The organism is Streptomyces sp. SID10853 (assembly GCF_010548145.1).
Lineage (GTDB): Bacteria > Actinomycetota > Actinomycetes > Streptomycetales > Streptomycetaceae > Streptomyces.
The window spans coordinates 113,278-170,948 of sequence record NZ_JAAGLN010000001.1; the positions used below are offsets into that span (position 1 = coordinate 113,278).

The window sequence follows — 57,671 nt, forward strand, 5'->3', positions numbered from 1 at the left end:
GGCCCGGCCTCTTCCCCCTCACGTCGGTGAACGGGGCCGGGCCCCACACGTTGACTAACAGCTTGCCCTCATCGGTGAGCCAACGACCGTGCGCATACCGGCCGTTGAGTGGCTGCTCTGGCTGGCCGATGAGTCCGTTCGGACCCGGTCATGTCAGAGGCCGATGCCATGATTCCGAGATGTCCACCGCCTCTCTCGTCTTTCAGCAGCTCACCTCACCGAACGAAGCCACACCAGTACTTCGACGAGCTCTCACCGAGTGCTGGATCGAGGTCACCAACGCCGGCGGCGCGGCAGGTTTCCCCTTCCCACCCGTCGACGCGGCCACCGTGACTCCGGCCCTGGATCGCATCGTCGACCTGCTCGCCCCCGACACCAACCGAATCCTCACGGTGACCACGGACGGGGAACTCGCGGGCTGGCTCAACGTCCGCCGCGATCGTTTCGAGGTGATCGCACACTGGGGAACCCTCCACCACGTTCAGACCCGCACCGCCCTTCGCGGACGCGGCTTCGGACGCGCTCTCACGAAGGAGGCGCGCAGAGTCGCCAGGGACGAGATGGGCCTGGAGCAACTGCACCTCGCCGCCCGTGGCGGTGTCGGCCTGGAGCACTTCTACGGGCGCCTCGGCTGGAAGGAAGTCGGCCGATGGCCTGGCGCCCTCCGGCTCGCAGCAGACGATGACCGCGACGAGATCCTTATGATCCTCGACCCGCTCTGAGTGATCCCGCAACGCAGTTGAACTGAACGGCAGACTTCTCCGTCACAGGTCAGGAGCTCCTCATGGACCCGCTCCCCTTCGAGGGCCTCTACGTGTCCCCTCGGGCCGTTCACCGCGACGAACAGCTCTCCCTGCTCGGAACACCGCAACCCGCTAGAGTGCCCGCCGAACTCTGGCGGTCTTGGCTCAGCGACACCTCCGTAGTCGAACGGTTCGAGGCGAAGCGCTACCGGCAAGCCGATGACGCATGCTGGCCCTGGACGGGAGCGGTCAGCTCGACCGGCCATGGGTCTTTCCGCGCGGCGAGCCTGCCCGGCAAGTCTCGCCGCGGCACCGTTCCCGCCCACTTGTTCGCCTTCCAGCTGTCGCACGGCGTCATACCCCGCCTGGGCTGGACCGGCACAGACGACCCCGTTCTCTGCCACCGTTGCGATTCCCACGGCTGCACCAACCCCGCCCACGTGAGATTGGGCACCAGCGCCGAGAACCGCACGGAGTGGGCACAGCGGCACCGCGATCCGGGCGGTCCTCTCGCGGATCTTCGCGGAGCCGCCGGACGCACCCGAGCGATTGCCGACGCGATCCGTGAAGGCCTCCGCCGAGGCGAGTCACCACAGCAGATCGAACAGCGCATCCAAGACGCCGAACGCCAGGGCCTCCCACTGACACTCTGGTGACACCCCAGCGAGTGAAAATCCAGAAGCCGCCCGACTCTCAACGACGTTGATCACCACGGCCACCGCGAAGGCCCTCGCCTCTTGGCACCACAGGGCGAACCGCTCTCATGAGAGTCCCGAACTCTGGGGAACACTTCAACCATTCGTGCCAGCAGCCGACGCATCTCAGGTTGGGCACGGCAGCGGAGAACCGGGCCGAATGGCTGGCCAGGCGCCGAGATCCTGGGAGCCCCTTGGCCGATCTCCGCGGCCCAGCTGGTCGCTCCCGGGCAATCGGCACAGCGATCCGCTCGGGGGTAGCAAACGGCTATTCCATGGGAAAGACCGCGGGCCGTATCCGAGCGGCAGTCGCCGCAGGACAGCCGCTCAGTCTCTGGTGATCACGTCTCCGCCGCGGTGACCGTGTCTATCCGCCCGGGGGTAACCCGCCCCCGGGCGACAGGGGGAGCGCTATGAGCCCGCGCTCTTCACCAGGTCGAGATACGGGCTTTGCCCACATATCTCTCGGGCCTTCTCACAGGAACTCTCGAAAGCCATTTGCACGGCTGCCTTACTGGTCCCTCGGACGTACGCCTCCGTCGTGGCTGCCGGACCCGGCCGGAATTCGGTGCGCATCTGTGCGGCCTTGTCGGTGTAGAGGTCGGTCTCGAACTCCCAGGCCCATCGGCTGGCCAACGGCTGGGGCTCATAGGACAGATCGCCATTTGGGCTGAAGGAGGCCATCTGGTGGTGAACGAACTGTCGGCCCGGCATCCGGGTCCAGACCTGACCGCCGCCTGTCCACCGTTCGCGTTCCTCCGGACCCGCAGCCAGGATCCGGTTAGCCAGTTGATCGGTCCAACCCTGGGCTCGCAGTTCCGCGATCCTTCCCGCACGGTCACCGTCCCATTGGTCTGCAACGTCCTGGGCGTGCTGCCGGTCGGCGAACGGTATCTCTCGGCCCGCCAGCGTGACGACGAAGACAGGGCCGGCTGTCCCACGTGGTTCCCCTTCGCTCATGTCTGTCCACGGGTCGGAGACAACCGCGCTCCGCTGGTACGGGACGGCGTCAGCGAGACCGGAGTGGAGCAGGAAGCCCGGCAGTGGCGCGGTCGGGTCCATGGCCCATTCAATGGCGGCCATGACCTCATCATCCAAGGCGTCCAGGAGGTGACCGTACCGGTCAACGGTGGTGGTGATGGACTCGTGCCCCAACCTGACCTGGATGGCCGGCAGCGGCACCTTCGCGGCGATCAACCACGACGCGTGCGAGTGCCGAAGGTCGTGGATCCTGGGCCGCTTGATCAGTCCGTACTTCTCCGCCGCGAGCTCGATAGCAGGGAGCCATCGCAAGCGACGAAAGGTTCCTGCATCCCATCGCCCGCCTTCTGGCCCGGTGTAAAGGAGATCGCCCCGCTTCAGCCCCTTGGCCCGGCGCTGGAGCTTCTCCCACAGACTCCACCTGATGACGAGCGTCCGGCGGGACTTCCTGGACTTCGGGGCGCCCATGTACGGCTGCCCGTCCTCGTTCCGCTTCCACGCACGCTGGACCCTGATGGCGGGACGTCCATTGCGACGCCTCAGGTCCCGAGGCTGGAGTGCAGTGGCCTCGCCCCAGCGGAACCCGGTTTCCGTGATCAGTTCCGCGAGCTCTTGGGCCTCAGGATCCACGCCAAGACATTCGTGGATCCATGCCCACTCGTCCCGTTCTAGGAAGACCGCCTCCTCCTCTTCCTCCTCGCCATCGAGACGGGGTAGGCGGGTCTTTGCGCATGGGTTGGAAGCCCGTAGCGACGGCTCAGCATCAACAGCAGATTGCAGGATCGCGGCCAGAAGCCCGTGCTGGTTCGAGATCGTCTTGGGCTTGTACTTGGTCCTGGAACTCCGGTCTGGGGGGTCCAGCGGTGCGACACGACCATTCTGAAGATCGTTGACCCAGTGCTGAACCATGTCCCGGATGATGCTGCCCTCGCCGTCCTCGACCGAGTACGGCTTGAACCACGGCGACATGTTGTTGACCACCAGCTTCTTGTACTTCGATCGGGTATCACCCTGAATACCCGTAAGCCGGTCGATGTAGGCCAAGGCGAAGGGTTCGAACATCGTTTCCGGCCTGCGCAGGTCGGCTATGAACCCTTGCCCTCGCACCCACCCAGGCGGCCACTGCTGCCCGTGTCCATTCACCAGATCGCGGAAGCGCTCAGCGGCTGTCTCGTCTTCGAAGACCTCTGACTCCTGCTTGGCGTTCCGACGCCCGCCGGCTCTCCACAGCACGGTGAAGCTCGCCGTTCCGTCCCTTTTTTCCCGCTTCTTGATTGATGCCACGAGGGGACCGTACGACAGGTCCGTGTTGACACGGTGTTGACGTTACAAACACGGAGAGGGCTCCTGCCCTACGTTTCCGCAGGTCAGGAGCCCTCGCGCGCTGTGGAGCCTAGGGGAGTCGAACCCCTGACATCTGCCATGCAAAGACAGCGCTCTACCAACTGAGCTAAGGCCCCGTAATGGGTTGGTGCGAGAACAAGAGTAGCGGGTCACAGGGGTGATCTCACAAAAGGATTGGGACTCCCGGTCAGTGACCGCTCTCCGTAGGATGCACGAGGAGGTTCGCGGCAGCGAAGCCGCCGCCTGGGGAAGCGATGGGGAGACGCAATGGACGCAGCACAACAAGAGGCAACCGCGAGAGCGAGAGACCTTCAGCGCAGTTGGTACGGAGAGCCGCTGGGGGCGCTCTTCCGTCGCCTCATCGATGATCTCGGCCTCAACCAGGCCCGTCTCGCCGCCGTACTCGGGCTGTCCGCGCCCATGCTCTCCCAGTTGATGAGTGGCCAGCGCGCCAAGATCGGAAACCCGGCCGTGGTCCAGCGGGTCCAGGCACTTCAGGAGCTTTCCCGCCTGGTCGCCGACGGAAGCGTCAGCGCGGGCGAGGCAACGGATCGGATGGAAGAGATCAAGAAGTCCCAGGGCGGCTCAGTCCTCTCCACCACCGGTCAGACCACGTCCACCACGGGCGCGCCGACCGTGCGCCGGGTGGTACGCGAGATCCAGTCACTGCTGCGCTCCGTATCAGCTGCGGGCGACATCATCGACGCCGCGAACTCCCTCGCCCCGACCCACCCCGAACTGGCAGAGTTCCTCAAGGTGTACGGCGCCGGGCGCACCGCGGAGGCGGTCTCGCACTACGAGGCACACCAGAGCTGAAGCCGGGGCCCGGCCGGCTGAACCCAGTCGGCCGTGGCTCAGCCAACAGGGGGGCGGGCACAGAGTATGGGTACAGCGCATGGGTGAGGTCTTCGCCGGTCGGTACGAGCTGGTGGACCCGATCGGACGCGGGGGTGTCGGGGCGGTCTGGCGTGCGTGGGACCACCGCAGACGCCGCTATGTGGCGGCCAAGGTCCTCCAGCAGAGCGACGCGCACACCCTGCTGCGCTTCGTACGTGAGCAGGCGCTGCGGATCGACCACCCCCATGTGCTCGCCCCTGCCAGCTGGGCCGCTGACGACGACCAGGTGCTGTTCACCATGGAACTGGTCAGCGGGGGCTCTCTCGTCCAAGTCGTCGGGGAGTACGGCCCGCTGCCGCCGCGGTTCGTCTGCACGCTGCTCGACCAGCTGCTGGCCGGGCTGGCTGCCGTCCACGCGGAAGGTGTCGTGCACCGTGACATCAAGCCGGCGAACATCCTGATGGAAGCCACCGGGACCGGGCGGCCGCATCTGCGGCTCTCCGACTTCGGCATCTCGATGCGCAAGGGCGAGCCGCGCCTCACCGAGAGCAACTATGTGGTGGGGACGCCCGGCTACTTCGCACCGGAGCAGATGCTGGGCGCGGAACCGGACTTCACCGCCGACCTGTTCGCGGTCGGGCTGGTCGCGCTGTATCTGCTCCAGGGCGCCCGGCCCGACTCCAGAGCGCTGGTGGAACACTTCGCCGCCCATGGAACGCCCGGCGCACCCCGGGGCATCCCCGAACCGCTGTGGCAGGTGCTCGCCGGCCTGCTCCAGCCGGATCCCCAGGCCCGGTTCCGTACGGCGAACGGCGCCCGTAAAGCGCTGGCCACGGCAGTGGAGCTGTTGCCCGAACCGGGGCCCGGCGAGCAGCCCGTCGAGGTCCGCGACCAGATCGGGCCGCTGCCCGGCGGATTCGGCCCCGAAGGGCCCGTGTCTCAGCAAGGGCCCGTGTCTCAGCCCCCGGTGCAGCAAGCGATGACCCAGCCGGGCATGCCTGCCCACCCGGCCCACCCGCAGACCGAGCAGCAGCCCGTACCCCACCCGCAGCAGCCGCAGCACCCGGCGATGTCGGAGACAGGCAGCTTCCACCTCGCCCCGCCTCCCCAGCCGACTGCCCCAGCACCGGCCCCGACGGCCGCAGCCGCCCCCACGGTTTCGCATCCGGCATCCCCCGTCCATGCTCAGACTCCTGCGCAGATTCCTGCTCAGCTCCCTGGTCAGGCCCTGTATGAACAGCCCCACACTGATAGGTACACCGCTCAGCCCTCGCAGGTTCCCACCCAGTCGGTACCAGTCCCGCGCACACGTCCGGGACCGCCCCCGAAGGTGACGGTCCCCGTCCTGGTCATCGCACTGATCTGCTTCGCGGTGGGCATCTGGGCGCTGACGCAGAGCTGATACGGAACTGCCCGGAGCTGACGGGAGCCTCCCGCGGCCGCCTCGCCCCGGGCCCGCGCGGCCTCGCCACAGCGCCGCCCAGCCGGGCTACCAGGCAGAAGGCGGCCGGTACTGCGGCGCGGACTGCCGTCCCGGCTCGTGGGCTCCCTGGGCCGGCACCGCTTCCGCGCGCCGCCTCGCGATCAGCGTCCACACGCCGAGCCCCAGCACCAGCACCGTGCCCGTACCTGTCCCCGCGATCCCGACCAGCCTCATGGCTCCGTGGCCCGTGCCCTCACCGGCTGACATCCCGTAGTGGGGCACAGCGCCCGCGTACGCCGGCGGGGGCCCCTCTGCGCCCTTGACGCTCATCCTCAGCGTCAGCCCGTACGCCTTCTCCCTGAAGCTCTTCGCAACGTCCGGGCTGAGGGTGACCGCGAAGTAGTAGTCACCCGCCATCCGCGCCCCGCTGACCTCTTCACTCGCGCTGTACCGGTTCCGGTACGCGACCGGTGGCAGCGGGTCCGGTGCGGCCGACTTCGGCTTCCCGTCATACGCCGTATAGCCCGTGGCGACCCCCGACCGGACCGGGTTGTACAACTCCACGTGAAGAGCATCGGCGACAAAGCCGCTGCCCGATGAGCTTCCGAGATCGGCGCTCGGAAAGAGCTGCTGCCCCCAGCCCACCGGCACCCGGTAGAAACGGGTCTGCCCGGGCTTGATCCGGTCGCCCCAGACCCCGGGCTTCAGGGCGGCGGCGTCATTGAATCCCGTCCCGCCCTTGATCGGCTGTGCCGTCCCCGAAGGCGGAACGGGCGATGCGGACGGCCAGCTGCTCGGCGCCTCCGTCGGACCCGCCGAGCCCGACGTCAGACCGGGTTCGGAATCGACACGTATCTCCAGCCCCCACTCATCCCGGGCAGAAGTCGCCTTGGTCGTCCTCTCGATCACCACGTAGTACGGCCCTGCCGACTGGCAGGAGGTGCCGTCCTTCTCGACAGTGCGCGTGGCGTGAGCGGCGATCGGCCGGGGGTACCCGGCGGAGCCGAACACCGCATCGTCGTCAGCGCCGCAGGAATCGCCTGTGAGGTCCTGGAGGGACACCTTGATGCCGTCGGTGTAGTCGACCTTCTCCTGCGCCCCCAGGCCCGGCACAGCCACTGCGGAGACGTAGGTATCGGACGTGGCGTCCAGCTCGACCTGGTAGTAGAGCTGGCCACCCGGCTTGATCGAGGAGCGGTAGGTCGACCCGGCCTTGAGCTGCTTCGCGTCGGTACTGGCCACAGCGCCCGCCACCGTCGTCGCATGCTGGTCGAAGACGTACGGATCGGACTCACCCGCCGCCGCTGCCTGGCCGGGCAACGCCCCTACCGAGCACACGGCCGCCACCGCGGCCAGCACGATCCGGCCCCTGCTGTGCAGCCCCTTCACCTGATTCCCCCGTTCTCCGCCCGGCAGCCAGGAGCCAGGCGGGCTCAAGCTCATATCTCGCGATCACCAGCGTCACAAGGGCCGCAGGGCCCACAAGCCACCACGGCGCTGAGCGTGGTCCCGCCCCATCCTGCCCCGGCCCTCATCGCATTGTCTGCGTGCACAGCTGAATCGTCGCGGCCGTTCCCGCGGGGTCTCTTCTGTCACCCAGTGGTTGTTCCACGTGAAACACCGGCGGCGGGGCCGGCTCCCACTCCCGGGACAGCCCATCTGAAACGCAGCAGGGCCCCGATCGCAAAAAAGCGATCGGGGCCCTGCATTCAAGACGCTGTGTCTCACACACCCGAACCTGCGGGCACGGAGTCAGTCGCCTCCGTCCACAGATCCTGCTCGGCGCGATCCGCCTGGATCTGGCGGTACACGAGGAGCCCGCCGATGGCAGCCAGTGCGACCAGGAGAAGCTTCTTCACCGCGCGACCTCGTCTTTCCTTGACGTAAGGGACTTCTGGCGCCCGACTATACACACCGGCCGATACCGATCGGTGACCTAGTTCCCATCCAACTATCAGGCCCGGTAATGCAGTCGGCCCGGACGGTAAAACCGTCCGGGCCGACCTTCGCGGTGGGGCTAACAGGATTTGAACCTGTGGCCTCATCCTTATCAGGGATGCGCTCTAACCAACTGAGCTATAGCCCCGCGCTGCCCCTGAAGATTAGCGCACTCCAGGGCCAGTCCCAAAATCGATAGCCGAGCCGCTACTCGTCCTCGGCGAGGGTCAGCTCGACGCCGCCCACAAACCCGGCCGACAGGTTGTAGATGAAGGCGCCCAGCGTCGCCAGCGCTGTGGCCAGCACCACATCGATCACCGCGATGACCGACGTGAACAGCAGCACACGCGGCAGCGAGAGGAACGACTGAAGATCGAAGCCGCTGCCGTCACTTGAACCGGTGGCCTCACTGATCGTCCCGCCCACGGTCGAGAAGACGCCCATGGCATCCATGACCATCCACAGCACAGCGGCGGCCACGATGGTGCAGACGCCCAATGCGATGGACAGCAGGAAACTGACCTTCATGACCGACCAGGGATCGGCCTTGGCCACCCGCAGCCGAGCCTTCCGCGTGCGAGGCGTCGTACGTGCCCCGGTACGCGGACGCCGCACCCCCGCCTGCGTACCGGCACCGGCCGTACGCGGACGGCCCTGCGGGCCGCCGACCGGCGTCGGGTACGCCTGCGGAGGCTGGTACGGCTGCGACTCATACTGCGGCTGCGGCTGCGCCCCACGCGTGTCCGTCACCGTTCCCCCTTGAGAGTCCGCGGCTGGGCCACGGGCACTGCGTGCTCCAGCTCCGGAAGCGGCCGCTCCGTCGCCCGTGGCTCCACTCACGTTCTACTCCTCGTGCTCCCCAGTCGAAGGCTCGGTGCCTTCGACTACCGCTTCGACCGTGTCAGCTTCGACCGAACCACCGTCGACCGCATCCGCATCCGCATCGCCGTCGACCGCGTCAATCTCTTCGGCCTCTCGGCCGGCCTCGGCGTTGCGAGCGATGCCGACCACGGCATCGCGCTTGCCCAGGTTGATCAGTTGGACGCCCATGGTGTCACGGCCCGTCTCCCTGACTTCATTGACTCGCGTACGAATCACACCACCGCCGAGCGTGATGGCCAGGATTTCATCCGTACTCTCCACCACCAGCGCACCGACCAGCGAGCCCCGGTCCTCCACGATCTTGGCGGCCTTGATACCCAGACCGCCGCGGCCCTGGACGCGGTACTCGTCGACGAGGGTCCGCTTGGCGTACCCGCCGTCAGTGGCAGTGAACACGAAAGTACCCGGCCTGACGACATTCATCGAGAGCAGTTCGTCGCCCTCGCGGAAACTCATGCCCTTGACACCGGATGTCGCACGTCCCATCGGGCGCAGAGTGTCGTCCGTCGCCGTGAACCGGATCGACTGGGCCTTCCTGCTGACCAGCAGCAGATCGTCTTCGGCCGACACCAACTCGGCGCCGATCAGCTCGTCGTCGCTGCCGTCCGGGGTCTCCCGAAGGTTGATCGCGATGACGCCACCCGAGCGGGGCGAGTCGTAGTCCTTGAGCGGTGTCTTCTTCACCAGGCCGCCCTTGGTGGCCAGGATCAGATACGGCGCCGCGTCGTAGTCACGGATCGCCAGGATCTGCGCGATCTGCTCGTCCGGCTGGAACGCCAGCAGGTTGGCGACGTGCTGGCCGCGCGCATCACGGCCCGCGTCCGGGAGTTCGTACGCCTTCGCCCGGTACACCCGTCCCTTGTTCGTGAAGAACAGCAGCCAGTGGTGGGTCGTCGAGACGAAGAAGTGGGCGACGATGTCGTCCTGCTTCAGCTTGGTGCCCCGCACGCCCTTGCCGCCGCGCTTCTGCGAGCGGTAGTCCTCGGTCTTGGTGCGCTTGACGTAACCACCGTTCGTGATGGTGACGACAATGTCCTCCTCGGCGATCAGGTCCTCGATGGACATGTCACCGTCGAAGGGAACCAGCTTGGAGCGCCGGTCGTCGCCGAACTTGTCGACGATGACCGCCAGTTCCTCACTGACGATCTGCCGCTGACGCTCGGGCGAGACCAGGATCGCGTTGTACTCGTTGATCTTCGCCTGAAGCTCGTTGAACTCGGCGGTGATCTTCTGGTGCTCCAGAGCGGCCAGTCGGCGCAGCTGCATCTCCAGGATCGCGTTCGCCTGGATCTCGTCGATCTCCAGCAGGCCCATCAGGCCCTCGCGCGCGACATCGACCGTCTGGCTGCGCCGGATCAGCGCGATGACCTCGTCGATCGCGTCCAGTGCCTTGAGCAGACCACGCAGGATGTGGGCGCGCTCCTCGGCCTTGCGCAACCGGAACCTGGTGCGCCGGACGATGACCTCGATCTGGTGCGTCACCCAGTGGCGGATGAACGCGTCGATCGACAGCGTGCGCGGTACGCCGTCGACCAGCGCCAGCATGTTGGCGCTGAAGTTCGACTGGAGATCGGTGTGCTTGTAGAGGTTGTTCAGCACGACCTTGGCGACCGCGTCCCGCTTCAGCACGACGACCAGACGCTGCCCCGTACGCGAGGAGGTCTCGTCCCGCACATCGGCGATCCCGCCGATCTTGCCGTCCTTCACCAGGTCGGCGATCTTCTGCGCGAGATTGTCCGGGTTGGTCTGGTACGGAAGCTCCGTGACCACGAGGCACTGGCGGTTCTGGATCTCCTCGACCGCGACCACCGCGCGCATCGTGATGGAGCCGCGCCCTGTGCGGTACGCCTCCTCGATGCCCTTGCGCCCCACGACCAGCGCGCCGGTCGGGAAGTCGGGGCCCTTGATGCGTTCCAGCAGAGCGTCCAGAAGGTCCTCGTGCGAGGCGTCCGGGTTCTCCAGATACCACTGGGCGCCGGCCGCCACCTCGCGCAGATTGTGCGGAGGGATGTTGGTGGCCATACCGACCGCGATCCCCGCGGAGCCGTTGACCAGCAAGTTCGGGAACCTGGCCGGGAGAACCACCGGCTCCTGGTTACGGCCGTCGTAGTTGTCCTGGAGGTCGACGGTCTCCTCGTCGATGTCCCTGACCATCTCCATGGACAGGGGCATCATCTTGCACTCGGTGTACCGCATGGCGGCGGCCGGGTCGTTACCGGGAGAGCCGAAGTTCCCGTTCGAGTCCACCAGCGGCATACGCATCGACCAGTGCTGGGCCAGCCTGACCAGGGCGTCGTAGATCGAGGAGTCACCGTGCGGGTGGTAGGTACCCATGACGTCACCGACGACACGGGCACACTTGTAGAAGCCCTTCTCGGGCCGGTAGCCGCCGTCGTACATCGCGTACAGCACCCGGCGATGGACGGGCTTCAGACCGTCCCGTACGTCCGGCAGCGCACGCGACACGATGACGGACATCGCGTAGTCGAGGTACGAGCGCTGCATCTCCGTTTCGAGCCCCACCGGCTCGACACGCATACCGATCCCGGGGACAGCGGGCGGCTGTTCGGGCATCACAGGGGAATTCTCGTCGGCCATTGCTGGTCAAAGTCCTTTCAGTGCGGTCAGCCAAGACCGACTCAGATGTCGAGGAACCGAACGTCCTTGGCGTTGCGCTGGATGAACGAGCGCCGTGCCTCGACGTCCTCGCCCATCAGCACCGAGAACAGATCGTCGGCCTGTGCCGCGTCGTCCAGAGTCACCTGGCCGAGCACCCGGTGGTCCACGTCCATCGTGGTGATGCGCAGTTCCTCGGCGTTCATCTCACCGAGACCCTTGAATCGCTGGATCGAGTCGTCCCTGACGCGCTTGCCGCTCCGCTTGCCGAGCTCGACCAGAGCATCCCGCTCCGTGTCCGAGTACGCGTACTCGAAGTCGTCCCGGCCCCACTTGATCTTGAACAGCGGGGGGCGCGACAGATACACGTGCCCGGCCTCGACGAGCGGCCGCATGAACCGGAAGAGGAACGTCAGCAGCAGCGTGTTGATGTGCTGACCGTCGACGTCGGCGTCCGCCATGAGAATGATCTTGTGATAGCGCAGCTTCTCGATGTCGAAGTCCTCGTGGACCCCGGTACCGAACGCCGAGATCAGCGCCTGGACCTCGGTGTTCTGGAGGATCTTGTCGATCCGCGCCTTCTCGACGTTCAGGATCTTGCCTCGGATCGGCAGGATCGCCTGGTACATCGGGTTACGCCCGGACTTCGCCGAGCCACCGGCGGAGTCACCCTCGACGATGAAGATCTCGCACTTCGTCGGGTCGTTGGACTGGCAGTCGCTCAGCTTTCCCGGCAGCGAGGCGCTCTCCAGGAGGCCCTTCCGCCGGGTCAGGTCGCGCGCCTTACGTGCCGCGACCCGGGCCGTCTGCGCCTGGATGGCCTTGCGGATGATGTCCACGGCCTCGTTCGGGTTCCGGTCGAACCAGTCCGTGAGGTGCTCGTAGACGACCTTCTGCACGAAGGTCTTCGCCTCCGTGTTGCCCAGCTTGGTCTTCGTCTGGCCCTCGAACTGCGGCTCGCCCAGCTTCACCGAGATGATCGCCGTCAGGCCCTCGCGGATGTCCTCGCCGGAGAGGTTGTCGTCCTTCTCGCGCAGCAGCTTCTTCTCGCGCGCGTACCGGTTGACCAGGCCCGTCAGCGCGGCCCGGAAGCCCTCTTCGTGAGTCCCGCCCTCATGCGTGTGGATCGTGTTCGCGAAGGAGTACACGCCCTCGCTGTACTGCGAGTTCCACTGCATCGCGATCTCGGCCGAGAGGAGACGCTCCTTGTCCTCGGCCTCGACATCGATCACGGTCGGGTGGATGAGCTCACCCTTGCGCGAGTTGAGGTACTTCACGAAGTCGACGATGCCGCCCTCGTAGTGGTACGTGACCGTGCGGACCTGCTCGTCCTCCGCGACCTCGCCCACGGTGTCCGCGCCCGCGGTGGCCTTCGCCGACTCGCGCTCGTCGGTCAACGTCAGAGTGAGGCCCTTGTTGAGGAACGCCATCTCCTGGAAACGCCGCGACAGCGTCTCGAAGGAGTACTCGGTCGTCTCGAAGATGTCCCCGTCGGCCCAGAAGGTGACGGTGGTGCCGCTCTCCTCCGTCGCCCCGTTACGGGCCAGCGGCGCCGTCGGGACACCGAGCTTGTAGTCCTGCGTCCAGCGGTAGCCGTCACGCTTGACGTCCACCGCGACCTTGGCGGAGAGCGCGTTGACGACAGACACACCCACACCGTGCAGACCACCGGAGACGGCGTAGCCGCCGCCGCCGAACTTGCCGCCGGCGTGCAGCACGGTCAGAACGACCTCGACGGCAGGCTTGTTCTCCGAGGGCACGATATCGACCGGGATACCGCGGCCGTTGTCGACCACGCGCACCCCACCATCGGCAAGGATCGTGACATCGATGGTGTCCGCGTGCCCGGCCAGGGCCTCGTCGACGGAGTTGTCGACGACCTCGTACACCAGATGATGGAGTCCGCGCTCACCGGTCGAGCCGATGTACATGCCGGGCCGCTTGCGGACCGCGTCCAGCCCCTCAAGGACAGTGATCGCGCTGGCGTCGTACGAGGCGGTTACCTCGCCGTTCTCACCGACAGTGGACGGGGGGATCTCATTGGGGTTGCCGGAATCGGCCACGAAGCGCCCTTTCTGGCACAGCACAGGCCTCTCCAGGGCAGGCAGGAGCGGCTGCGTCGTTCGACATGTTCCGCGAGTGGCGGGATTGTCTCTCAGTCTACCGGTAGCGCAGACATCAATGGGGGTTTGCCGGTACCTGAGTCCACATGTGCCGCCCTGAACCGGCGCCGAACGACTCCCCATATCCAGGAAGGGGCTCCAAGAGGCTCACACGGGCTTTCAGCGCCTCGGGCTGTCAACCTCCCACTACGGTGAGGGACGCTCTTCGGGCAGTCCTCCATACCGCACGACCCCGCTGTGTGCTGTTTCACGTGAAACAGCACACATTCCGGTCGAATTCGCATGGGCTCTTGGCACAGAAGCGCCACCAAGGACCGCTCTCCGGCATCAGCCGTACGTGTCGCCGGGCCCCTTGCTCCCGGGCGCCCGGAGCGGACCGAAACGCCGGGGCGGCCCGCCCGGGCCGAGAACCTTCAGCAGCTTCACCGTGCCGTGCCCCAGATCAGCGTTCAGCCGCGCCACCAGTTGCGGCGCCAGCAGCCTCAGCTGCGTCGCCCAGGCCGTCGAATCGCACTGAACGGTCAGTACGCGGGCGTCCTCGTCGTAGCGCTGGGGAACACAGTGGTTCGCGAGATCCTCGCCCACGATCTGCGGCCAGCGGCCCATCACCCCGCCCACCGCGGCCGGTGTCTCCCAGCCACGCTCCGTGATCAGCCGGTTGATCGCGGCGCCGAGCGGCAGAGGGTCGCGCCCGTCCGCCCGCGCACCCGAGCGCAGTCCACCACGCTTGGCCTGCTTCTTCTGCTGCGCCGCCGCACCCCGGGCCTTCGCCTGCTCCTTGGCCGCCCGCAGCGCGACTCGCGCCAGGTCAATGCCGGATGACTCGGGGACCTTGGCCTGCTCGGGCCCCGGAAGCCCGGAAGCCGGTGACTCCTCGGAACCGCGGGACGGTCCGCCGCTGTCCTCGCCCGGGAGGGGTGCCCCGGTCATACCCGGTCCACCGCGCCCTCCGAGACCGCGAACCGCACGCCCGCGAGGACGCCCGGCACATCGTCGTCCACCGCCGCCGTCACCAGTACCTGTTCCCCCGGCGCCACCAGCTCGGCAAGCCGCTCCCTGCGCCGCACATCCAGCTCCGCGAAGACGTCGTCCAGCACCAGCACCGGCTCATTGCCCTCGGTCCGCAGCAGGTCGTACGACGCCAGGCGCAGCGCCAGCGCATACGACCAGGACTCGCCGTGGCTCGCATACCCCTTGGCGGGCAGCCGACCGAGCTTCAGCACCAGGTCGTCACGGTGCGGGCCGACCAGGGTCACTCCCCGCTCGATTTCCTGCTTGCGCACCTCCACCAGCGCGGAGATCAGCTGCTCGTACAGCTCGTCCTTCGACTGGGCCGCCTCGATCCCCTCGCCCAGTGAGCTCCGGTACTCCAGCACCACCGGGCCGCCACCCGGCGCCACCTGCTCGTACGCCTTGTCGGCCAGCGGCTGCAACGCCGCGATCAGATCGAGCCGCTGGGCCAGCAACTCGGCGCCCACCCGCCCCAGATGCTGGTCCCACACATCGAGTGTGGACATGTCCATGGACCTGCCGCCGTGCCTGCGGGCCATCGCCGCGGACTTCAGCAGCGTGTTGCGCTGCTTCAGCACCCGCTCGTAGTCGGAGCGCACACCGGCCATCCGCGGCGAACGCGCCGTGATCAGCTCATCCAGAAACCGCCGGCGCTCACCCGGGTCGCCCTTGATCAGGGCCAGATCCTCGGGCGCGAAGAGCACGGTCCTGATGATGCCCAGCACATCGCGCGGCTTGACCTGCGAAGACCTGTTGATCCGTGCCCTGTTGGCACGGCCCGGATTGAGTTCGAGCTCCACGAGCTGAGACCGCTCGCCCTGGGTGACCGCGGCCCGGATCACCGCCCGCTCGGCGCCCATCCGTACCAGCGGCGCATCGGAGGACACCCGGTGGCTGCCGAGCGTGGCCAGATAGCCGACCGCCTCGACGAGGTTGGTCTTGCCCTGGCCGTTGGCCCCCACGAACGCAGTGACGCCCGGATCGAGAGGCACCTCGACCCGGGCGTACGAGCGGAAGTCGGCCAGCGACAGATGCGTGACATGCATGACCGTGCGCCGACCTTCCCTGCTGCTGGCTTACTTCTTGTTCTCGACCGCGTGGCCACCGAACTGGTTGCGCAGCGCGGCGATCATCTTCATCTGGGGAGAGTCGTCCTGGCGCGAAGCGAAGCGGGCGAAGAGCGACGCGGTGATCGCGGGCAGCGGAACAGCGTTGTCGATGGCCGCCTCGACCGTCCAGCGTCCTTCGCCCGAATCGGCGGCGAAACCACGGAGCTGGTCGAGGTGCTCGTCGTCGTCCAGGGCATTGACCGCGAGGTCGAGCAGCCAGGAACGGATGACCGTGCCCTCCTGCCAGGAGCGGAAGACCTCGCGCACATCGGTGACGGAGTCGACCTTCTCCAGGAGCTCCCAGCCCTCGGCGTACGCCTGCATCATGGCGTACTCGATGCCGTTGTGGACCATCTTGGCGAAGTGGCCGGCGCCGACCTTGCCCGCGTGGACCGAGCCGAACTCCCCCTCGGGCTTGAGGGCATCGAAGACCGGCTGCACCTTCGCGACGTTCTCGGCGTCGCCGCCGTACATCAGCGCATAGCCGTTCTCCAGGCCCCAGACGCCACCGGAGACACCGCAGTCGACGAAGCCGATGCCCTTGATGCCCAGCTCGACCGCGTGCTTCTCGTCATCGGTCCAGCGCGAGTTCCCGCCGTCCACGACGACATCGCCCGGGGACAGCAGGTCGGCCAGCTCGTCGACGGTGGACTGGGTCGCGGCACCTGCCGGGACCATGACCCACACGACGCGGGGGCCCTTGAGCTTGCCCACAAGCTCTTCCAGGCTGTGGACATCGGCTACGTCCGCGTTGCGGTCGTAACCGATGACGGTGTGGCCAGCGCGGCGGATGCGCTCGCGCATGTTCCCGCCCATCTTGCCGAGGCCGACGAGACCGAGCTCCATCAGAAGATCCTTAGTGACGTGGTGGCGTTTCGTACCCGCGTCCGAGCGTACGCCGGGACCCGGGTACACACCTGCGGGGTAAGCCGCTCAGACGTACGGCCGCGAACGGCTCAGCCCGACAGGCGCACCGGCATGATCAGGTACTTGTAGGCGTCGTCGGCCTCGGCGTCGAGAGCGGGCCGGCCGCTGAGCAGCGCGGGCTTGGTCGACGTCGTGAAGGAGAGCTGGGCGACGGGGGAGTCGATCGCGCTCAGACCGTCCAGCAGGAAGGTCGGGTTGAAGGCGATCGAGATGTCGTCGCCGTCGAGCTTGGCGTCCACCCGCTCCACAGCCTGTGCGTCGTCGCTCGATCCGGCCTCCAGGATCAGCACGCCCTGCTCGAAGCTCAGCCGCACCGGGGTGTTCCGCTCGGCCACGAGGGAGACACGCTTGACGGCCTCGACGAACGCGGGCGTCTCGATCACGGCGATCGAGTTGAACTCGGTCGGGAAGAGCGTCCGGTACTTCGGCAGGTCGCCTTCGAGCAGCCGCGTGGTCGTACGCCGGCCCGCCCCCTCGAAACCGATCAGACCCTCACCGGCGCCGGACCCGGACAGTGCGAGCGTCACGGTGTCACCGCTGGTCAGCGACTTGGCGGTGTCCAGGAGCGTCTTGGCGGGCACCAGCGCGACCGCGGACGCCTCCGGGTCCTCCGGCTTCCACAGGAACTCGCGGACCGCGAAGCGGTAGCGGTCGGTGGACGCCAAGGTGACCCGGTCGCCCTCGATCTCGATCCGTACGCCGGTGAGGACAGGAAGCGTGTCGTCACGGCCCGCCGCGATGGCCACCTGGGCCGCGGCGGAGGCGAAGACCTCACCGGGGACGGTGCCGGTCGCGGTCGGCATCTGCGGCAGCGCCGGGTACTCCTCCACAGGGAGGGTGTGGAGTGTGAACCGGGAAGAGCCGCAGACCACAGTCGCCCGGACCCCGTCCGTGGAGATCTCCACCGGACGGTTGGGGAGGGAACGGCAGATGTCGGCGAGCAGCCGGCCCGAGACGAGGACGGTGCCCTGCTCCTCGATCTCCGCGTCCACCGAGACCCGCGCCGAGACCTCGTAGTCGAAGCCGGAGAGGCTCAGTGCGCCTTCCTCGGCCTTGAGCAGCAGGCCCGCAAGAACGGGCACCGGCGGACGGGCCGGAAGGCTGCGGGCCGCCCAGGCCACCGCCTCCGCGAGTACATCGCGCTCCACCCGGATCTTCACCGGAACCGCCTCCTGCTGTTGCTCGCTCGCCCTGCTGGCCTTCGTCGTCGGCTTCTCGCCGGGGACCAGTCTGACGTACGCCGCCGACAGTCGGTGCGCGTCGGGGTCAAGTCGCGCCGAGCGGCACCAGGGGCTCCGGCGGCAAGTTGTGCACAGCGCCCACTTCGAAGCCAATTCCCCGGTAACTCTAGGGGGCAGTAGTAGTAGGGGCTGTGGAAACCGTGGATAACCCCGTTTGCCCAGCTCAGAGGCGGTTTTTTGTCCACCGTGCCTGTGGGCGGAGCCGGTGCAAAAGTGCCCGGCTCTGTGGACGGCGAAAAGTTCTGCACACCCGGTGCACAGGAGAGGGCCACTTCTCCCCAGCTCCGTCCCCAGCTTTACCCACCTTGCCCACAGCCCAACCAACCACCTTGGTGTGACGGCTTTCACTCGACCCGGTGACCGCGGGTGTTTCGTTGCCGAACAGTGGACAAGGGTGTGGAGAAGCTGGGGACAACAGCGCCCTGCCTGTGGGCCGCCGGTGGACAACGAATCCCCAGGGCTGTGGAAGAAAAATCCGTCCACAGCCTGTGGACGGCGGTTGGCCACAAATCCACAACCGTCTGACCTGGCCTGATGGAGTCTCAGGCGCCGCCCCTGTGGACACAATCTGGACAACTGATCAGTCCCCAGGGTGTGGACGGCCTCACACCCTCAATTCTGTGGAGAACATACGCGTGCGGCCCGGTATTCGAACAGCGTCGGTCCGGGGAACACACGGCGAACGCTGCGGAACAGCGGAGGGCGCCCCGGGACTCGAGTCCCGGGGCGCCCTCCGAAGGTGCTGGAAGCCGCCCGGTCAGCCGTTCTTGATGCGGTTGGTGAGCTCCGTGACCTGGTTGTAGATGGAGCGCCGCTCGGCCATCAGCGCCCGGATCTTCCGGTCCGCGTGCATCACTGTCGTATGGTCCCGGCCGCCGAACTGCGCCCCGATCTTGGGCAGTGAGAGGTCCGTGAGTTCACGGCAGAGGTACATGGCGATCTGCCGCGCCGTCACCAGCACGCGGCTGCGCGAGGATCCGCAGAGGTCCTCGATGGTCAGCCCGAAGTAGTCGGCCGTCGCCGCCATGATGGCGCTCGCGGTGATTTCCGGGGCCGCGTCCTCACCGCCGGGGATCAGGTCCTTCAGCACGATCTCGGTGAGCCCGAGATCGACCGGCTGGCGGTTGAGCGAGGCGAACGCCGTCACGCGGATCAGCGCCCCCTCCAGCTCGCGGATGTTGCGCGAGATGCGGGAGGCGATGAACTCGAGTACTTCCGGCGGGGCGTTGAGCTGCTCCTGGACCGCCTTCTTGCGGAGGATCGCGATCCGCGTCTCCAGCTCCGGAGGCTGCACATCGGTGGTGAGGCCCCACTCGAACCGGTTGCGCAGCCGGTCCTCCAGGGTCACCAGCTGCTTGGGCGGCCGGTCGGAGGAGAGCACGATCTGCTTGTTGGCGTTGTGCAGCGTGTTGAAGGTGTGGAAGAACTCCTCCTGCGTCGACTCCTTGCTCGCCAGGAACTGGATGTCGTCGACGAGGAGGATGTCGACATCGCGGTATCGCTTGCGGAAGGTGTCACCCTTGCCGTCACGGATCGAGTTGATGAACTCGTTGGTGAACTCCTCCGAGCTCACGTACCGCACCCGGGTCCCCGGGTAGAGGCTCCGCGCGTAGTGCCCGATGGCATGCAGCAGGTGGGTCTTGCCGAGACCGGACTCCCCGTAGATGAACAGCGGGTTGTACGCCTTGGCCGGCGCCTCGGCGACAGCGACGGCGGCCGCGTGCGCGAAACGGTTCGACGCGCCGATGACGAAGGTGTCGAAGAGGTACTTGGGGTTCAGCCGCGCCTGCGGCTCACCCGGGCCGGGCGCCGGAGCGGGCTGTGCGGCCAGTGGCCCCGGCGCTCCGCTGGGCGCCGGCAGGTGGCGCTGCGACGACTGGGGGTCGCGGAGATCATGACGTTCGGGGCGCTGCTGCTCGTACTGCTGGCGGTCCTGCTGCCGGTAGTCGTGCTGCGGCTGTGAGCGCGGGCCGGTATAGGGGTCGCGCTCCTGGAAGCCACCGAGTCTGGGCTGCTGCCAGGAGAGGTCCTCCTGGGTGCGCGGCCAGGCGCCCGGGTCGGGGCGCTGCTGCTGATAGTCCGGGTAGGCGGGCCGGGCCGTCGGCATCCCGTCGTCGGACGGGCGGTGGCTGTATCCGTCGTAGGTGTCGCCGTGCCGCGGTTCGTCGTGCTGCGGGTGCTGATAGCGGGGCTGCTGTTGCTGCTGCATCGGCGGGGCCGGCTGCGCGGGATCACCGATGCTGTCGTCCACCGTGATGGCGATCCGGATCGGGCGGCCGCATTCGTGACTCAGCGTCTCGCTGATGAGGGGGGCCAGCCGGCCTTCGAGGACCCGCTTGCCCCATTCATTGGGGACGGCGAGAAGAGCGGTGTCCGCCACGAGAGCCAGCGGCTGGCAGCGCTCGATCCACTGCTTGTCCTTGGGCTCGATATTTTGCTGGCCCTCGCCGAGGAGACGTTCGAGGACTCGTGGCCACACTGCGGCAAGATCGGCAGGTACGTCAGCCACGGGGCACGCTCTCTCGCAGGTCCCACGAATGTGTGGTTCTCGGGACGGGGGGTGAAGACAGGCAGGAAAAAGACTTGGGAGTTCCGCCAAGGTAGTCAGGGCGACCCACGCGGTTCAAGTTGTTGTCCACAGCCTGTGCACAGTGGGGGCCGCTGTAAGGGCCGGTTTGACCGGATGGCGTAGTCGCGCGTACCGTGACCAGGTCGAGTTGTCGATGGCTGCTGCCGCCTGCCTCCGATGGGCAATGATCACGATCTGTGGTCGTGAAGCGGTGCACACGGGCGTATTCGCGAGCTACTCGTGGGCGCACGGTGACAGCCAGGCGATGTCCCGCCATCACCCGATTCATTTCTGGAGCCCCCGAGTGAGCAAGCGCACCTTCCAGCCGAACAACCGTCGTCGCGCCAAGACCCACGGTTTCCGTCTCCGTATGCGTACGCGCGCCGGTCGCGCCATTCTGGCGACCCGCCGTGGCAAGGGTCGCTCCCGCCTGTCCGCCTGATCTCGTACAGGTCATGACGTGCTGCCTACCGAGAATCGGCTGAGGCGGCGCGAGGACTTCGCAGCCGCAGTACGACGAGGGCGCCGAGCCGGTCGCCCGTTGCTCGTCGTCCATCTACGCAGCGGTACAACGGACCCGCATGTGCCTGGGGAGAGCACTCCCCCGACACGTGCGGGTTTCGTCGTAAGCAAAGCAGTGGGCGGAGCGGTCGTCCGCACCGCAGTGAAGCGGAAGCTTCGCCATCTGGTGCGCGATCGGCTCCCTCAGCTGCCCCCCGGTAGCCTGGTTGTCGTACGGGCGCTGCCCGGCGCGGGCACCGCCGACCATGCACAGCTGGCCCGAGACCTGGACGCCGCATTGGCGCGGCTACTGGGAGGGGGCGCGCGATGAAGTACCCGCTGCTGGCTCTCATCAAGTTGTACCAGTGGACGATCAGCCCGCTCCTCGGGCCTGTCTGCAGGTACTACCCGTCGTGTTCCCACTACGGATATACGGCTATCGACCGGCACGGTGCGGTGAAGGGAACGGCACTGACGGCCTGGCGCATCCTGCGATGCAACCCCTGGTCGCCGGGTGGCGTGGACCACGTTCCGCCGCGCAAACGTCCGCGTTGGCACGAACTGCTGCGCAATGCGTGGCGGAAAAGCAAGGGCGGGCACTCCGGTCAGGAGACCGGCCCGGCCGCAGAGACCTCGCCCAATGCTCAAGGAGCCTGATTAGTGGACACGATTGCCAGTCTGTTCAGCTTTATCACCACCCCAGTTTCCTGGGTCATCGTCCAGTTCCACTCGCTGTACGGAGCCATCTTCGGTCCCGACACGGGCTGGGCCTGGGGCCTGTCCATCGTGTCCCTGGTGGTCCTGATCCGGATCTGCCTGATCCCGCTCTTTGTGAAGCAGATCAAGTCGACCCGTGGCATGCAGGCGCTCCAGCCGAAGATGAAGGCGATCCAGGAGCGCTACAAGAGCGACAAGCAGCGTCAGTCCGAAGAGATGATGAAGCTGTACAAGGAGACGGGCACCAACCCGCTCTCCTCGTGTCTGCCGATCATCGCGCAGTCGCCGTTCTTCTTCGCGCTGTACCACGTGCTCTCTGCCATCGCCAACGGGCAGACGAAGGGGTACATCGACAAGCCGCTGCTGGAGAGTGCGCAGAAGGCGCACATCTTCGGCGCTCCGCTGGCGGCGAAGTTCATGGACAGCTCGGACAAGGTCGCAGCGCTCGGCGCCACGCTGACCGACGTCCGTATCGTCACCGCGGTCATGATCATCATGATGTCGGCGTCGCAGTTCTACACGCAGCGCCAGCTGATGACGAAGAACGTCGACATGTCCGTCAAGACGCCGTTCATGCAGCAGCAGAAGATGCTGATGTACGTCTTCCCGCTGATGTTCGCCGTGATGGGTGTCAACTTCCCCGTCGGTGTCCTCGTGTACTGGCTCACCACCAACGTGTGGACCATGGGTCAGCAGATGTTCGTGATCCACCGCAACCCGACGCCGGGCAGCCAGGCGCAGGCCGGACTGCTGGAGCGGATGCAGAAGCACCTCATCGCACATGGTTCGACGCGTACCCGTCACCAGCGCAACATCATCAAGGGCATCGCGTCCAAGGAGACGAAGGACCGCAACGACGCCGAGCGTAAGTTCATCACCACGCTGAGCAAGTCCGGCCTCGTGGCTCAGGCCGACGGCACCGTGGAGAAGAGCGACGCGGCTGTGGCCGCCGAGGCCGAGGGCATGAGCCTGGCCGAGGCCGCGCCGAAGCGTCAGCAGCCCAAGCGCCAGACCAAGGCGAAGCGCCAGACGGGTGCTGCTCAGGCAGGCCAGGCGCAGACCGGTGGGGCGAAGGCGGCGGAGAAGCCCGGCGGCGCCAAGGCGACCGATGGTTCTTCCGAGAAGACCTCGCTGGACAAGAGCGAGCCGCAGGCGGACTCCGAGCCGGATGCCAAGCCCGCTTCCCGTAATGCACGCCAAGCCAAGCCGGGGCAGCGTAAGGGCCAGCAGCGCCCCAAGCACCCGTCCAAGAAGTAAGAAGGAGTCCATCCCGTGACGGAAGGCACCACCACCTCCCCCGCCGCTGAGGGCGACACGCTGAGCCGGCTGGAGCAGGAAGGCGAGATCGCGGCGGACTACCTCGAGGGTCTGCTCGACATCGCGGACCTCGACGGTGACATCGATATGGACGTCGAGGCCGACCGTGCAGCGGTCTCGATCATCAGTGATGCGAGCAGCCGCGACCTTCAGAAGCTCGTGGGACGCGACGGTGAGGTGCTGGAGGCTCTCCAGGAGCTCACCAGGCTCGCGGTGCACCGGGAGACCGGGGACCGCAGCCGGCTGATGCTGGACATCGCGGGCTTCCGGGCCAAGAAGCGTGAGGAGCTCGCCGCTCTGGGCGCCAAGGCTGCCGACGAGGTGAAGAGCTCCGGCGAGCCGGTCAAGCTGGACCCGATGACGCCGTTCGAGCGCAAGGTGGTGCACGACGCGATCGCTGCCGCCGGGCTGCGCAGCGAGTCCGAGGGCGAGGAGCCACAGCGCTTCGTCGTTGTGCTTCCGGCCTGACCGGTGCACTGTTCTGTCGGCCCCGTCTGTTCGCAGGCGGGGCCGAACTTTGTCAGCCTGTTGTCAGCCATCCAAGCGGTATCGCGGTAAGGAAGGACGGTCCCCGTGACGGAGTCAGCGGAGCTCCCCCAGGCGCCGGAAGTGGCGCATGCGGTTTTCGGCGAGTTCTTCCCGGAAGTCGTTCGGTATGCGGAGCTGCTGGCGGACGCGGGGGTCAAGCGCGGGCTGATCGGCCCGCGTGAGGTGCCCAGGCTCTGGGAGCGGCACCTGCTGAACTGTGCGGTGCTGTCAGAGGTGGTTCCTCAGGGAGTGACCGTCTGCGATGTGGGCTCCGGTGCTGGACTGCCGGGCATCCCGCTGGCCCTGGTGCGCAGGGATCTGAAGATCACGTTGCTGGAGCCCCTGCTGCGGCGGACCAATTTCCTGCAGGAGGTCGTGGAGCTGCTGGGGCTCGACCATGTGACGGTTGTCCGGGGACGGGCGGAAGAGGTCCTGGGCAAGCTGCCACCGGTCCATGTCGTGACGGCTCGTGCGGTTGCCCCGCTGGACCGGCTTGCAGGGTGGGGTGTGCCGCTGCTGCGTCCGTACGGCGAGATGCTGGCACTCAAGGGCGATACCGCCGAAGAGGAAATTCAGGGTGCACGGGCAGCACTGAGCAAGCTGGGCGTCGTCGAGACCTCGGTGGTTCAGGTCGGAGAGGGGATCGTTGATCCGCTGTCCACAGTGGTTCGGGTCGAGGTGGGGGAGAGCCCTGGGGGTGTACGTTTCGCAGCGAAGCGGGCGAAGGCGGCTCGAGTCAGCCGTACCCGGCGACGTCGATAGGCGATCACGAAGCCCTCAACGCCACCAAACCAGCTCAATAGGCGCAATTCGGAGTGTCGTGACGTTGTGACGCGGCGGCAGGGGCATCTTGTTTCACGTGAAACGTCGCTCTCTGCTGCATGGGATCATCAGTCGCAGTCGCGCGGCCTCCACGCCGCGTGACCGTAGGCCCTTTGGGGCCACAGAGTTGTCCACAAAGGTGGATTCATCCACAGAAGAACATGCCTCGCTGGTTCACAACCCCGAAAGCATGGCAGGCTCTGTGCATTGCGAGCCTGAAGTCGAGGAGAGTGAATCCTTGCGGTCCGACGCCAACATCGCGGGACCGATGACCGATCCGGTCCCCGGTCCCCGTACCGAGTCGGCGGCAGAAGATGTTTCACGTGAAACACCGCCGCCGATGGACGACACCCCTATTGGTCGTGCTGCCCAACTGGCTGTAGAAGCTCTCGGCCGGGCCGGAGAAGGTCTGCCGCGGCCGGAGCAGACGCGCGTCATGGTGGTTGCCAACCAGAAGGGCGGCGTCGGTAAGACCACAACAACGGTCAACCTTGCCGCCTCGCTCGCGCTGCATGGCGCGCGCGTTCTGGTGATTGACTTGGATCCTCAGGGAAACGCCTCCACGGCGCTGGGGATTGACCACCACTCCGAAGTGCCATCGATCTACGACGTTCTGGTGGAGAGCCGGCCGCTCTCCGAGGTGGTCCAGCCCGTTCCCGATGTCGAGGGCCTCTTCTGTGCCCCGGCCACCATCGATCTCGCCGGCGCTGAGATCGAGTTGGTGTCTCTCGTGGCTCGGGAGAGTCGCCTGCAGCGAGCGCTCCAGGCGTATGAACAGCCCCTGGACTACATCCTCATCGACTGTCCCCCGTCTCTGGGCCTGCTGACCGTCAACGCGATGGTGGCGGGTGCTGAGGTGCTGATCCCGATTCAGTGTGAGTACTACGCACTTGAGGGGCTGGGGCAGCTGCTGCGGAACGTCGATCTGGTCCGCGGACACCTCAACCCTGAGCTTCATGTGTCGACGATTCTGCTCACCATGTACGACGGCAGAACGCGTCTCGCCTCGCAGGTGGCAGACGAGGTGCGCAGTCACTTCGTTCGCGAGGTCCTCAAGACCAGCATTCCACGGTCGGTTCGTATCTCGGAGGCCCCGAGCTATGGGCAGACGGTCCTCACCTATGACCCGGGGTCCAGCGGTTCGCTGTCATATCTTGAAGCGGCCCGTGAGATCGCGCTGCGCGGCGTCGATGTGCACTACGACGGCCAGCACGCGCATACGGGCATTCAGAACAGTCAGCAGAGCATGTCGGAGGGGATCCAGTGAGTGAGCGACGCAGGGGGTTGGGACGTGGGCTCGGTGCGCTGATCCCCGCCGCACCGCAGGAGAAGGTGGGGCTCGCCGGCGCTGAAGGCGCGTCCTCGGGCGGAGCCGCACCTGTCATGACAGCGGAGCGAGGGGTGGCGGCGGCGAAGCTGGCATCGCTGCCCACCGGAGCGGTTTCACGGGAACCCACTGTTCCTGCGCAGGAGTCGTCGCCGGCAGCGGTGGCGGAGCAGGCGGATTCCACCGGGGCCTACTTCGCCGAGCTGCCGCTGGACGCGATCACGCCCAACCCGCGGCAGCCACGTGAAGTGTTCGACGACGACGCTCTTGCTGAGCTTGTCTCCTCCATCAAGGAGGTGGGCCTTCTGCAGCCGGTCGTTGTACGTCAGGCCGGTGCCGAACGCTTCGAGCTCATCATGGGCGAGCGGCGCTGGCGGGCCTGCCGTGAGGCAGGTCTGGAGCGCATCCCGGCGATCGTCCGGGCCACAGATGACGAGAAGCTCCTCCTGGACGCGCTGCTGGAGAACCTTCACCGGTCTCAGCTGAACCCGTTGGAAGAGGCCGCGGCCTACGACCAGTTGCTCAAGGACTTCAACTGCACTCACGATCAGCTTGCCGACCGGATCGGGCGCTCACGGCCTCAGGTGTCCAACACGCTGCGGCTGTTGAGGCTCTCGCCCCCGGTGCAGCGCAGGGTTGCTGCTGGGGTTCTGTCTGCTGGGCACGCTCGGGCTCTGCTTTCGGTGGACGATTCCGATGAGCAGGACCGGTTGGCGCACCGCATTGTGGCGGAAGGGCTTTCGGTGCGTGCGGTCGAGGAGATCGTCACGCTGATGCAGTCGCGTCCGGAGAATGCTCCGAAGGCCAAGGGGCCGCGGGCCGGAGCGCGTGTGTCGCCGGCCCTGTCGGACCTCGCCTCACGGCTCTCGGACCGTTTCGAGACGCGGGTGAAGGTCGATCTGGGACAGAAGAAGGGGAAGATCGTCGTCGAGTTCGCCTCGATGGACGATCTGGACCGGATTCTCGGTTCGCTGGCTCCCGGCGAGGGGCGAGTCCTGGACAAGCAGCACGCGGACGAAGCGGCCGAGGAGGACGAGAGCTGAGTCTGCGGCTGGGATTTACTCGAAAGGCGGAGCGTGTCCGGTAGGCCGGAACACGCCCCGCCCTTTGCTTTCTCACGGTATCCGTCCGATCGCCGGGATGGATACGATGCGTTCTGGTATGGCGCATCGACCTTGATCCATTGCGGAGGGAGGGCAGGGGCCCATGCGCACGGTGAACCGCAGCCGACTGGTGACTGCTGGACTGGGACTAGGAGTGTTCGGCGGATTCGTCGGCAGCTTGCTCAGGGAGTGGAGCGTGCTGAGCGCCGCTTATGAAGCGGCGGGTGAAGGAAGCGAGGAACACCGTTCATGGGGCGTCGGCTTGTACCGCTCACGCTGGACAACCTTCCGGACCTTCCCCGGCGTTGCCGTTCATGTGTCTTCTGGGAGCTCGATCCAGTCAGTGGGGACGCCGCGGTAAAGGCGGGTACGCCGGAGCTGGAGAAGGAAGCATGGATCTCGGCCGTGCTGCTGGAGTGGGGTTCCTGCGGCCGCGTCGTGTACGTCGATGACGTGCCGGCGGGTTTCGTTCTCTATGCGCCGCCCGCCTATGTGCCACGTTCGCTGGCTTTCCCGACGAGTCCCGTCTCTCCTGATGCCGTGCAGCTGATAACCGCGTGGATCTCGCCTGCGTATCAGGGCCAGGGACTGGGGCGGGTGCTGGTGCAGACGGTGGCCAAGGATCTGCTGCGGAGGAACTTCAAGGCGATCGAGGTGTTCGGCGATGCCCGGTGGAAGGAGCCCGCTTGTCTGCTCCCCGCGGATCATCTGCTGTCGGTCGGATTCAAGACGGTCCGGCCGCACCCGAACTACCCGAGGCTGCGACTTGAGTTGCGTACGACCCTGTCCTGGAAAGAAGACGTGGAGCTTGCCCTGGACCGGCTCTTGGGCGCGGTGAAGAAAGACCCTGTACTGCGTCCGCTGTGAGGATGGCTCTCACAGAAGCCGCCGCAATGCGAAAACAGGGGCCGCCCTCTCGAGGGCGGCCCCTGTTTCACGTGAAACATAGGTGCGTCAGGACTTGATGGCCTCATCGCCGATGAAGCTCTCCAGGTCGCGAACGATTGCGGCCTTGGGCTTGGCGCCGACGATCGTCTTGGCGACCTCGCCGCTCTGGTAGACGTTGAGCGTCGGAATGGACATCACGCCGTACTTCGCGGCAGTGCCCGGGTTCTCGTCGATGTTGAGCTTGACGATCTCGATCTGGTCGCCGTACTCGGCTGCGATTGCCTCGAGAGACGGGGCGATCTGACGGCACGGACCGCACCAGGCGGCCCAGAAGTCGACCAGTACGGGCTTGCTGCTCTTGAGGACGTCCTGCTCGAAGGAATCGTCAGTCACGTTCTTCAGGGTGCCGGCCACGGCGGGCTCCTCTTTCTTCACTGGGTGTTCGGGATGGGGAATGCGGTGATCAGATGCTGGCGATCTTCTCGGGCTCTGCGGCCTTCTCGCTGTCGGCGAGGGCCGAGAGGAAGCGCTCGGCGTCGAGGGCGGCGGAGCAGCCTGTCCCAGCAGCTGTGATGGCCTGCCGGTAGGTGTGGTCAACGACGTCACCAGCGCCGAAGACACCCGTGAGGTTGGTCCGGGTCGAAGGTGCGTCGACCTGCAGATATCCCTCGTCGTCCAGGTCCAGCTGGCCCTTGAACAGTTCGGTGCGCGGGTCGTGGCCGACAGCGATGAACAGGCCCGTCACCGGAAGCTCAGAGGTCTTTCCGGTCTTGGTGTCGCGCAGCGTCAGGCTGGAGAGCTTCTGCTCGCCGTGGATCACAGCCACCTCACTGTCCCAGGCGAACTTGATCTTCGGGTCGGCGATGGCACGTTCCTGCATGGCCTTGGAGGCGCGCAAGGTGTCCCGGCGGTGGACGATGGTGACGGACTTGGCGAACCGGGAGAGGAAGGTGGCCTCCTCCATCGCGGTGTCACCGCCGCCCACGACGGCGATGTCCTGGTCCTTGAAGAAGAAACCGTCGCAGGTGGCACACCAGGAGACGCCGCGTCCGGAGAGCGCGTCCTCGTTCGGCAGGCCCAGCTTGCGGTGCTGCGAACCGGTCGTGACGATGACGGCCTTCGCGCGGTGCACAGTACCGGCGGTGTCGGTGACGGTCTTGATCTCGCCGGTCAGATCGACGGCCACGATGTCGTCCGGGACCAGCTCGGCACCGAAGCGCTCCGCCTGGGCGCGCATGCTGTCCATCAGGTCGGGCCCCATGATGCCGTCCTGGAATCCGGGGAAGTTCTCCACCTCGGTGGTGTTCATGAGCGCACCACCAGCGGTGACTGCACCTTCGAAGACCAGCGGCTGCAGTGACGCGCGCGCGGTGTAGAGCGCGGCGGTGTAACCGGCGGGCCCGGAGCCGATAATGATCACGTTACGGACGTCGCTCACGGGTTTCTTCCTCGTCTCTGCGGACTGCTTGCTGCCGACTGGGGCCAGGTCCAGCGGACTCTCACCCCACCCAACGGATCCTACGGGGCGTGCATTCCCGAGAGGGTCAGCCGCGGGGATAGACGCGGGTCAGGAGCACCTTGCCGCGAGGGGACGGTGTGGTGTGCACGCAGGCCGCGTCGACAACATAAGCCTGGACCCGGCTGGAGTCAGTGGGGTGCGGCAGCACGACGAGGAAGGCATCGGAGCCCTTGTAGGTGCCCTTCTGCGCGGCGATCGGACCTTCCTCGCGGCCTATGCCCTTCTCCACGCAGGGTGGCACGGCCACATCGAGGCCGTTCTTGAGCGTTGTCGGGCCGGAGTCCATGTGGACCGATGGAGTCTTCTTCTCCTGTGGGGCGACCGTCGAGGCGGTGGCATCCGAGGCGAGCAGGGAGTGCACCTGGCCCTGCAGGGCAGCATCGACGAAGACGGGTGTCCCTCCGCGCTTGGATGCCTTTTCCGCAGCGCTGGTGTCTCCACCCGACGTGGCGGGTGACGACTGGAGGAAGAACACACCGATACCGATGACAGCCGCCCCGAAGGCCGCGCTGAGAGCAGCGACATGACGCCGCCGGGCCGCGCTGGCTCGCCCGGGGCCTGTGGCGGCACGCGGACGGCCTGACGGGCGTTTGCCGCGAATGGGTTCCGTAACCCCCGTACCCCGGGATGAGAGCGCTGTTTCACGTGAAACATGCGCCACGCCTTCGTGCGGGGTGGCCTCGGTCGCGGGTTCCGCGGCCAGCGCCGCATCGATCCGCTCAGCGACATCGGCCGGCATCGGAGCGGGTGCGGGCGTCGTAGCCAGCAGCTCCTGAATCTCCTGGAGAGTGGCACTGATATCGGAACAGAGTGAACAAGCGTCGATGTGCTGTCGCACGTGCTCTGCGCGGGATGGCGCAAGGAGACCTTCAGCGAGATCGGCGATCTCCGCGGCATCGGGATGCTGAGACGTGTCGGCCGTCGATGTCATGCGCGTCCACCTCCGCCCTTCACTGCAGCAGGATTCTGTGGTCCCGCCTCTTTCGGTTTCGACGCAGGTGGGACGGATGCTCCCGGCTTCCGGTTCCTTCCCTCGTCGGCCCGGCGCTCGTTTGTCGTTTCTGCAGGCCGTGGGCGTAGGTGGGCGAGGAGGGGCAGGAGTCTCGCCCGGCCGCGTGCGCAGCGACTCTTCACGGTGCCCGTCGGCACATCGAGGATCCGGGCGGCCTCCGCCACCGGGTAGCCCTGCATGTCGACGAGGACCAGGGCGGCGCGCTGGTCCGCGGGCAGGGTGGTCATGGCCTTGATCAGTTCACGGTGCAGATCCTGGCGCTCTGCCGGTGCCTCGGCGGATTCATGAGGTTCGAGAAGCTGATCGAGGCGTTCCGTGTCGTCGACGGGTGAGGTCTTGCGTGTCGCGGCTTTGCGGGCTCGATCCAGGCAGGCGTTGACCGTGATGCGGTGCAGCCAGGTGGTGACGGCTGACTGGCCACGAAACGTATGGGCGGCGCGATAGGCGGACACCAAGGCGTCCTGAACGGCGTCTGCGGCCTCTTCGCGGTCGCCGAGCGTACGCAGTGCCACGGCCCAGAGCCGGTCTCGGTGGCGGCGTACCAGCTCACCGAAGGCGTCGGCGTCGCCTGCGACGTGGGCGTCCAGCAGCTCCTGGTCGTCGGCGGTACCGAGCGCGGTGTCGTCCAACGGTGAGCCCCTCCCCTGTCCCTGATCAGCCGGAGAACTTCACATCCGTTATGGCCTGCTTGTAGCCCGCGTCGCTGTACTGGTCTCTGGGCGAATCCGGCATGGCCGTGATCCAGACCAGTACATAGCGCGTGTTCACCGGTTTGGCGGCCTTGAAACGCGCTGTGGTGCCATCGGTGGTCGTAGAAGTGATCTTCTTCATTGAGTTCAGGGACGCGGAGGGGGACAACGAGCCGGCCGCGTACAGGGAGATCGCGGTCTCGTTGCCCGAGTAGCGCAGCCCTATGGAGGCAGCCGACACATCCTTCGCGGAACCCAGGTCGTAGACGATCCCCACGCCCTGCTTGAAGGGCGCCAGCTGGGGGCCGTCCTTGAAGGAGTAGGTGCGCCAGTACGTCGAGCTGTCGCCGTCGTAGGTGTTCCCGACGTCGGCGGGGTGCTGGGCCTTCCCGTCCGGGTAGTACTCGGCTGCGTCCTTGACCGGGAGGGGCTGTAGGGCCTTCTGCTCGCCGGTGCCGTTGTTGTTGCCGTTGTTGGTCTGGTTGGTGCCGGTGTCGTTGGAACCCTTGTCCCGGTCCAGCAGCCTGTCGGCGAGCTGCCAGCTGCCCAGGCCCAGCGCGGCGATCAGCAGCGCCGAGACGGACCACTTGAGCACCTTGCCGGTGCGGCCCTGGAGGGGCGGCGGAGGAGCGGCCACCGGCTGGGTGGGCGCAACCCTGGCACCGGTCGTCGGACGGCCGTAGGTGCCCTGCTGGTAATTCGTGCGCTGGTACTCGGGCGGCGGGGTGTAAGCGGGTTCCGGCGGACGGATCCGGGGCATGGCGGCGACGGCCTTGGCGAGCTCGTCGGGGGTGGTGCAGGGCGGTTCCTGGCGGGATGCGGTGGCGCCGTCGTTGGCCAGGGCCCGCATCGCGATCTCCGAGAGACCGCGGTTGACGCCGGCCCGTACCTGGTCCGGGGGGATCAGGCCGACGCCCTTGGGCAGACCGGAGAGACCGTAGGCATCGGTCTCGTAGGGCCAGCGCTGCGTCAGTGCGGCATACAGCAGGGCTCCGACGGCCTCTGTGTCGGTCCGCTGCGGGGTGTCCGACGTGATGCCCCGCAGGGCCGCGTTCACTGCGAGACCGCGGATGCGGTACTGGCCGGAAGAGGTACGCAGAACAGCGCTGGGCGTGAGCCTGAGGTGGGACAGGCCCTCGCGGTGCGCGGCGGCCATGGCCTGTGAGACCTGGCTGACGAGCTGGTAGGCGTCGTGCGCCTCCAGGGGGCCGGAGGCGAGCAGCGCGGTGATTTCTGTCGCGTCGGGCAGCCATTCGTGCACGACGTAGACGAGATCGTTCTCCTCGACGGCATCCAGGACCTGCACGAAGCGCGGGTCACCGAGGAGCGCGGAGGACCGTGCCGCCGCGAGCACGGCACGTGCCCGGGCGTGATCAGCGGGGAGCAGATGCACACCGACAGCGCGCCGGAGCTTCTCGTCGACCGCACGCCAGCTGCTGAAGCCGTCCAGACGGGTGACGCACTCCTCGAGCCGGTAGCGTTTGGCGAGCTTGTGCCCGCTGTGCAGGTCGGGCGCCGCCGCGGGCTCCGTCGGCTTCTTCTCGCTCTCCTCGTCCTGGGCGCCTTCACCGGCCGTGGTGTCAGCCGTTTCCTGAGGTTCCACCGTGCCGTCGGCCGTGGCCTTGTCCGCCTTGGCGGCCAGCGGCTTGTCACCGCTGTTGTCGGCCACGTCGACGGCAGCCGTGCTACGTTCCGCCACCGTCGTTCCTGCCTCCCCATCCGTTGCGCGCTGTCGGCCAGTCTGCAAAGCCATGCCAATTGTGCCCACAGTCCGGCGCTATGCACGACACGCGGCGTCGGACGATGGTTGTGCGATCCGCTCGGTACCTAGCGGCCCAGGCGGCCGCGCACCATGGCAACCATTGAGTTGAGCTCGGCGATCCGCATGCGCTTCGCGGCGATGAAGAACACACCGAGCAGTACGGCGCCGCCGACGATCAGCGCTGCCAGCGAGCCCAGCACACCCTCTCCGAGAACCCGGATGACGGCGAATCCGACAGCTCCCCCGACGACGGCTCCCGGGAGGGAAGCCAGCGCGAGGCGGGCGTAGGTACGGAGGATGTGAGTCCCGTCCAGATCCCCGCCCAGACGGTTGCGGAGCCTTCGCCAGGCGATCCCGACGCCGACCGCGTAGGCCAGGCCGTAGGAGGCGGCCATGCCGACCACCGCCCACTGGGAGGGGAGGGCGACGTAGCAGAGCGCGGAGGCCGCAGCGTTGACCGCGGCGACGATGACCGTGTTGTAGAAGGGGGTGCGGGTGTCCTCGTACGCGTAGAAGCCACGCAGGACGACGTACTGCACCGAGTACGGGATCAGACCGAGGGCGAAGGCCATCAGGACGTAGCCCATGGATTCGGACGCCTGGACGCCGCTGGAGGCGAACAGGAGGGTGCAGACCGGCACGCCCAGGGCGAGGAACGCGAAAGAGACCGGAACGATCGCCACGGCGGAGTTCCGCAGTCCCTGCGAGATGTCGTCGCGGACCGCACCGATATCTCCGTCATTGGCGGCGCGGGAGATCCGCGGCAGCAGGGCCGCCATGACCGAGACGGTGATGATGGCCTGGGGCATCCCCCAGATCAGCTGCGCGTTCGAGTAGGCCATGATGCCTGCGCCGGACCGCCCGGAGTCCTTGCCGGCTGCGGTGGCGAGCTGGGTGACCACAAGGACACCCGCCTGGTTGGCGAGAACGAACAGAACCGTCCACTTGGCGAGCTTCACGGCCTTGCCGAGGCCGTGTCCGCGCCAGTCGAAGCGCGGGCGGAAGCGGAAACCCGCCTCACGCAGGTACGGGATCATCGACAGGGCCTGGACCGTCAGACCCAGCAGGGTTCCGATTCCGAGCAGCCGCACCCCGTCGGCCGGGATGGTCGTCACCTTCATGTGGGAGTCCGCGGAGGTGCCGTAGACCCAGATGAACAGTCCGAAGGTGAAGATCATGACGATGTTGTTGAGGACCGGGGTCCACATCATCGCGCCGAACTTCCCGCGGGCGTTCAGGATCTGCCCCATCACGACGTGCACGCCCATGAAGAAGATGGTGGGCAGGCAGTAGCGCGCGAAGGTGACGGCGACGTTGTTGGCCGCAGGGTCGTCGGCGATCGGCAGGGACATCAGCCGGATCAGCAGGGGAGCCGCGAAGACCGCGATGCCGACGATGACTCCGAGAGCCACCATGACGACGGTGAGCAGCCGGTTGGCGTACGCCTCGCCCCCGTCGTCGTCCTCCTTCATCGAGCGCACCAGTTGCGGCACGAACACTGAGTTGAGGCCGCCGCCCACGGTCAGGATGTAGATCATCGTGGGCAGCGTGTAGGCCACGGTGAAGGAGTCGCCGAGCGTCGCCGCACCCAGCGCCGCAGTGATCACCATGGTGCGTACGAAGCCGGTGAGGCGGGAGACCAGGGTCCCGGCGGCCATCACCGCGCTGGACTTCAGCAGACCGGACGCTCCGCCCGACTTCTCGGGAGGCGGGGCAGGGGCGGGCTCCTGCGGGTCTCCGGGCGGCGGAACGGGGGCGGCCCCCTGCTGGTCCCGGAACAGGTGCGCGAACGCGTCCTGCTGTTCCGGTTCGTCGGCGGCCTGTGTCACCAGGTCGTCGACCCCGACGAACTGGGTCGTCGCGTCGTCCCCGTACGGAAGGTAGCGGGACGGGCCGCCCGGCTCGGGTGCCGGTGTCTGGGCCCAGACACGCGGATCCGGCGGGTACTGCGCGGTCGGCGGCTGCTGGTACATCGGCTGCGGCTCGGTGTATGTCCCGGGGGGAGGCGGCGGGTGGGACGCACGGTCGTAGAGCGCATCCGCCACCGGGTCCTGGGCACCGAGGTCGTGCGCCCCGTACGGGTCGTAGCTGTAGGCGTCCTGGACATACGGATCAGGGGCGGGCTGATTCTGGCCCGCTGCGGGGGGCTCGGGGGGTGTCCCACCGGAATACGCAGCCCCGCCCCCAGCACCCTGGTCACGGTCACCGTCGTACGGCGCGTTCATTGGTTACCCCACCTCATCGTCCCCGGCCGGCCGGCCACGACATCGCTCAACGGTCCACTTTCTCACCCGTGCCCGGCGGGTCGCCGTTTTCCGCTCCGGTGTCCGCCTCCGGGTCACTCGGCTGCTCCGGGTCATCGCCCCCGGCAGCGGCCGCACGAGCGGCAGTCCGCTTGCGGTGCGTGTACATCCTGATTCCGGCGAGTACCAGAAGCAGCAGCCCACCGGCGATCACCAGCATGACCGTCAGTGTCATCTCCGAGACTGTCACTGTGAAGGGCATTGCCTTCGCAGTGCCGTACGGCGTGCCGTCCTCGGTGAAGAGCTGGGCGTACACCCTGACGGGCCCGTTGGCGTTGATCGATGTCGTGAACTTCACCGTCTGGCTGTGGCCGCCCGCGATCTCCAGAGGCTGTTCGGCGACGGCGGCCTTGTCGTCTCCCAGCTGCAGACGGTTGGGGCTGGTCGAGCGCAGCTTCAGTACCAGGTGCTTGACGGGCTGGAGCAGCTTGTTCTGCACGGTCACCGGGATCGTCGCGCTGCGTCCGGACAGCGTCATGTCGGACTTCTGGACGATCTGTACCTCGCCGGTGAGGCTCAGCAGATAGGACTGGACCCCGGTGCGGTAGGCGGCGGCGCCCTTGGCGTCACCGCGCCATGAGGTGGCCATGGACCGGTCCATGGCGTTACTGAACGGCGTCACCACCCGGTCGGGCTGGCTGAGGATGCCCTTGAAGTTGTCGAGGGTGGACTGGGTGGTCCTGACGTCCTGGAACGCCTTGACCGGCAATTCCTGACGGCGCAGGGACGACGGGTACGCAGAGGGGCCCGGCACCGTCGTCGTCGCGTCGGGGTCGGCTTTGGCCTTGGCCGCGTCGATGAGGTTGAGGGGCTGAGTCCAGCGGTTCTCGTCCAGCGCGCGGAGTGCGCTCGCCATCGACTGGGCCTGGCTGACGGAGGGCATCCGCTGGGGTGCGACGACGATGCTGCGCTGTTTGGAGGGTTCCTGAAGGGTCAGTGCCAGGGTCTGGGCGAGGTAGTTCTGCACTGCGAGAGTGGAGGCGCCTGCCTCGGACATGTCGCCCTGGAAGGCGTGGGAGAGCCTGGAGTCGGACACCACGGCCGTGGTGCCGCCGCCGATGGGGCGGGCCGCTGTGGGCGTGTACGGGAGCCCGGCGGTCTCCTGCAGGCTGTCGCTGCTGGCGATCACATTGTGCGCCCCTGCGGAGGTGGCCACATCAACGATCGAGGGGTCGATCGCGCCACTGGCCGGCCAGGCGAAATCGGTGGACGCCTTCACATGCAGGATCGTCTGCACGGTCGTGCCCGCGATCTCGGTGGCCGACTGCAGATGGCTCAGAGCGCCGGGAACGTTCTTGCCGTGGTGTGCCAGGGAGGCAAGATCGGGATCCGCGAACGGCAGCGCGACGACCTTCTGGCCCTTGACCGCGTCCTCCAGGTCGCTCAGCCATTTCTTGGCGACGGCCTGGTTCTTGCCCGCGACCTGGGTGTTCCCGACCTGGATCTGATAGTTCCGGGTCATCGCGTCGACGCTCGCCAGCAGATCCGGGTCGATGACCCAGGTGACGGGCAGGGACCGGCCCAGCGAGACCATCTGCTCCAGCCGGCCGCCGGGCGCGAGCTCCTCAGCCAGATCGTCGTTCTCGAAGACCGGCGTCTGCTGGGCGTCGGTACTGGTCTCCGCTCGCAGATGAACCTTCGAGATCAGCGGCCACACCGAGGTGATCTGGGTCCTGTGGCTCTGCGCCGTTGGCTGCCACGGGAGGAAGGTCCGCTGGATGCCGAGCACCTGCTCGTAGGGGGCGCTGGGTGTCTGGCCGGAAAGGGAGACCCCGAGTTGGTAGACACCGTCCGCACCGAGATCCAGCTCGCTCACGGGGACCGAGATCGAGAAGTCCTCACTGATCCCTGCCGGCAGTTTCGCGAATTTCTCCGTGTACTTGCCGCCGACCTCGCGGGGGTCGGCACCTGTCAGGTCAGAGGCGTGCTTCGCCGCGTCATCGATGGCTGCGCGGCCGGCCAGACGCGGGCCCACTCGAACACCGACGTGGGCGTCGGTGACGGCTTCCTTGCGCTTGTTGGTCACTGTGCCCGTGATGGTGACGGTGTCGCCCTTCACCGGCGCGCTGGGTGACAGGGCATCGAGACTGACAGCCACGGCGCCGGTGCTCTGTGCGGTGACAGCGGCCTGTGCAGGAGCCGCTGCCGGACCGTAGAAAAGGCCCGCCATGAGCGTTCCACCGGCGAGCAGCGACGCTGTGCGCCGCAGCCACCGGCGGGCAGGAGAGAGAGTCGTCTCCTGGAAGTGTGCCGCCTCGGCCACGCGCTTGCCCGTCCCTCGTCTTCGTCTTCGTCAGCTGATTCGGTGGTTCTCGGTTGCTGCGTCCACGCATGGTAACGATGTGCCCTGGGCCTGAGTGCCGCGGACTGCTCCACATGATCAGAAGAGTGGTCGCAGCTGCCGGGAAATCGGGACGCTCCGGTCGGCACGGGCACGTACCCTTTTCTGTTGTGCCGAACGCCAATGATGACAATCCCAGTGCACTGAGTCAGGTGCAGCACCGCGCGGTCACAGAACTGCTGCGGGTGTCCCCGGTCGCAGATGACCTTGCCCGCCGTTTTGAGGATGCCGGGCACAGCCTCGCGCTGGTCGGAGGATCGGTCAGGGATGCGCTGCTCGGCCGGCTCGGCAATGACCTCGACTTCACCACCGACGCCCGACCCGACGATGTGCTGAAGATCGTCCGGCCCTGGGCCGATGCGGTGTGGGAGGTCGGGATCGCCTTCGGGACGGTCGGCTGCCAGAAGGACGGCTATCTGATCGAGGTCACGACGTATCGCTCCGAGGCGTACGACAGGACCTCGCGGAAGCCGGAGGTGTCGTACGGCGATTCCATCGAGGAAGATCTTCTGCGCCGGGATTTCACAGTCAACGCCATGGCTGTCGCTCTTCCCGAGAAGGCTTTCATCGATCCGCACGGCGGCCTGGAGGACCTTGCCGGCCGGATGCTGCGTACCCCTGGCACTCCGGAGGACTCGTTCTCCGATGATCCGCTGCGCATGATGCGGGCGGCCCGGTTCGCGGCTCAGCTGGACTTCGAGGTTGCGCCCGAGGTCGTCGCCGCGATGACGGCGATGTCCGAGCGCATCGGGATCGTCTCGGCGGAACGCGTACGTGACGAGCTCAACAAACTGCTGCTGTCCGCGAACCCGCGTAAGGGTCTCGCTCTGCTCGTCGACACCGGCCTTGCCGAATATGTGCTCCCTGAGCTTCCCGCGCTGCGTCTGGAGAGTGATGAGCACCACCGGCACAAGGATGTCTATGAGCACTCGCTGACCGTGCTGGAGCAGGCCATCGACCTGGAGCAGGACGGTCCTGATCTGGTGCTCCGGCTGGCGGCCCTGCTCCACGACATCGGTAAGCCCAGGACGCGGCGGTTCGAGAAGGACGGTGGTGTCTCCTTCCACCACCACGAGGTGGTGGGGGCGAAGCTGGCCAAGAAGCGCCTGACCGCACTCAAGTACTCCAATGACGTGGTGAAGGACGTCACCAAACTGGTGGAACTCCACCTGCGCTTCCACGGTTACGGGACCGGCGAGTGGACCGACTCGGCTGTACGGCGCTATGTACGTGACGCCGGGCCGATGCTGGAGCGGCTGCACAAGCTCACACGGTCGGACTGCACCACCCGGAACAAGCGCAAAGCCAATGCTCTGTCACGCGCGTACGACGGCCTGGAGGAGCGCATCGCGCATCTGCAGGAGCAGGAAGAGCTGGACTCGATCCGTCCCGACCTTGATGGCAACCAGATCATGGAGATCCTGGGTGTCGGGCCCGGGCCGGTGATCGGCAACGCCTACAAGTTCCTGCTTGAGCTGCGGCTGGAGAACGGGCCGATGGAGTACGACGTAGCGGTGACGGCACTCAAGGAGTGGTGGGCCGCGCAGAACTGAAGTCGTGTTTCACGTGAAACATGACGGACGGTACGGCGAAGGGGCGGTGTTTCACGTGAAACACCGCCCCTTCGTGGCTCCTGCGGCGGGCTACTTCTTGTAGTCCGTCAGGCAGAGCGTGAAGTCCTTGCTGCCACCGGTCTCGGTGTACGAGTTGTACTTGGTGCGGTCGCAGGTCTCGTCGCCGTCCTTCTTCTCGGCGACCTTGTACTGCGCCTTCGCGTCGTTGCAGTCCACGACTTCGAGTTCCGGGTTGGTATCGCTGGAGCTGCCTCGGTGCATGCAGTCGCCGACCTTGGCGGTGTCTGCATCGTCCTGGCTGGAGTACCAGCTGAAGGCCGCCACGCCGATCACGACCACGGCGATGACGACCCGCAGGATCATCTTGCCCTTGCCGCGTGACGGAGCCATCGGTGCCACCGGGGCCATGGGTATCTGGCCACCGCCCTGGTTGGGATACGGCGAGGGCTGCTGCGGGACGCCGGGCTGGCCCGGCTGTCCGTACGGCCCGGGCTGCTGCCCCGGCTGCCCGTAAGGGCCCGGCTGCTGTGGCTGCTGTCCGTACGGATTGCCGCCCTGGGGCTGTCCGTAGGGGCCATTGGGCTGCTGGGCGTATGGATTCTGGCCCTGGGGCGGCGGAGTAGACATGGTTGAGATCCCCCTTGAAGCGGTACGCGTATGCGCAGTTGTCGACGCCCGTAAAATAGCGGGTTGCTCCGACAGTTCTGTCACCGAGAAGGAGTCTGTGGCTCTGATGTGACACATACGTGCGTCGGAATCGGGCCATAGGCATGGAAAGAGCCCCGGACAGAGACTGTCCGGGGCTCTCAACGGTCAGCGTTCGACCGCTCTCAGATGGAGCTTCAGCGCTCGACCTCGCCCTTGATGAACTTCTCGACGTTCTCGTACGCCTCGTCGTCGAAGTACTGCACCGGCGGCGACTTCATGAAGTACGAGGAGGCGGAGAGGATCGGGCCGCCGATACCGCGGTCCTTGGCGATCTTCGCCGCACGCACGGCGTCGATGATGACACCGGCGGAGTTCGGGGAGTCCCACACCTCGAGCTTGTACTCGAGGTTCAGCGGAACGTCACCGAAGGCACGGCCCTCAAGGCGCACATACGCCCACTTGCGGTCGTCCAGCCAGGCGACGTAGTCCGAGGGGCCGATGTGCACGTTGTCGGCGCCCAGGTCACGGTCGCGGATCTGCGAGGTGACCGACTGCGTCTTGGAGATCTTCTTCGACTCCAGGCGGTCGCGCTCCAGCATGTTCTTGAAGTCCATGTTGCCGCCGACGTTCAGCTGCATGGTGCGCTCGAGGCGCACACCGCGGTCTTCGAAGAGCTTGGCCATGACGCGGTGCGTGATGGTGGCGCCCACCTGCGACTTGATGTCGTCGCCGACGATCGGCACGCCGGCCTCGGTGAACTTGTCCGCCCACTCCTTGGTGCCGGCGATGAACACCGGGAGAGCGTTGACGAACGCGACCTTGGCGTCGATGGCGCACTGCGCGTAGAACTTCGCGGCGACCTCGGAGCCGACGGGCAGGTAGCAGACGAGGACGTCCACCTGCTTGTCCTTGAGGACCTGGACGATGTCGACCGGGGCCTCGTCCGACTCCTCGATGGTCTCGCGGTAGTACTTGCCGAGACCGTCGTGGGTGTGGCCGCGCTGGACCGTCACACCGGTGTTCGGCACGTCGGTGATCTTGATGGTGTTGTTCTCACTGGCGCCGATGGCATCCGCGAGGTCGAGGCCGACCTTCTTCGCGTCGACATCGAAGGCGGCGACGAACTCGACGTCACCTACGTGGTAGTCGCCGAACTGGACGTGCATCAGACCGGGCACCTTGCCGGCCGGATCTGCGTCCTTGTAGTACTCGACGCCCTGCACCAGCGAGGCGGCGCAGTTGCCCACGCCGACGATGGCTACGCGAACCGAACCCATTCCGGTTGCTCCCTGTGTGTTCTCGACGAAGCCCTGCGGACGCAGAGCTTCACTTAGCGATGTCCTCGGACGGATCCGGCGGGGTGGTACCCCGATGCCGGGGCAGGCCGCCCGTATCTCCTGTTATGTCCTGCTGAGCGGCGTCGGGGGACCGTCGTTGATCCCGGCCCGCACGCTCGCTCTCGATGAGCTCGTTCAGCCAGCGCACTTCGCGCTCCACGGACTCCATGCCGTGCCGCTGCAGCTCAAGCGTGTAATCGTCCAGCCGCTCGCGCGTCCGGACCAGGGAGGCGCGCATCTTTTCGAGGCGCTCCTCCAGCCGGCTGCGGCGGCCTTCCAGCACCCGCATCCGCACCTCGCGCTCCGTCTGCCCGAAGAAGGCAAAACGTGCAGCGAAGTGCTCGTCCTCCCAGGTGTCGGGTCCGGTGTGCGAAAGGAGCTCTTCGAAGTGCTCCTTACCGTCCGCAGTCAACCTGTAGACGATCTTGGCGCGGCGTCCTGCGAGTGAAGCCGCCACTGCGTCCTCCGGGGCGCTGCCCGGTTCCTCGATCAACCAGCCGCTGGCGACCAGCGTCTTGAGGCAGGGGTAGAGGGTCCCGTAACTGAAGGCCCTGAAGATCCCCAGCGAGGTGTTCAGACGTTTGCGCAGCTCATAGCCGTGCATTGGAGACTCTCGGAGCAGACCGAGTACGGCGAATTCGAGGATGCCGGAGCGCCTGCTCAACCTTCGCCTCCTCTGTCGTCCGGGTCGCTTATGCCGTGCTGATGTATCGAGTCGATACATCAGCACGATAGAACGACCTCGCGTTTGCGACAAGGGGAGCTTTCGTGAGCGGCGTCACATCAATGATTCACAGGCATCAACTTGCCTGATTTGAGGCGAACCTCGGCAGTGGGAGGGGTTTGCGCGTGCGTAGTCTGTGCGGCATGCAGACCGCCGGGGACCGAGTGACACCAGGGGATGTCAGCCGTCTCGGTCCACGGATTGCAGCGCGTACGGGCCCCGCCGAGGGGCTGTGCGTACTGCGGATGTGCCCTGCCACAGGGCTGTCCGCGGATCGGGGGGACCGGAACTCAACTGCCGTTTCCAGGCGTTAGTGCCTGCCCGAGGAGTAGTCGTTCGATGAGCGAGCACCGTCGCAAACCGCCACAGTCGCAGAGTGGTGGACGTGCCGCGGCCAGACGAGAGGCCCAGCAGTCTTCCGGCCGCCGCGCAGCTCCCCCGGGAACCACCTCCGGGTCACCTTCCGCTTCAGCCGGCGAGGAGGAGCGCCCCTACGGCGGTCGCGCCGAAGCCAGACGGGCCGCCCAGCGCAGCGGAGGCGGACGCCGTCGCGCCGCTGAGGCCGGGGGCGGCGGCCGTGGTGGGCGGCGCGGTTCCGGTGGCGGCCGTGGTGGGCGCGGCGGCCGTGGCAGCGGCCCGGAAGGCGGTCGTGACCGTGGCCCGCAGAAGAAGAGGTTCATCGACTACCCGAGAGCGAATCTGCACGGCTGGCGTCACTGGGTGCCGTCCTGGCGGCTCGTGACCGGGCTGTTCGTCGGTTTCGGCGCCGGCGTTCTGGCCGCAGGCACCATCGCGTACGCCATGGTCGGCATCCCGGACGCCACCAAGACCTCGCAGGCGCAGAACAACGTGTACTACTGGTCCGACGGCAGCCAGATGGTCGCCACCGGTGGTGAGATCAACCGGCAGATCGTGCCGCTCTCGCAGATCCCCAGAGCGATGCAGAACGCGGTGGTCTCCGCCGAGAACAAGTCCTTCTACAAGGACAAGGGCATCGACCCCATGGGCATCGGCCGCGCCGTGTTCAACATGGCCAAGGGCGGTGAGACCCAGGGCGGCTCGACGATCACCCAGCAGTACGTGAAGAACTCGCGGCTCGGTCAGGAGCAGACGCTCAGCCGTAAGTTCAAGGAACTGTTCATCTCCATCAAAGTCGGTGCGAAGATGAACAAGAACGACATCATGAGCGACTACCTCAATACGTCGTACTACGGCCGGGGCGCTTACGGGATCCAGGCCGCGGCCCGTACGTACTTCGGGGTGGACTCCGAGAAGCTCAACCCGAGCCAGTGCGCGTTCCTCGCCACGCTGCTCAAGGGAGCCAGCTACTTCGACCCGGCGGGCGCCGTCGGGATCGACCCAGCGGCGACCCCGAAAGCCAATCTCCAGCGGGCCACCGACCGCTGGCGGTGGATCCTCGGCGAGATGGTCAAGGACGGCCGCCTGTCCGCTGCCGAGCGGGCGAAGTACAAGACGTTCCCGAAGGTGGACCCGCCGAAGAAGGACGCCCAGCTGGGCGGTCAGACCGGCTACCTCGTCGACCTGGCGAAGTCGTATTTCGTGAACAACAACAAGCAGGGCATCACATCCGATGACCTCGCCAAGGGCGGCTACCAGATCCACACGACCTTCGACAAGAAGAAGGTCAAGGCGCTGGAATCCTCCGTCGAGAAGGTACGCAAGGCCAACATCGACCCTGCCAAGCGGCCGAAGACCGACACGCATGTTCAGTTCGGCGGGGCGTCGGTGGACGCGCAGACCGGGGCCATCGCCGCCATCTACGGCGGCGAGGACGCGACCAAGCACTACACGAACAACGCGGACTACACCGGTGCCCAGGTCGGATCGACCTTCAAGGCGTTCGTGCTGGCCGCCGCCCTGGAGTACGGGAAGCGCAACCCGAGTCTCGACGCGGACCAGCCCGAGTCGGACCGTACGCCCGTCTCGCCCAAGAGCCTCTACAGCGGTCAGGACAATCTGAAGATCAGAAACTACGACGGCACCGTGTGGAAGAACAAGGAGGGCAAGGAGTGGCTCCAGCCGAACGACGAACACCAGTCCCTGGGCGGGGCTCCGGACTACCGCATCGATCTGCGTGAGGCCATGCGGGAGTCCGTGAACTCCGCATATGTCCAGCTCGGCATGGATGTCGGCACCGACAAGGTGCGCCAGGCCGCCATCGACGCCGGCCTGCGCGACGACAAGCAGAGCATGGCCAGCTCGGACTACCCCTCCTTCTCCATCGGCACCTCAAGCCCCAGCGCGATCCGGATGGCGGGCGCGTACGGCACCTTCGCCAACAACGGCCGGCAGAACGAGCCTTTCTCGGTCACCAAGGTCACCAGCGAGGGCAGGACCGTCTACCAGCACGAGCATGTGGAGAAGTCGGCGTTCTCGTCGGCCATCGCCAGCAACGTCACCAATGTGCTGAAGACCGTGGTCGACAAGGGCACCGGAACCGCTGCCAGGATCCCCGGCCGGCAGATCGCGGGAAAGACCGGCACCACCGACGGCAACAAGTCCGCCTGGTTCATCGGCTACACCCCGCAGCTCTCCACCGCCATCGACATGTACCGCTTCAACGACGACGCGAAGGGCCAGAACCGCCAGTTCGAGGAGATGTACGGCACCGGTGGTGAGGACCAGATCCACGGTGCCTCGTTCCCGGCGAAAATCTGGCACAACTACATGGCGCAGGCGCTCAAGAACACCCCTGCCAAGGACTTCCCGGCACCCGAACCGATCGGGAAGGTGGTCTACGGCAGCGGAGTCGCGAGCCCCAAGCCGACGCCGACACACTCGCCGTCGCCGACCCCGTCGCAGTCCTCTCCTTCGCCCAGCCCGTCCGAGACGCCCTCCCCGACGCCCTCTCCGACCGAGTCCTGCAACAAGTGGACGGACTGGACCTGCGGCAACGACGGCGGGACCGACGCGGGAACGGCGGACGGCGGAACCGACGGCGGCGCCAGCCCCACTCCCAGCGACACCTCCGACACCGGCGGTGATCCGGGCGGAGCCGGCGGCGGTGGCGGTTTCATCGGCGGGCCCGGCGGATGACAGCCCCCTGAGCCCACGCACCTGATCAGGGCTCGGTCCCCACCACGAGGGCCGTCACAGCTCATCCGCTGTGGCGGCCCTTCCGGCTGTGCGGCCGCCCGCTGCTGCGGCCCTCCACGCGGGCACAGCCGCGTACGGCAGGATGTGCGCCATGACGAGCGCGCACGAGGACCGGCCCGCACTGAAGACCGCAGAACCCGTGGTGCGGCCCACTCAGCAGGACGAGACCGCCGCGGCGGGCAGCGAACTGATCGGGGGACCGGCCGGACGGTGGGCCCGCGGGGGCTTCGGCAGACTCACCCCCGTCCGCGTCATCGCCCTGGTCGCGATCGGCATGTTCGCTCTCGGCATGGTGCAGAAGATGCCCTGCTACGACTGGGCGTGGTTCCAGGGGGCAACATCCCAGTACAACCACGCCTGCTACTCGGACATCCCCCACCTCTACGTCGGTCGCGGCTTCGCCGACGACCTCGTCCCGTACTTCGACCGCATCAACGGCGACATGTCGTACCTCGAATATCCGGTGCTCACCGGCTTGTTCATGGAGGTCGCCTCCTGGCTCACCCCGCACGGGGGCGCCATGCAGCACCGCGAGCAGATCTACTGGATGGTCAACGCGGGCATGCTGATGATCTGCACCGCTGTCATCGCGGTCTGCGTCACCCGCACCCATCGGCGCCGCCCCTGGGACGGCCTGTTGGTCGCCCTCGCCCCTGCCTTCGCGCTCACGGCCACCATCAACTGGGACCTGTTCGCGGTCGCTCTCACCGCTGCGGCGATGCTGATGTGGTCAAGGGGGCGTGCGCTCGCCTTCGGGATCCTGATCGGCCTGGCGACCGCCGCCAAGCTCTATCCGGTGCTGATCCTCGGCCCGCTCCTCGTGCTGTGCTGGCGCGCCGGGAAATGGCGGGAGTACGGGCTGGCCGTGTTCGGCGCGGTCGCGGCCTGGCTCGTCGTGAATCTGCCCGTCATGCTGCCGGCGCCCGAGGGGTGGAAGAAGTTCTACACGTTCAGCCAGGAACGGAACGTCGACTTCGGTTCGTTCTGGCTGATCATCACCCAGCGCACCGGGAAGCCCCTCGACGTGGGCAACGTCAACACCTGGGCGATGCTGCTGATGATCGTGGCGTGCGGCGGAATCGTGGCCCTCACTCTGACCGCCCCGCGCCGCCCGCGGTTCGCGCAGCTCGCCTTCCTGGTCATCGCCGCTTTCATCCTCACCAACAAGGTCTACTCGCCGCAGTACGTCCTGTGGCTGATCCCGCTCGCGGCGCTGGCCAGGCCACGCTGGCGGGACTTCCTCATCTGGCAGGGCTGCGAAGTCATGTACTTCCTGGGCATCTGGCTGTACCTCGCGTACACGATGTCGGGCGACAAACCCAAGGGGCTGCCGCCCGAGGGCTACCAGTTCGCCATCGCCCTGCACCTGGCCGGAACGCTCTACATCTGCGCGGTGATCGTGCGGGACATCCTGATGCCGGAGCGCGACGGGGTGCGCAGGGACGGCTCCGACGATCCGTCGGGCGGCGTGCTGGACGGCGCTGAGGACGTGTTCGTGCTGGGCGCTGCCGCCCATCCGGCGCGGCACGCCGCCCACCAGGCCGAGGGCCCACAGGTCGAGTGGGGCAGCGGAGCGGTGCGCGAATAGCCGGACGGCCGGGCTACCGGCCGGGCGGTGGCCCGGCCGGGGCGCTGTGTCAGTGATCGACGAGGCGGTCGAACTGGGTCGTCGTGTGCCGCAGATGAGCCACCAGTTCGTCCCCCACCTTCGGCTCCTGCGCGTCCGAAGGGACGAAGAGGATCGACACCTGCATGTGCGGCGGCTCCGCGAACCAGCGCTGCTTGCCCGCCCACACGAAAGGCGACAGGTTCCGGTTCACCGTGGCCAGGCCCGCGCGCGCGACACCCTTCGCGCGCGGCATCATCCCGTGCAGCGCCTTCGGCGCTTCCAGGCCCACTCCGTGCGACGTACCGCCGGCGACCACCACCAGCCAGCCGTCGGAAGCGGTCTTCTGCTGCCGGTAGCCGAACCGGTCGCCCTTCACGACCTGGGTGACGTCCAGGACGGAGCCGCGGTACTGCGTCGCATCGTGGTCGCCCAGCCAAAGCCGCGTGCCGATCCTGGCGCGGAAGCGCGTCTGCGGGAACTGCTGCTGCAGCCGCGCCAGTTCCTCCGCCTTCAGATGGCTCACGAACATGGTGTGGAGCGGCAGACGCGCGTTGCGCAGCCTGTCCATCCATGCGATGACCTCCTCGACCGCGTCCGAACCGTCCATGCGGTCCAGCGGGAGGTGCAGCGCGAAGCCTTCCAGGCGTACGTCGTCGATGGCCGCGTGGAGCCTGCCCAGGTCCGCCTCGGAGACACCGTGGCGCTTCATCGAGCTCATGCACTCGATGACGACGCGGGCGCCGACCAGGGCGTGTACGCCGTCGACCGATGAGACGGAGCGGATCACCCGGTCGGGGAGCGGTACGGGCTCCTCGCCGCGGCGGAACGGTGTGAGGACGAGCAGGTCACCCCCGAAGGAGTCCTTCATCCGGGCGGCTTCGTACGTGGTGCCGACCGCGATGATCTCGGAACCGAAGCGCGTCACCTCGTCCGCGAGCCGGCCGTGGCCGAAGCCGTAGCCGTTGCCCTTGCAGACCGGAACGATCCCCGGGAACTGGTCGAGCACGGACTTCTGGTGCGCCCGCCAGCGCGCGGTGTCGACATAGAGGGTCAGCGCCATGGCCGGACCGGAACCTTTCTCGGAGCTGCGGTGTATCAGAGGTATGAACGGAACGAGCGGAACGATCGAAGCTAACGGGACTTACGGGACTCGCGGTTGTTACGGGCCCCAGGGTTCTTACGGGACTCGCGGTTCTTACGGGTCCCAGGGGCCTTACGGAACTGACAGGACGGATGTGCCGGGCAGGATTCCGGCACCATCATCCTCCTTAACGGCGCGACATGTAGATGTCGAGAGCCTTGTGCAGCAGCTTGTTGAGCGGGAAGTCCCACTCGCCGATGTATTCCACGGCCTCGCCGCCGGTGCCCACCTTGAACTGGATCAGCCCGAAGAGGTGGTCGGTCTCGTCCAGCGAATCGGAGATACCTCGCAGGTCGTAGACGGTGGCGCCCATGGCGTAGGCGTCCCGAAGCATCCGCCACTGCATGGCGTTCGACGGCCGCACTTCGCGCTTGTGGTTGGCGGACGCACCGTAGGAGTACCAGACGTGACCGCCGACGATCAGCATCGTGGCCGCCGCGACGTTCTCACCGTCGTGGCGGGCGAAGTACAGCCGCATCCGGTTCGGGTCCTCGGTGTTGAGCACCGACCACATGCGCTGGAAGTACGAGAGCGGGCGCGGCCGGAAGTGATCGCGCTCAGCGGTGATCTCGTACAGCCGCTGCCACTCCGCGAGGTCCTCGTAGCTGCCCTGGACGACCTCGACACCGGCCTTCTCGGCCTTCTTGATGTTGCGTCGCCACAGCTGGTTGAAGCCCTTGAGGACGTCGTCGAGCGAACGGTTGGCCAGCGGGACCTGGAAGACGTAGCGGGGCTGCACATCGCCGAAGCCGGCTCCGCCGTCCTCGCCCTGCTGCCAGCCCATCTTCCGCAGCCGGTCGGACACCTCGAACGCGCGGGGCTCGATGTGGGTGGCCTCGACGTCGCGCAGCCGCTTCACGTCGGGGTCCTGGATACCCGACTTGATCGCCGCCGCATTCCACCGGCGGATGACCACCGGCGGCCCCATCTTCACCGAAAACGCGCCCTGCTCCTTGAGGTGGGCCAGCATCGGCTGGAGCCACTCGTTGAGATTCGGGGCGTACCAGTTGAGGACCGGCCCCTCGGGGAGGTAGGCGAGGTACCGCTTGATCTTGGGGAGCTGCCGGTAGAGCACCAGACCGGCGCCGACCATCAGGCCGTCCTTGTCGAACCAGCCGAGGCTCTCCGAGCGCCACTCCGTCTTCACTTCCGCCCACGCGGGGACCTGGCAGTGGCTCGCCGACGGCAGACTCTGGATGTACGCCAGATGCTGCTCGCGGCTGATGGTCCTCAGGGTCAGGCTCATGCGGGGCGCTCCTCGGCAGGCGTGTCCCCATGGTTACAGGGGCGTCGGCTCTCCCGCCGAAGCCTACTGCTGCCGTGGAGCGCCCCGACTGGCCGTATCGGACTAGTGCCGCGGCGGCCCTCAGCCGCCGAGCACCCCACCGAAGAGACCGCCGTGCGCCATGCCGATGTAGAAGCCCACCGCGGAGGCGCCGATTCCGAGGATCACGATGAACCGTTCACGGGTCGTGACCGAGATGAACATCCCGTAGGCGCCGATGAGGATCCCCACCAGCCCTGCCCAGGAGCTCAGCAGATGGAGATTGTTGAACCCGGCCGCGACGAGTGCCACCACACCGAGGACGAGTGCCACCACGCCCAGGCTGTCCTCCAGCGGGTGCGGCTTGCCGTCCGAGGCGAAGAGAGAGGCGACGGCGTTGTGTCGCGGAGCAGGGTTGTGTCGCGCTGCCTGAGCCATCAGGCACCTCCTGGCATAAGGCGGCGTACTGTAACGCCGCTCACATCCCACACCTAGAGAGTCTGCCCCGTGACCGCCGGATTTCAACCGGAAGCGGGTGTGCGGGTAGTCTGTACGGTCTGCACCGGTGTCTGCCCAGCCCAGTGAACAATCCCTTTCTTCGCGAAAGTGGATTGTCGGTGGCTGCCGATACCGTTGCGTACGCATCACGACCCTCCTGCCACGGAACGACCGTGGCCGCTGAGTCCAAAGGAGGTGGGTTCCACATGCGTCACTACGAAGTGATGGTCATCCTCGACCCCGAACTCGAGGAGCGCGCTGTCTCCCCGCTGATCGAGACTTTCCTCTCCGTCGTCCGTGAGGGCGAAGGAAAGGTTGAGAAGGTCGACACCTGGGGCCGTCGTCGTCTCGCTTACGAGATCAAGAAGAAGCCCGAGGGCATCTACTCGGTCATCGACCTGCAGGCCGAGCCTGCGGTCGTCAAGGAGCTCGACCGCCAGATGAACCTGAACGAGTCGGTCCTCCGGACCAAGGTCCTCCGCCCCGAGACCCACTGAGCGTCTAGCTCAGCAGTCATCGGGTCCGAGTAGCACCAAGCAGCCAAGCAATCCCCGCCGAGAGGTTCACCCATGGCAGGCGAGACCGTCATCACGGTCGTCGGCAATCTCGTCGACGACCCCGAGCTGCGCTTCACCCCGTCCGGTGCGGCGGTCGCGAAGTTCCGTGTCGCGTCCACTCCCCGCATCTTCGACAAGCAGACCAATGAGTGGAGGGACGGCGAGGGCCTGTTCCTCACTTGCTCGGTCTGGCGTCAGGCGGCGGAGAACGTCGCGGAGTCGCTTCAGCGAGGCATGCGCGTCGTCGTGCAGGGCCGGCTGAAGCAGCGGTCCTACGAGGACCGTGAGGGCGTCAAGCGCACGGTCTACGAGCTGGACGTCGAGGAAGTCGGCCCCAGCCTCAAGACGGCCACGGCCAAGGTCACCAAGACCACCGGTCGAGGCGGTCAGGGCGGCCAGGGTGGTTACGGCGGCGGTGGCGGCCAGCAGCAGGGCGGCGGCAACTGGGGCGGAGCCCCCAGCGGAGGCCAGCAGGGCGGTGGCGGTGCACCCGCCGACGACCCGTGGGCCTCCAACGCGCCGGCCGGCGGCGGCCAGCAGCAGGGCGGGGGCGGCTGGGGCGGAAGCTCCGGCGGTTCCGGCTCCGGCGGTGGCTACTCGGACGAGCCGCCCTTCTAGGGCAGCCCGTACCCCCACTTCTTGATCACACAGGAGAAACACCATGGCGAAGCCGCCTGTGCGCAAGCCTAAGAAGAAGGTCTGCGCTTTCTGCAAGGACAAGACCCAGTACGTGGACTACAAGGACACGAACATGCTGCGGAAGTTCATTTCCGACCGTGGCAAGATCCGTGCCCGCCGCGTCACCGGCAACTGCACGCAGCACCAGCGTGACGTCGCCACGGCTGTCAAGAACAGCCGTGAGATGGCGCTGCTGCCCTACACGTCCACTGCGCGATAAGGGAAGGGTGACCGAAAAATGAAGATCATCCTCACCCACGAGGTCGCTGGCCTCGGCTCCGCCGGCGACGTCGTTGACGTCAAGGACGGTTACGCCCGCAACTACCTGGTCCCGCGTGGTTTCGCGATCCGCTGGACCAAGGGTGGCGAGCAGGACGTGGCGCAGATTCGCCGCGCCCGCAAGATCCACGAGATCGCGACCATTGAGCAGGCCAATGAGGTCAAGGCCAAGCTCGAGGGCGTGAAGGTTCGTCTGGCCGTTCGCTCCGGCGACGCCGGCCGCCTCTTCGGTTCCGTCACCCCGGCCGACATCGCCTCGGCGATCAAGGCTGCCGGTGGCCCCGTGGTCGACAAGCGTCGTGTCGAGCTCGGTTCGCCGATCAAGACCCTGGGCGCCCACCAGGTGTCCGTGCGTCTGCACGCCGACGTTGCCGCGCAGGTCGGCATCGAGGTCATCGCCGCGTAACTGCAGCGCTCGGCAGAGCATGGAAAGGGCCGTCTCCTTCGGGAGGCGGCCCTTTCGCTGTTTCGCTGGTGAAGAACCTTCGCCGGTTTCACGTGAAACCCTGGCTGCCTCGCTCAGCTGCTGACCGGGCTGCCTCGCTCAGTTGCCGACACTGGGGTCAGCGCGTGGCGCCCGTAACGATCCAGCGGCCTGAGCGGGCCCGGAGCCAGAGAGTCACTGTCCGGACCGCCATCATCAGAGCCATCGCCCACCACAGCGCCGTCAGCCCACCGCCCAGCGTCGGTACGAGGAGGGCTACCGGGGTGAAGACCGCCAGGGTGACGACCATGGCCCAGGCCAGGTATCGGCCGTCGCCGGCGCCCATCAGTACCCCGTCCAGGACATAGACGATGCCGGAGATCGGCTGGGCGACCGCCACGACGAGCAGGGCAGGCAGCAGCACGTCCCGTACCGCCTCGTCGCTGGTGAACAGGGGAACGAACAGCGGCCGGGACGCCACGACCAGCGCACCCAGTACGACGCCTGAGGCGATGCCCCACTGCACCATGCGGCGGCACGCCTCTTTTGCCCCCTCGGCGTCTCCTGCCCCCAGATACCGGCCGATGATCGCCTGTCCGGCGATGGCGATGGCGTCCAGGGCGAACGCGAGCAGGCTCCAGAGGGAGAGCACGATCTGGTGTGCGGCCACATCGGTGTCGCCCAGGTGAGCCGCCACAGCGGTCGCTGTCATCAGGACGGCCCGCAGGGACAGTGTCCGGACCAGGAGGGGGACCCCGGCCTGGGCGCAGGCCCGGATCCCAGCCATGTCCGGGAGGAGGGAAGCGCCGTGCTTCCTGGCGCCCCGTACGACCACCACCAGATAGACGGCGACCATGGCGAACTGGGCGATCACCGTGCCCCAGGCGGATCCGGCGATGCCCAGACCGGCTCCGTAGACGAGCGCCGCGTTGAGTGCGGCATTGGCCGCGAAGCCGCCGATCGCGACGTACAGCGGGGTTCTGGTGTCCTGGAGCCCTCGCAGCACACCGGTGGCCGCCAGTACCACCAGCATCGCCGGGATGCCGATGCTCGAAATCCGTAGATAGGTGACCGCGTACGGGGAGGCGTCGGCGGAGGCTCCGAAGATGCTCACCAGCCAGGGGGCGGTGGGCAGGACGACGGCGATGACGAGAGCGCCGAGCAGCAGGGCGAGCCAGATGCCGTCCATGCCCTGCCGGATGGCGGCCTGCAGGTCTCCCGCGCCCACTCGTCGCGCGACAGCGGCCGTCGTGGCATAGGCGAGGAAGACGAAGATGCTCACGGCTGTACTCAGCAGGGCCGCCGCGACCCCGAGCCCCGCCAGCTGACGGGTGCCGAGGTGGCCGACGATGGCGCTGTCGACCATGACGAAGAGCGGCTCGGCGACCAGCGCGCCGAAGGCGGGTACGGCGAGGGCGATGATCTCCCGGTCGTGCCGTCGGCGGCTGGGTTTGGGTGCCGTGGGGGCCTGTGTCATGCGGGACAATCTAATCTTCCACAGGTAAGCGATGCAATAGGTCCGTGACCCTTACGGATCTTCTCGTTCCGGCTCGGGCTGTGCGTTGTTTGTCGTGATCTTGGTCCAGTCGGAAAAGTTTTTCTCCCCCACAGCCGGTGGATGGCGAATGTGCAGGTCAGGTGGGTGGTCGGGGTGGGGCTATGAGTTTGTCCACAGCGCTGTCCCCCGACCCGTGCACAGGTTTTGGTGAGTTACCCACAGGCTGGGGTCCGTCACCCACAGGGCCTGTGGATAACAAGATTGGCTGACGGTGTCTGCGGGCCTACCGTGGACCGGCGCCCGACGCGCCGTTCGCGGAGTCGGGCCCCTTGTTTGTCGGTGCCGTGCCGTAAGAAAGAGTCGCACGGCTAGGTCCGCTGAGCGGACGGGAGGAGGTGGGCCGGTGAGCATTCCCGAGCCCTTGGACGACCCCTGGGCCGAGAGCAGTCCGGGTGACCGTCTGCCCGTCTCCCGCCAGCGCCGAGGTGAGGGGGCCGGGGGCCGGGAGCAGCACGACCGGGGCCGGGAGAACGGCTCCTGGGACGGCGGGTCCCCCGCGTTCGAGCGCGTCCCCCCGCAGGACATCGACGCAGAGCAGTCCGTACTGGGCGGCATGCTGCTCTCCAAGGACGCCATCGCCGACGTCGTCGAGGTCATCAAGGGCCAGGACTTCTACCGCCCCGCACACGAGACCGTCTACCAGGCGATTCTCGACCTCTACGCGAAGGGCGAGCCCGCCGACCCGATCACGGTCGCCGCCGAACTCGTCAAGCGCGGCGAGATCAAGAAGGTCGGCGGTGCGCCCTATCTGCACACGCTCGTCCAGTCGGTTCCGACAGCCGCCAACGCCGAGTACTACGCGGAGATCGTCCACGAGCGGGCGGTGCTGCGCAGGCTGGTCGAGGCCGGCACGAAGATCACGCAGATGGGATACGCCGCCGACGGCGACGTGGACGAGATCGTCAACTCGGCCCAGGCCGAGATCTACGCGGTCACCGAGCAGCGCACATCCGAGGACTATCTGCCGCTGGGCGACATCATGGAGGGCGCGCTCGACGAGATCGAGGCGATCGGTTCACGCAGCGGCCAGATGTCCGGCGTTCCGACCGGTTTCACGGACCTGGACGCGCTGACGAACGGTCTGCACCCGGGCCAGATGATCGTCATCGCGGCCCGCCCCGCCATGGGTAAGTCGACGCTCGCGCTGGACTTCGCCCGGGCCTGCTCCATCAAGGCCGCGCTGCCCAGTGTGATCTTCTCCCTCGAAATGGGCCGCAACGAGATCGCCATGCGTCTGCTGTCGGCGGAGGCACGGGTGGCGCTGCACCACATGCGGTCGGGTTCCATGACGGACGAGGACTGGACACGGCTGGCACGGCGGATGCCGGATGTCACCGCCGCACCGCTCTTCATCGACGACTCTCCGAACCTGTCGATGATGGAGATCCGCGCGAAGTGCCGACGGCTCAAGCAGCGCCAGGACCTGAAGCTGGTCGTGATCGACTATCTGCAGCTGATGCAGTCCGGCGGTTCGCGGCGCCCCGAGAGCCGCCAGCAGGAAGTCTCCGACATGTCGCGAAACCTCAAGCTGCTGGCGAAGGAACTGGAAGTCCCGGTCATCGCGCTCTCGCAGCTGAACCGTGGCCCCGAGCAGCGTACGGACAAGAAGCCCATGGTGTCCGACCTGCGTGAGTCGGGCTCGATCGAGCAGGACGCCGACATGGTGATCCTGCTGCACCGTGAGGACGCCTACGAGAAGGAGTCCCCGCGTGCGGGCGAGGCGGACCTGATCGTGGCCAAGCACCGTAACGGCCCGACGGCGACGATCACTGTCGCATTCCAGGGCCACTACTCACGGTTCGTGGACATGGCCCAGACCTGATCCCGGGAACCGTCTGCTGCCTCGGATCCGGCACCCTCATCCCACGACCCACGAAGCGGTTCAAGCTCTCCGGATCCAGAGTGGGTTGACCCTGACCCTGCGTCAGGGTTGCAGCCTGAGGGCATGACGGACAACAGCACTTTCCCGGTTCCGGTTCGGTTCGGTCCGCCGGTCGGGGGGTTTCAGGAGGTCGGCGGGCGCCGGATCTTTGTGCACCGGTCGGGTGGCGGCGGGCCGGCCGTGGTGTTCCTGCCGGGGGCCGGGGCGGTCGGCCTGGACTATTTCGGCGTTCAGCAAGAGGTTGCGCAGTTCACCACCGCTGTGGTGTACGACCGTGGCGGCACCGGCTACAGCGATCCCCTCCGGCTGCCGCGTACGGCGGCCGCGGTCGCCACGGAACTGCGCGAGCTGCTGCGCGCTCAGGGCGTCGCGGGTCCGTACGTTCTGGTGCCGCACTCGCTCGGCGGCTTCTACGCGCATCGGTTCGCGCAGCTGTACCCGCAGGATGTGGTCGGGTTGGTCTGGCTGGACGCCTTTCACCGCGACTGGGACGACTTCATGCCCCCGTCGGCGGGGCTGGCCGCGGTCGAGCGGATGGGGCCTGACCTGGAGCAGTCGGAACGGATGCGACCGGCCCTGCGCGAGATGTTCGCCGAGCTGCTCGCGGACTACCCGGAGCACCTGCAAGAACCGTTGACCGAGGCCCATGTGAGTGACGCGTGGATGCGCGCCGGCATCGCCGAGCGCACCCGGCTGACCGAGCTCGCCCGTGAGCTACGGGCCGGGCCGGATCTTCCCGATGTCCCGGTGGTTGCACTGTCCGTCGTGGGGGCAGAGCCGGGCCGGCAGGCGTCGGCGACGGAGCCGGAGCGGACGCCGCGGGAGATGAACGACGGCCGGAGGCGGATGGACGCGGCCCTGGTGAGCGCGGTCTCGTACGGGGAGCAGCGCATCATCTCCGACACCAGCCACCACCGGCTCTGCTTCGACCGGCCCGATGCCGTCGTCGACGCGATCCGCGATGTCCTCGGCCGGGCTCGCCCCTAGACTCGGCCGGGCTCGCTCCTGGAGTCGGGACGGCTTGCCCCTGGAGTCGGCCGGGCTCGCTCCTGGAGTCGGGACGGCTCGCTCCTGGACTCGGCCGGGCTTGCCCCCAGAGTCCGCACGGCAGTGCACCGGGTCCACCTGCACCAGCCGCGTTCCGCGAAGAGAAGACCCGAGGAGGGCAGTGCGTGCTCACGATCGGTCAGCTCGCGGCAGCCGCCGGCGTGACTGTGCGCACCGTTCGCCACTACCACCACATCGGGCTGTTGCCCGAGCCCGAGCGTGATGCCTCCGGCTACCGCCGCTACAGCGCGCAAGCGGCCGTGGATCTCATCCGGATCAGGACCCTCGCCGATGCGGGCGTGCCCCTGGCCCGTATCGACGCGCTGCTGCATGCGCAGCCGGCCGAATTCGCCGAGGCCATCACCGGCATCGACGCCGAACTGCGGCGCAGGATCCGCGAGCTCACCGAATACCGCCGCAGAATCGCCGAACTGGCCGAGGGCGAGGGGCTTTTTCTGCCTCCTGAGGTGGTCGCCGTCCTGAACCGGATGCGCGGTCTCGGGTTCAGTGAACTGAGAGTACGACTGGAGCGCGACGCGTGGATCCTGATGCAGGCCCTGGACCCGCACGCCATGCCGGAGCGGATACGGGACAAGAACGCCGGCTTCGACGATCCCGAGACCACGCGCCTGTATCTCGCCTGCGATCAGTCCGTCGACTGGGATCCGGACGATCCACGTCTGGACCGGCTCATCGATGACCTGGACGCCTGGGAGATCGAACACGAGCGGGACAGCGATCGGTCGGGTACATGCAACTGGTCTCCTCCCGGATCTCGGAGACGTCGCCGGCATGGCAGCGCATCATCGACGCCCTCGCCCACCGCGCCACGCAGCGCCGGGCCGCCGGGCATGCCTGAAGGAATGCGGTCGTCGGCGCAGTCCGGTCCCGTCCCGCAGCGGACACGCGGACGCGCTACCTGGGCGGGGGGCCCTGCCCGGTGGCCTGCCTGCGGGCGCGATAGGCCGCAGCCTTGACGCGATTGCCGCAGGCGTCCATGCCGCACCAGGTACGGCGTGCGCCGCGGGAGCGGTCGAGATAGAGGCGGGTGCAGTCCGGACGTCCGCACTCCTTCAGGCACGCCCCGCGGTCGGCGAGTACGGCGATACCGCTGCGGGCGACATGGGTCAGTGCGGAGCGGAGGTCTCCTGACACACGCAGTCCCGCGTCGCTGAGTTCGACCGTGGGGACCGGCCCGGTGGCGGCCTTGTTGACGATGTCCAGCCCGGCCGGTGTGAAGCGGCGGTTCTGTATGCGCGCGAGCGCCAGTTGGTGGATCGCCTCACGGAGTTGCAGCGCGGAGGCGAAGGCCGCGGTGTCGGCGGTCACCTGATCGGGGAGCCCTTCGCACTCGCGGACCCATCGGTCGAGGTCGGTGGGGGCGGCCAGCAGGTCGACGGCCGTGTGCCGACGGGACTCGACGGTGCCGACCAGGTCCAGAGCCGGGTTGCCACTCACGAAGACGAACGTCACGTCACCATCTTGACCAGTGACGCGAGGGCGGGCAAGACTCGTCACCTGTTGAACCGGTGACACGACCATGAACCCGGAGGGACCGGATGCCCGAGACATGCGACATCGAGGTTGTCGTCTTCGACGTACTCGGAACGATGGTCGACGAGCCGGGCGGACTGCGAGCGGCCATCCGCCACGCGGTACCGGCGGCCGACGACGCGGCGGTCGATCAGCTGCTCACCGTGTGGCAGCGGCATGTGGCGCACGAGCAGCACCGCATCGGGAAGGGCAGCCGCGCGTACGCCGGCTCCGAGGTCATCGACCGCGAAGCGGCTCACCGCGTGGCCGGCCGTGCCGGGCTCACCGACCCGGCGGCCATCGAGCGGCTGGCCGGCGCGAGCCGGCGCCTGGAGCCCTGGAACGACTCGCTCGCCGGACTCGCACGCCTCGCACGGCGTTTTCCCGTGCTGGGGCTGTCGAACGCCGGCCGCGCGACCTTGCTGCGTCTCCACGCGTACGCCGGACTGCGCTGGCACCAGGTCCTGTCCGCCGAAGAGGCCCGGGCCTACAAGCCCGCGCCGGAGGTCTACCGGCTCGCGGTCGACGCAGCA

The 57,671-nt window shown here is 67.1% G+C and carries 50 protein-coding genes and 2 tRNA genes (1 of these 52 running past the window's edge); 23 read left to right on the forward strand and 29 right to left on the reverse strand.

All coding sequences use genetic code 11. The annotated features are described in order from the left end of the window. Positions 1-179 precede the first annotated feature (179 nt). Positions 180-722 carry a GNAT family N-acetyltransferase gene (locus tag G3I19_RS00545; protein WP_164258205.1) on the forward strand — a complete coding sequence of 181 codons (543 nt, stop codon included), beginning with the start codon at positions 180-182 and terminating at the stop codon, positions 720-722. Positions 723-1,849: 1,127 nt separating this feature from the next. Here the strand turns inward: G3I19_RS00545 and G3I19_RS00550 are convergent. Together G3I19_RS00550 and G3I19_RS00555 are read right to left on the reverse strand one after the other, a co-directional pair. Beyond that, positions 1,850-3,703: a site-specific integrase gene (locus G3I19_RS00550; RefSeq protein ID WP_343234939.1), complete on the reverse strand. Its 1,854-nt coding sequence runs from the start codon at positions 3,701-3,703 to the stop codon at positions 1,850-1,852. A 103-nt stretch (positions 3,704-3,806) separates the two neighbouring features. Beyond that, a tRNA-Ala gene (locus tag G3I19_RS00555) sits at positions 3,807-3,879 on the reverse strand. Positions 3,880-4,030: 151 nt separating this feature from the next. Here G3I19_RS00555 and G3I19_RS00560 point away from each other — a divergent pair. Continuing rightward, positions 4,031-4,579: a DNA-binding protein gene (locus G3I19_RS00560; RefSeq protein WP_164258207.1), complete on the forward strand. Its 549-nt coding sequence runs from the start codon at positions 4,031-4,033 to the stop codon at positions 4,577-4,579. A gap of 79 nt (positions 4,580-4,658) precedes the next feature. Further along, a complete protein-coding gene (locus G3I19_RS00565) occupies positions 4,659-6,002 on the forward strand; it encodes a serine/threonine-protein kinase (protein WP_164258209.1) in 1,344 nt (447 codons plus the stop codon). An 87-nt stretch (positions 6,003-6,089) separates the two neighbouring features. Here G3I19_RS00565 and G3I19_RS00570 read toward each other — a convergent pair whose 3' ends face one another. The 11 genes from G3I19_RS00570 to dnaA all read right to left on the reverse strand — a co-directional run bounded on the left by G3I19_RS00570 (position 6,090) and on the right by dnaA (position 20,379). Then, positions 6,090-7,412 (reverse strand): hypothetical protein, encoded by a 1,323-nt coding sequence (locus G3I19_RS00570; RefSeq protein WP_164258211.1) that lies wholly within the window; start codon positions 7,410-7,412, stop codon positions 6,090-6,092. 335 nt (positions 7,413-7,747) lie between these two features. Then, on the reverse strand, positions 7,748-7,882 hold the full coding sequence (locus tag G3I19_RS37165; RefSeq protein WP_003958712.1) for a DLW-39 family protein: 135 nt from the start codon (positions 7,880-7,882) through the stop codon (positions 7,748-7,750). A 153-nt stretch (positions 7,883-8,035) separates the two neighbouring features. Beyond that, positions 8,036-8,109, reverse strand: a tRNA-Ile gene (locus G3I19_RS00580). Between the two features lie 59 nt (positions 8,110-8,168). After that, the gene (locus G3I19_RS00585; RefSeq protein WP_343234940.1) at positions 8,169-8,801 is read right to left on the reverse strand and encodes a DUF3566 domain-containing protein; all 633 of its coding nucleotides are present in this window, start codon (positions 8,799-8,801) and stop codon (positions 8,169-8,171) included. Positions 8,802-8,804: 3 nt separating this feature from the next. After that, on the reverse strand, positions 8,805-11,441 hold the full coding sequence (gene gyrA / locus G3I19_RS00590) for a DNA gyrase subunit A (RefSeq protein WP_164258215.1): 2,637 nt from the start codon (positions 11,439-11,441) through the stop codon (positions 8,805-8,807). Positions 11,442-11,482: 41 nt separating this feature from the next. After that, on the reverse strand, positions 11,483-13,546 hold the full coding sequence (gyrB, locus tag G3I19_RS00595) for a DNA topoisomerase (ATP-hydrolyzing) subunit B (RefSeq protein ID WP_164258217.1): 2,064 nt from the start codon (positions 13,544-13,546) through the stop codon (positions 11,483-11,485). Positions 13,547-13,909: 363 nt separating this feature from the next. Further along, a complete protein-coding gene (locus G3I19_RS00600; protein ID WP_164258219.1) occupies positions 13,910-14,512 on the reverse strand; it encodes a DciA family protein in 603 nt (200 codons plus the stop codon). Next, positions 14,509-15,639 carry a DNA replication/repair protein RecF gene (gene recF / locus G3I19_RS00605; RefSeq protein WP_164258221.1) on the reverse strand — a complete coding sequence of 377 codons (1,131 nt, stop codon included), beginning with the start codon at positions 15,637-15,639 and terminating at the stop codon, positions 14,509-14,511. The genes G3I19_RS00600 and recF overlap by 4 nt, the downstream gene beginning before the upstream one ends. Before the next feature lie 30 nt (positions 15,640-15,669). Further along, entirely contained in the window at positions 15,670-16,548 is an 879-nt protein-coding gene (gene gnd / locus G3I19_RS00610) for a phosphogluconate dehydrogenase (NAD(+)-dependent, decarboxylating) (RefSeq protein WP_164258223.1), read from the reverse strand. A 110-nt stretch (positions 16,549-16,658) separates the two neighbouring features. Beyond that, positions 16,659-17,789: a DNA polymerase III subunit beta gene (gene dnaN, locus G3I19_RS00615; RefSeq protein WP_164258225.1), complete on the reverse strand. Its 1,131-nt coding sequence runs from the start codon at positions 17,787-17,789 to the stop codon at positions 16,659-16,661. An 838-nt stretch (positions 17,790-18,627) separates the two neighbouring features. Then, positions 18,628-20,379 (reverse strand): chromosomal replication initiator protein DnaA, encoded by a 1,752-nt coding sequence (dnaA, locus tag G3I19_RS00620; protein WP_164258228.1) that lies wholly within the window; start codon positions 20,377-20,379, stop codon positions 18,628-18,630. Between the two features lie 364 nt (positions 20,380-20,743). On the opposite strand from dnaA, the gene rpmH reads away from it, so the two are divergent. From rpmH to G3I19_RS00665, 9 genes are all read left to right on the forward strand, one after another. Continuing rightward, on the forward strand, positions 20,744-20,881 hold the full coding sequence (gene rpmH / locus G3I19_RS00625; RefSeq protein WP_030990579.1) for a 50S ribosomal protein L34: 138 nt from the start codon (positions 20,744-20,746) through the stop codon (positions 20,879-20,881). A gap of 18 nt (positions 20,882-20,899) precedes the next feature. After that, positions 20,900-21,271, forward strand: coding sequence for a ribonuclease P protein component (gene rnpA, locus G3I19_RS00630; protein ID WP_164258230.1), 372 nt, complete (start codon positions 20,900-20,902; stop codon positions 21,269-21,271). Continuing rightward, positions 21,268-21,597: a membrane protein insertion efficiency factor YidD gene (gene yidD / locus G3I19_RS00635; protein ID WP_164258231.1), complete on the forward strand. Its 330-nt coding sequence runs from the start codon at positions 21,268-21,270 to the stop codon at positions 21,595-21,597. Before rnpA ends, yidD begins: the two co-directional genes overlap by 4 nt. Before the next feature lie 3 nt (positions 21,598-21,600). Beyond that, positions 21,601-22,914 carry a membrane protein insertase YidC gene (yidC, locus tag G3I19_RS00640; protein ID WP_164258233.1) on the forward strand — a complete coding sequence of 438 codons (1,314 nt, stop codon included), beginning with the start codon at positions 21,601-21,603 and terminating at the stop codon, positions 22,912-22,914. A gap of 15 nt (positions 22,915-22,929) precedes the next feature. Continuing rightward, on the forward strand, positions 22,930-23,442 hold the full coding sequence (locus G3I19_RS00645; RefSeq protein WP_164258235.1) for a R3H domain-containing nucleic acid-binding protein: 513 nt from the start codon (positions 22,930-22,932) through the stop codon (positions 23,440-23,442). 105 nt (positions 23,443-23,547) lie between these two features. After that, a complete protein-coding gene (rsmG, locus tag G3I19_RS00650; protein ID WP_164258237.1) occupies positions 23,548-24,264 on the forward strand; it encodes a 16S rRNA (guanine(527)-N(7))-methyltransferase RsmG in 717 nt (238 codons plus the stop codon). A gap of 250 nt (positions 24,265-24,514) precedes the next feature. Further along, complete coding sequence (locus tag G3I19_RS00655) at positions 24,515-25,591, forward strand: AAA family ATPase (RefSeq protein WP_164258364.1); 1,077 nt, start codon at positions 24,515-24,517, stop codon at positions 25,589-25,591. Next, positions 25,588-26,694 carry a ParB/RepB/Spo0J family partition protein gene (locus tag G3I19_RS00660; RefSeq protein WP_164258239.1) on the forward strand — a complete coding sequence of 369 codons (1,107 nt, stop codon included), beginning with the start codon at positions 25,588-25,590 and terminating at the stop codon, positions 26,692-26,694. The genes G3I19_RS00655 and G3I19_RS00660 overlap by 4 nt, the downstream gene beginning before the upstream one ends. A 309-nt stretch (positions 26,695-27,003) precedes the next feature. Continuing rightward, positions 27,004-27,621 carry a GNAT family N-acetyltransferase gene (locus G3I19_RS00665; protein ID WP_164258241.1) on the forward strand — a complete coding sequence of 206 codons (618 nt, stop codon included), beginning with the start codon at positions 27,004-27,006 and terminating at the stop codon, positions 27,619-27,621. An 87-nt stretch (positions 27,622-27,708) separates the two neighbouring features. Here the strand turns inward: G3I19_RS00665 and trxA are convergent, their stop codons facing one another. From trxA to G3I19_RS00700, 7 genes are all read right to left on the reverse strand, one after another. Then, positions 27,709-28,056, reverse strand: a complete 348-nt coding sequence (gene trxA / locus G3I19_RS00670) for a thioredoxin (protein WP_164258243.1) — start codon at positions 28,054-28,056, stop codon at positions 27,709-27,711. Positions 28,057-28,105: 49 nt separating this feature from the next. Further along, on the reverse strand, positions 28,106-29,080 hold the full coding sequence (gene trxB, locus G3I19_RS00675; RefSeq protein WP_164258245.1) for a thioredoxin-disulfide reductase: 975 nt from the start codon (positions 29,078-29,080) through the stop codon (positions 28,106-28,108). Positions 29,081-29,186: 106 nt separating this feature from the next. Beyond that, positions 29,187-30,092: a hypothetical protein gene (locus G3I19_RS00680; protein ID WP_164258247.1), complete on the reverse strand. Its 906-nt coding sequence runs from the start codon at positions 30,090-30,092 to the stop codon at positions 29,187-29,189. Continuing rightward, complete coding sequence (sigM, locus tag G3I19_RS00685) at positions 30,089-30,802, reverse strand: RNA polymerase sigma factor SigM (protein ID WP_164258249.1); 714 nt, start codon at positions 30,800-30,802, stop codon at positions 30,089-30,091. The genes G3I19_RS00680 and sigM overlap by 4 nt, the downstream gene beginning before the upstream one ends. 25 nt (positions 30,803-30,827) lie before the next feature. Beyond that, positions 30,828-32,561, reverse strand: coding sequence for a protein kinase family protein (locus G3I19_RS00690; protein WP_164258251.1), 1,734 nt, complete (start codon positions 32,559-32,561; stop codon positions 30,828-30,830). 128 nt (positions 32,562-32,689) lie between these two features. Continuing rightward, entirely contained in the window at positions 32,690-34,849 is a 2,160-nt protein-coding gene (gene murJ, locus G3I19_RS00695) for a murein biosynthesis integral membrane protein MurJ (protein ID WP_164258253.1), read from the reverse strand. Positions 34,850-34,895: 46 nt separating this feature from the next. After that, the gene (locus tag G3I19_RS00700) at positions 34,896-37,190 is read right to left on the reverse strand and encodes a DUF6049 family protein (protein WP_164258255.1); all 2,295 of its coding nucleotides are present in this window, start codon (positions 37,188-37,190) and stop codon (positions 34,896-34,898) included. 188 nt (positions 37,191-37,378) lie between these two features. Between G3I19_RS00700 and G3I19_RS00705 the strand changes: the two genes are divergently transcribed. Further along, positions 37,379-38,821 (forward strand): CCA tRNA nucleotidyltransferase, encoded by a 1,443-nt coding sequence (locus G3I19_RS00705; RefSeq protein ID WP_164258257.1) that lies wholly within the window; start codon positions 37,379-37,381, stop codon positions 38,819-38,821. Between the two features lie 90 nt (positions 38,822-38,911). On the opposite strand, the gene G3I19_RS00710 is transcribed toward G3I19_RS00705, so the two are convergent. From G3I19_RS00710 to G3I19_RS38190, 4 genes are all read right to left on the reverse strand, one after another. Next, complete coding sequence (locus G3I19_RS00710) at positions 38,912-39,469, reverse strand: hypothetical protein (protein ID WP_164258259.1); 558 nt, start codon at positions 39,467-39,469, stop codon at positions 38,912-38,914. A 215-nt stretch (positions 39,470-39,684) separates the two neighbouring features. After that, positions 39,685-40,767 (reverse strand): inositol-3-phosphate synthase, encoded by a 1,083-nt coding sequence (locus G3I19_RS00715; RefSeq protein ID WP_164258261.1) that lies wholly within the window; start codon positions 40,765-40,767, stop codon positions 39,685-39,687. 49 nt (positions 40,768-40,816) lie between these two features. Then, positions 40,817-41,491, reverse strand: a complete 675-nt coding sequence (locus G3I19_RS00720) for a PadR family transcriptional regulator (protein WP_164258263.1) — start codon at positions 41,489-41,491, stop codon at positions 40,817-40,819. A 528-nt stretch (positions 41,492-42,019) separates the two neighbouring features. Continuing rightward, positions 42,020-42,256 carry a hypothetical protein gene (locus G3I19_RS38190; RefSeq protein WP_343234941.1) on the reverse strand — a complete coding sequence of 79 codons (237 nt, stop codon included), beginning with the start codon at positions 42,254-42,256 and terminating at the stop codon, positions 42,020-42,022. Positions 42,257-42,271: 15 nt separating this feature from the next. On the opposite strand from G3I19_RS38190, the gene G3I19_RS00725 reads away from it, so the two are divergent. Both G3I19_RS00725 and G3I19_RS00730 read left to right on the forward strand, forming a co-directional pair. Then, on the forward strand, positions 42,272-44,608 hold the full coding sequence (locus G3I19_RS00725; RefSeq protein ID WP_343234942.1) for a transglycosylase domain-containing protein: 2,337 nt from the start codon (positions 42,272-42,274) through the stop codon (positions 44,606-44,608). Between the two features lie 151 nt (positions 44,609-44,759). Further along, positions 44,760-46,256, forward strand: a complete 1,497-nt coding sequence (locus G3I19_RS00730; RefSeq protein WP_164258267.1) for a glycosyltransferase 87 family protein — start codon at positions 44,760-44,762, stop codon at positions 46,254-46,256. Between the two features lie 49 nt (positions 46,257-46,305). Here G3I19_RS00730 and G3I19_RS00735 read toward each other — a convergent pair whose 3' ends face one another. From G3I19_RS00735 to G3I19_RS00745, 3 genes are all read right to left on the reverse strand, one after another. Next, a complete protein-coding gene (locus tag G3I19_RS00735) occupies positions 46,306-47,337 on the reverse strand; it encodes an alanine racemase (RefSeq protein WP_164258269.1) in 1,032 nt (343 codons plus the stop codon). A gap of 208 nt (positions 47,338-47,545) precedes the next feature. Continuing rightward, positions 47,546-48,664 (reverse strand): peptidoglycan bridge formation glycyltransferase FemA/FemB family protein, encoded by a 1,119-nt coding sequence (locus G3I19_RS00740; protein WP_164258270.1) that lies wholly within the window; start codon positions 48,662-48,664, stop codon positions 47,546-47,548. Positions 48,665-48,784: 120 nt separating this feature from the next. Then, entirely contained in the window at positions 48,785-49,120 is a 336-nt protein-coding gene (locus G3I19_RS00745) for a hypothetical protein (protein WP_164258272.1), read from the reverse strand. Positions 49,121-49,386: 266 nt separating this feature from the next. Here G3I19_RS00745 and rpsF point away from each other — a divergent pair, with 266 nt between their 5' ends. The 4 genes from rpsF (at position 49,387) to rplI (ending at position 51,100) form a co-directional block, all read left to right on the forward strand. After that, the gene (gene rpsF, locus G3I19_RS00750) at positions 49,387-49,677 is read left to right on the forward strand and encodes a 30S ribosomal protein S6 (RefSeq protein WP_164258274.1); all 291 of its coding nucleotides are present in this window, start codon (positions 49,387-49,389) and stop codon (positions 49,675-49,677) included. Between the two features lie 72 nt (positions 49,678-49,749). Continuing rightward, positions 49,750-50,355, forward strand: coding sequence for a single-stranded DNA-binding protein (locus tag G3I19_RS00755; protein ID WP_164258276.1), 606 nt, complete (start codon positions 49,750-49,752; stop codon positions 50,353-50,355). A 43-nt stretch (positions 50,356-50,398) separates the two neighbouring features. Next, entirely contained in the window at positions 50,399-50,635 is a 237-nt protein-coding gene (gene rpsR, locus G3I19_RS00760) for a 30S ribosomal protein S18 (RefSeq protein ID WP_003967857.1), read from the forward strand. 18 nt (positions 50,636-50,653) lie between these two features. Further along, complete coding sequence (rplI, locus tag G3I19_RS00765) at positions 50,654-51,100, forward strand: 50S ribosomal protein L9 (RefSeq protein WP_164258278.1); 447 nt, start codon at positions 50,654-50,656, stop codon at positions 51,098-51,100. Positions 51,101-51,257: 157 nt separating this feature from the next. Here the strand turns inward: rplI and G3I19_RS00770 are convergent, their stop codons facing one another. Then, complete coding sequence (locus G3I19_RS00770) at positions 51,258-52,595, reverse strand: MATE family efflux transporter (RefSeq protein WP_164258280.1); 1,338 nt, start codon at positions 52,593-52,595, stop codon at positions 51,258-51,260. A 424-nt stretch (positions 52,596-53,019) separates the two neighbouring features. On the opposite strand from G3I19_RS00770, the gene dnaB reads away from it, so the two are divergent. The 3 genes from dnaB (at position 53,020) to G3I19_RS00785 (ending at position 56,582) form a co-directional block, all read left to right on the forward strand. Further along, entirely contained in the window at positions 53,020-54,498 is a 1,479-nt protein-coding gene (gene dnaB, locus G3I19_RS00775; RefSeq protein WP_164258282.1) for a replicative DNA helicase, read from the forward strand. A 240-nt stretch (positions 54,499-54,738) separates the two neighbouring features. Further along, positions 54,739-55,545, forward strand: coding sequence for an alpha/beta hydrolase (locus G3I19_RS00780; RefSeq protein ID WP_203598950.1), 807 nt, complete (start codon positions 54,739-54,741; stop codon positions 55,543-55,545). Positions 55,546-55,730: 185 nt separating this feature from the next. Then, entirely contained in the window at positions 55,731-56,582 is an 852-nt protein-coding gene (locus G3I19_RS00785; RefSeq protein WP_343234943.1) for a MerR family transcriptional regulator, read from the forward strand. On the opposite strand, the gene G3I19_RS00790 is transcribed toward G3I19_RS00785, so the two are convergent. Beyond that, a complete protein-coding gene (locus G3I19_RS00790; RefSeq protein ID WP_164258286.1) occupies positions 56,521-57,078 on the reverse strand; it encodes an ABATE domain-containing protein in 558 nt (185 codons plus the stop codon). The two genes, G3I19_RS00785 and G3I19_RS00790, sit on opposite strands and share 62 nt — an antisense overlap. An 86-nt stretch (positions 57,079-57,164) precedes the next feature. Here G3I19_RS00790 and G3I19_RS00795 point away from each other — a divergent pair, with 86 nt between their 5' ends. Then, positions 57,165-57,671, forward strand: partial view of a haloacid dehalogenase type II gene (locus tag G3I19_RS00795; protein ID WP_164258288.1) — the 5' portion only. The gene runs 186 nt beyond the window's last position; 507 of the gene's 693 nt are visible here — the first part of the coding sequence; it begins with the start codon at positions 57,165-57,167; the stop codon falls past the right edge of the window.

Coding starts and splice junctions, on each gene's coding strand:
- G3I19_RS00545 (WP_164258205.1), top strand. CDS start 180: ATGTCCACCGCCTCTCTCGTCTTTCAGCAGCTCACCTCACCGAACGAA.
- G3I19_RS00560 (WP_164258207.1), top strand. CDS start 4,031: ATGGACGCAGCACAACAAGAGGCAACCGCGAGAGCGAGAGACCTTCAG.
- G3I19_RS00565 (WP_164258209.1), top strand. CDS start 4,659: ATGGGTGAGGTCTTCGCCGGTCGGTACGAGCTGGTGGACCCGATCGGA.
- gyrA (WP_164258215.1), bottom strand. CDS start 11,441: ATGGCCGACGAGAATTCCCCTGTGATGCCCGAACAGCCGCCCGCTGTC.
- G3I19_RS00600 (WP_164258219.1), bottom strand. CDS start 14,512: ATGACCGGGGCACCCCTCCCGGGCGAGGACAGCGGCGGACCGTCCCGC.
- recF (WP_164258221.1), bottom strand. CDS start 15,639: ATGCATGTCACGCATCTGTCGCTGGCCGACTTCCGCTCGTACGCCCGG.
- gnd (WP_164258223.1), bottom strand. CDS start 16,548: ATGGAGCTCGGTCTCGTCGGCCTCGGCAAGATGGGCGGGAACATGCGC.
- yidD (WP_164258231.1), top strand. CDS start 21,268: ATGAAGTACCCGCTGCTGGCTCTCATCAAGTTGTACCAGTGGACGATC.
- G3I19_RS00655 (WP_164258364.1), top strand. CDS start 24,515: ATGGCAGGCTCTGTGCATTGCGAGCCTGAAGTCGAGGAGAGTGAATCC.
- G3I19_RS00665 (WP_164258241.1), top strand. CDS start 27,004: ATGGGGCGTCGGCTTGTACCGCTCACGCTGGACAACCTTCCGGACCTT.
- G3I19_RS00680 (WP_164258247.1), bottom strand. CDS start 30,092: ATGACATCGACGGCCGACACGTCTCAGCATCCCGATGCCGCGGAGATC.
- murJ (WP_164258253.1), bottom strand. CDS start 34,849: ATGAACGCGCCGTACGACGGTGACCGTGACCAGGGTGCTGGGGGCGGG.
- G3I19_RS00710 (WP_164258259.1), bottom strand. CDS start 39,469: ATGTCTACTCCGCCGCCCCAGGGCCAGAATCCATACGCCCAGCAGCCC.
- G3I19_RS00715 (WP_164258261.1), bottom strand. CDS start 40,767: ATGGGTTCGGTTCGCGTAGCCATCGTCGGCGTGGGCAACTGCGCCGCC.
- G3I19_RS00730 (WP_164258267.1), top strand. CDS start 44,760: ATGACGAGCGCGCACGAGGACCGGCCCGCACTGAAGACCGCAGAACCC.
- G3I19_RS00735 (WP_164258269.1), bottom strand. CDS start 47,337: ATGGCGCTGACCCTCTATGTCGACACCGCGCGCTGGCGGGCGCACCAG.
- G3I19_RS00740 (WP_164258270.1), bottom strand. CDS start 48,664: ATGAGCCTGACCCTGAGGACCATCAGCCGCGAGCAGCATCTGGCGTAC.
- G3I19_RS00745 (WP_164258272.1), bottom strand. CDS start 49,120: ATGGCTCAGGCAGCGCGACACAACCCTGCTCCGCGACACAACGCCGTC.
- rpsF (WP_164258274.1), top strand. CDS start 49,387: ATGCGTCACTACGAAGTGATGGTCATCCTCGACCCCGAACTCGAGGAG.
- G3I19_RS00755 (WP_164258276.1), top strand. CDS start 49,750: ATGGCAGGCGAGACCGTCATCACGGTCGTCGGCAATCTCGTCGACGAC.
- rpsR (WP_003967857.1), top strand. CDS start 50,399: ATGGCGAAGCCGCCTGTGCGCAAGCCTAAGAAGAAGGTCTGCGCTTTC.
- rplI (WP_164258278.1), top strand. CDS start 50,654: ATGAAGATCATCCTCACCCACGAGGTCGCTGGCCTCGGCTCCGCCGGC.
- G3I19_RS00770 (WP_164258280.1), bottom strand. CDS start 52,595: ATGACACAGGCCCCCACGGCACCCAAACCCAGCCGCCGACGGCACGAC.